The 57,671-nt window shown below is 43.2% G+C and carries 48 protein-coding genes and 2 riboswitches; of the genes, 36 read left to right on the forward strand and 12 right to left on the reverse strand.

Features of this window, described 5'->3' with window-relative positions:
* Positions 1-63: 63 nt before the first annotated feature.
* The 5 genes from DWZ38_RS16035 to DWZ38_RS16055 all read left to right on the forward strand — a co-directional run bounded on the left by DWZ38_RS16035 (position 64) and on the right by DWZ38_RS16055 (position 6,362).
* On the forward strand, positions 64-453 hold the full coding sequence (locus tag DWZ38_RS16035) for a hypothetical protein (protein WP_147343027.1): 390 nt from the start codon (positions 64-66) through the stop codon (positions 451-453).
* Positions 454-1,395: a DUF1848 domain-containing protein gene (locus tag DWZ38_RS16040; RefSeq protein WP_117854156.1), complete on the forward strand. Its 942-nt coding sequence runs from the start codon at positions 454-456 to the stop codon at positions 1,393-1,395. It begins immediately after the preceding gene.
* Between the two features lie 429 nt (positions 1,396-1,824).
* A complete protein-coding gene (locus tag DWZ38_RS16045; protein ID WP_117854157.1) occupies positions 1,825-3,927 on the forward strand; it encodes a penicillin-binding transpeptidase domain-containing protein in 2,103 nt (700 codons plus the stop codon).
* Positions 3,928-3,967: 40 nt separating this feature from the next.
* On the forward strand, positions 3,968-5,125 hold the full coding sequence (locus DWZ38_RS16050) for a DUF6070 family protein (RefSeq protein ID WP_117854158.1): 1,158 nt from the start codon (positions 3,968-3,970) through the stop codon (positions 5,123-5,125).
* Entirely contained in the window at positions 5,112-6,362 is a 1,251-nt protein-coding gene (locus DWZ38_RS16055; RefSeq protein WP_117854159.1) for a DUF6070 family protein, read from the forward strand. Before DWZ38_RS16050 ends, DWZ38_RS16055 begins: the two co-directional genes overlap by 14 nt.
* Positions 6,363-6,388: 26 nt before the next feature.
* Here the strand turns inward: DWZ38_RS16055 and DWZ38_RS16060 are convergent, their stop codons facing one another.
* Entirely contained in the window at positions 6,389-8,185 is a 1,797-nt protein-coding gene (locus DWZ38_RS16060; protein ID WP_117854160.1) for a BlaR1 family beta-lactam sensor/signal transducer, read from the reverse strand.
* Between the two features lie 10 nt (positions 8,186-8,195).
* Positions 8,196-8,570, reverse strand: a complete 375-nt coding sequence (locus tag DWZ38_RS16065) for a BlaI/MecI/CopY family transcriptional regulator (protein ID WP_092073165.1) — start codon at positions 8,568-8,570, stop codon at positions 8,196-8,198.
* 118 nt (positions 8,571-8,688) lie between these two features.
* Here DWZ38_RS16065 and DWZ38_RS16070 point away from each other — a divergent pair, with 118 nt between their 5' ends.
* The gene (locus DWZ38_RS16070; RefSeq protein ID WP_005426519.1) at positions 8,689-9,102 is read left to right on the forward strand and encodes a response regulator transcription factor; all 414 of its coding nucleotides are present in this window, start codon (positions 8,689-8,691) and stop codon (positions 9,100-9,102) included.
* A gap of 23 nt (positions 9,103-9,125) precedes the next feature.
* On the opposite strand, the gene DWZ38_RS16075 is transcribed toward DWZ38_RS16070, so the two are convergent.
* Entirely contained in the window at positions 9,126-10,505 is a 1,380-nt protein-coding gene (locus DWZ38_RS16075; protein ID WP_117854161.1) for a relaxase/mobilization nuclease domain-containing protein, read from the reverse strand.
* The gene (mobC, locus tag DWZ38_RS16080; protein ID WP_005426517.1) at positions 10,454-10,795 is read right to left on the reverse strand and encodes a plasmid mobilization relaxosome protein MobC; all 342 of its coding nucleotides are present in this window, start codon (positions 10,793-10,795) and stop codon (positions 10,454-10,456) included. The genes DWZ38_RS16075 and mobC overlap by 52 nt, the downstream gene beginning before the upstream one ends.
* Before the next feature lie 400 nt (positions 10,796-11,195).
* On the opposite strand from mobC, the gene DWZ38_RS16085 reads away from it, so the two are divergent.
* Positions 11,196-11,588, forward strand: coding sequence for an MmcQ/YjbR family DNA-binding protein (locus DWZ38_RS16085; RefSeq protein ID WP_117854162.1), 393 nt, complete (start codon positions 11,196-11,198; stop codon positions 11,586-11,588).
* 171 nt (positions 11,589-11,759) lie between these two features.
* Here the strand turns inward: DWZ38_RS16085 and DWZ38_RS16090 are convergent, their stop codons facing one another.
* The 3 genes from DWZ38_RS16090 to DWZ38_RS16095 all read right to left on the reverse strand — a co-directional run bounded on the left by DWZ38_RS16090 (position 11,760) and on the right by DWZ38_RS16095 (position 13,057).
* Positions 11,760-12,110 carry a type II toxin-antitoxin system RelE/ParE family toxin gene (locus DWZ38_RS16090; protein WP_243000308.1) on the reverse strand — a complete coding sequence of 117 codons (351 nt, stop codon included), beginning with the start codon at positions 12,108-12,110 and terminating at the stop codon, positions 11,760-11,762.
* Positions 12,085-12,258 carry a hypothetical protein gene (locus DWZ38_RS22305; protein WP_015541274.1) on the reverse strand — a complete coding sequence of 58 codons (174 nt, stop codon included), beginning with the start codon at positions 12,256-12,258 and terminating at the stop codon, positions 12,085-12,087. The genes DWZ38_RS16090 and DWZ38_RS22305 overlap by 26 nt, the downstream gene beginning before the upstream one ends.
* Before the next feature lie 232 nt (positions 12,259-12,490).
* Positions 12,491-13,057 carry a folate family ECF transporter S component gene (locus tag DWZ38_RS16095; RefSeq protein ID WP_117854164.1) on the reverse strand — a complete coding sequence of 189 codons (567 nt, stop codon included), beginning with the start codon at positions 13,055-13,057 and terminating at the stop codon, positions 12,491-12,493.
* Between the two features lie 70 nt (positions 13,058-13,127).
* Positions 13,128-13,225: riboswitch (THF riboswitch) on the reverse strand.
* A 149-nt stretch (positions 13,226-13,374) separates the two neighbouring features.
* Between DWZ38_RS16095 and DWZ38_RS16100 the strand changes: the two genes are divergently transcribed.
* The 18 genes from DWZ38_RS16100 (at position 13,375) to eutJ (ending at position 33,295) form a co-directional block, all read left to right on the forward strand.
* Entirely contained in the window at positions 13,375-13,650 is a 276-nt protein-coding gene (locus DWZ38_RS16100) for a hypothetical protein (RefSeq protein ID WP_347519991.1), read from the forward strand.
* Positions 13,628-14,263 (forward strand): DUF1848 family protein, encoded by a 636-nt coding sequence (locus tag DWZ38_RS16105; RefSeq protein ID WP_117854165.1) that lies wholly within the window; start codon positions 13,628-13,630, stop codon positions 14,261-14,263. The genes DWZ38_RS16100 and DWZ38_RS16105 overlap by 23 nt, the downstream gene beginning before the upstream one ends.
* Positions 14,151-15,251: a glycerol dehydrogenase gene (locus DWZ38_RS16110; RefSeq protein ID WP_117854166.1), complete on the forward strand. Its 1,101-nt coding sequence runs from the start codon at positions 14,151-14,153 to the stop codon at positions 15,249-15,251. Before DWZ38_RS16105 ends, DWZ38_RS16110 begins: the two co-directional genes overlap by 113 nt.
* A 45-nt stretch (positions 15,252-15,296) precedes the next feature.
* Entirely contained in the window at positions 15,297-15,710 is a 414-nt protein-coding gene (gene tagD / locus DWZ38_RS16115) for a glycerol-3-phosphate cytidylyltransferase (protein ID WP_021925443.1), read from the forward strand.
* A 167-nt stretch (positions 15,711-15,877) separates the two neighbouring features.
* A complete protein-coding gene (locus DWZ38_RS16120; RefSeq protein WP_117854167.1) occupies positions 15,878-18,124 on the forward strand; it encodes a CDP-glycerol glycerophosphotransferase family protein in 2,247 nt (748 codons plus the stop codon).
* Positions 18,111-19,841, forward strand: a complete 1,731-nt coding sequence (locus DWZ38_RS16125) for a CDP-glycerol glycerophosphotransferase family protein (protein WP_178105355.1) — start codon at positions 18,111-18,113, stop codon at positions 19,839-19,841. Before DWZ38_RS16120 ends, DWZ38_RS16125 begins: the two co-directional genes overlap by 14 nt.
* Positions 19,842-19,856: 15 nt before the next feature.
* On the forward strand, positions 19,857-20,951 hold the full coding sequence (locus DWZ38_RS16130) for an acyltransferase family protein (protein WP_117854168.1): 1,095 nt from the start codon (positions 19,857-19,859) through the stop codon (positions 20,949-20,951).
* Between the two features lie 14 nt (positions 20,952-20,965).
* Positions 20,966-22,129 carry a CDP-glycerol glycerophosphotransferase family protein gene (locus tag DWZ38_RS16135; RefSeq protein ID WP_117854169.1) on the forward strand — a complete coding sequence of 388 codons (1,164 nt, stop codon included), beginning with the start codon at positions 20,966-20,968 and terminating at the stop codon, positions 22,127-22,129.
* Positions 22,113-24,497 carry a glycosyltransferase gene (locus tag DWZ38_RS16140; protein WP_117854170.1) on the forward strand — a complete coding sequence of 795 codons (2,385 nt, stop codon included), beginning with the start codon at positions 22,113-22,115 and terminating at the stop codon, positions 24,495-24,497. Before DWZ38_RS16135 ends, DWZ38_RS16140 begins: the two co-directional genes overlap by 17 nt.
* A 70-nt stretch (positions 24,498-24,567) precedes the next feature.
* A complete protein-coding gene (locus DWZ38_RS16145) occupies positions 24,568-26,850 on the forward strand; it encodes a LicD family protein (RefSeq protein ID WP_117854171.1) in 2,283 nt (760 codons plus the stop codon).
* Positions 26,851-26,869: 19 nt separating this feature from the next.
* Positions 26,870-28,030, forward strand: coding sequence for a LicD family protein (locus tag DWZ38_RS16150; RefSeq protein ID WP_117854172.1), 1,161 nt, complete (start codon positions 26,870-26,872; stop codon positions 28,028-28,030).
* Positions 28,031-28,301: 271 nt separating this feature from the next.
* Positions 28,302-28,955 carry a signal peptidase I gene (locus tag DWZ38_RS16155; RefSeq protein WP_178105356.1) on the forward strand — a complete coding sequence of 218 codons (654 nt, stop codon included), beginning with the start codon at positions 28,302-28,304 and terminating at the stop codon, positions 28,953-28,955.
* The gene (locus DWZ38_RS16160) at positions 28,952-29,674 is read left to right on the forward strand and encodes a hypothetical protein (RefSeq protein WP_117854174.1); all 723 of its coding nucleotides are present in this window, start codon (positions 28,952-28,954) and stop codon (positions 29,672-29,674) included. The genes DWZ38_RS16155 and DWZ38_RS16160 overlap by 4 nt, the downstream gene beginning before the upstream one ends.
* Entirely contained in the window at positions 29,667-30,566 is a 900-nt protein-coding gene (locus tag DWZ38_RS16165) for a hypothetical protein (protein WP_117854175.1), read from the forward strand. Before DWZ38_RS16160 ends, DWZ38_RS16165 begins: the two co-directional genes overlap by 8 nt.
* Complete coding sequence (locus DWZ38_RS16170; protein ID WP_117854176.1) at positions 30,550-31,179, forward strand: hypothetical protein; 630 nt, start codon at positions 30,550-30,552, stop codon at positions 31,177-31,179. Before DWZ38_RS16165 ends, DWZ38_RS16170 begins: the two co-directional genes overlap by 17 nt.
* 20 nt (positions 31,180-31,199) lie before the next feature.
* Entirely contained in the window at positions 31,200-31,619 is a 420-nt protein-coding gene (locus DWZ38_RS16175) for a hypothetical protein (protein ID WP_147343028.1), read from the forward strand.
* Between the two features lie 342 nt (positions 31,620-31,961).
* Positions 31,962-32,336, forward strand: a complete 375-nt coding sequence (locus DWZ38_RS16180) for a hypothetical protein (protein WP_117854178.1) — start codon at positions 31,962-31,964, stop codon at positions 32,334-32,336.
* Positions 32,337-32,446: 110 nt separating this feature from the next.
* Positions 32,447-33,295 carry an ethanolamine utilization protein EutJ gene (gene eutJ / locus DWZ38_RS16185; RefSeq protein WP_117854179.1) on the forward strand — a complete coding sequence of 283 codons (849 nt, stop codon included), beginning with the start codon at positions 32,447-32,449 and terminating at the stop codon, positions 33,293-33,295.
* Between the two features lie 93 nt (positions 33,296-33,388).
* Here eutJ and DWZ38_RS16190 read toward each other — a convergent pair whose 3' ends face one another.
* From DWZ38_RS16190 to DWZ38_RS16200, 3 genes are all read right to left on the reverse strand, one after another.
* Positions 33,389-34,972 carry a glucose-6-phosphate isomerase gene (locus DWZ38_RS16190; protein ID WP_021925457.1) on the reverse strand — a complete coding sequence of 528 codons (1,584 nt, stop codon included), beginning with the start codon at positions 34,970-34,972 and terminating at the stop codon, positions 33,389-33,391.
* A 288-nt stretch (positions 34,973-35,260) separates the two neighbouring features.
* Positions 35,261-37,804, reverse strand: coding sequence for a heavy metal translocating P-type ATPase (locus DWZ38_RS16195; RefSeq protein ID WP_117854180.1), 2,544 nt, complete (start codon positions 37,802-37,804; stop codon positions 35,261-35,263).
* A gap of 82 nt (positions 37,805-37,886) precedes the next feature.
* Positions 37,887-38,267: a metal-sensing transcriptional repressor gene (locus DWZ38_RS16200; protein ID WP_243000309.1), complete on the reverse strand. Its 381-nt coding sequence runs from the start codon at positions 38,265-38,267 to the stop codon at positions 37,887-37,889.
* A gap of 227 nt (positions 38,268-38,494) precedes the next feature.
* Between DWZ38_RS16200 and DWZ38_RS16205 the strand changes: the two genes are divergently transcribed.
* From DWZ38_RS16205 to DWZ38_RS16250, 9 genes are all read left to right on the forward strand, one after another.
* Entirely contained in the window at positions 38,495-40,252 is a 1,758-nt protein-coding gene (locus DWZ38_RS16205; RefSeq protein WP_117854181.1) for a sensor histidine kinase, read from the forward strand.
* 1 nt (position 40,253) lies between these two features.
* Entirely contained in the window at positions 40,254-41,624 is a 1,371-nt protein-coding gene (locus DWZ38_RS16210) for a response regulator (protein WP_117854182.1), read from the forward strand.
* 169 nt (positions 41,625-41,793) lie between these two features.
* Complete coding sequence (locus DWZ38_RS16215; protein WP_243000311.1) at positions 41,794-42,729, forward strand: ABC transporter permease subunit; 936 nt, start codon at positions 41,794-41,796, stop codon at positions 42,727-42,729.
* A 9-nt stretch (positions 42,730-42,738) separates the two neighbouring features.
* Entirely contained in the window at positions 42,739-43,608 is an 870-nt protein-coding gene (locus tag DWZ38_RS16220) for a carbohydrate ABC transporter permease (protein ID WP_117854184.1), read from the forward strand.
* 75 nt (positions 43,609-43,683) lie between these two features.
* Positions 43,684-45,231, forward strand: a complete 1,548-nt coding sequence (locus tag DWZ38_RS16225) for an extracellular solute-binding protein (RefSeq protein ID WP_117854185.1) — start codon at positions 43,684-43,686, stop codon at positions 45,229-45,231.
* Between the two features lie 94 nt (positions 45,232-45,325).
* The gene (locus DWZ38_RS16230) at positions 45,326-46,774 is read left to right on the forward strand and encodes a family 43 glycosylhydrolase (RefSeq protein ID WP_117854186.1); all 1,449 of its coding nucleotides are present in this window, start codon (positions 45,326-45,328) and stop codon (positions 46,772-46,774) included.
* Positions 46,775-46,801: 27 nt separating this feature from the next.
* Positions 46,802-47,752, forward strand: coding sequence for a glycoside hydrolase family 43 protein (locus DWZ38_RS16235; protein ID WP_117854187.1), 951 nt, complete (start codon positions 46,802-46,804; stop codon positions 47,750-47,752).
* 97 nt (positions 47,753-47,849) lie between these two features.
* Positions 47,850-48,026, forward strand: a riboswitch (cobalamin riboswitch).
* A 254-nt stretch (positions 48,027-48,280) separates the two neighbouring features.
* On the forward strand, positions 48,281-49,573 hold the full coding sequence (locus DWZ38_RS16245; RefSeq protein ID WP_117854189.1) for a sirohydrochlorin cobaltochelatase: 1,293 nt from the start codon (positions 48,281-48,283) through the stop codon (positions 49,571-49,573).
* A 51-nt stretch (positions 49,574-49,624) separates the two neighbouring features.
* Complete coding sequence (locus tag DWZ38_RS16250) at positions 49,625-50,212, forward strand: hypothetical protein (RefSeq protein ID WP_243000313.1); 588 nt, start codon at positions 49,625-49,627, stop codon at positions 50,210-50,212.
* A gap of 118 nt (positions 50,213-50,330) precedes the next feature.
* Here the strand turns inward: DWZ38_RS16250 and DWZ38_RS16255 are convergent, their stop codons facing one another.
* Complete coding sequence (locus DWZ38_RS16255) at positions 50,331-51,728, reverse strand: sodium:alanine symporter family protein (protein WP_117854190.1); 1,398 nt, start codon at positions 51,726-51,728, stop codon at positions 50,331-50,333.
* A 21-nt stretch (positions 51,729-51,749) separates the two neighbouring features.
* A complete protein-coding gene (locus tag DWZ38_RS16260) occupies positions 51,750-52,316 on the reverse strand; it encodes a flavodoxin family protein (RefSeq protein WP_021925463.1) in 567 nt (188 codons plus the stop codon).
* 347 nt (positions 52,317-52,663) lie between these two features.
* On the opposite strand from DWZ38_RS16260, the gene DWZ38_RS16265 reads away from it, so the two are divergent.
* Both DWZ38_RS16265 and pfkB read left to right on the forward strand, forming a co-directional pair.
* A complete protein-coding gene (locus tag DWZ38_RS16265) occupies positions 52,664-56,386 on the forward strand; it encodes an ABC transporter ATP-binding protein/permease (protein WP_117854191.1) in 3,723 nt (1,240 codons plus the stop codon).
* 362 nt (positions 56,387-56,748) lie between these two features.
* The gene (pfkB, locus tag DWZ38_RS16270) at positions 56,749-57,657 is read left to right on the forward strand and encodes a 1-phosphofructokinase (RefSeq protein WP_117854192.1); all 909 of its coding nucleotides are present in this window, start codon (positions 56,749-56,751) and stop codon (positions 57,655-57,657) included.
* Positions 57,658-57,671: the final 14 nt, after the last annotated feature.

Consider the following 57,671-nt stretch of genomic DNA (forward strand, 5'->3'; position numbering starts at 1 on the left):
ATGGATGTACCGCTAATTTCAGAATAGGCGTACCGTTCGGGCAGAATTTGCAAACTGAATGCTATGGCAAATAGCTTTTCATCAAAGAAGATACAAAAAAATAGATTTTTTGTTTGTATTTCTCTTAGAGAAGATCAGGGAAGTATGGATAGAGATATGCAAAAAACAAAATGTATAATTGAAGCGATAGGTAAGAATGGGTTTAAAACAAAATGGCCATATACTCAATATACATATTTTAATTGTGATAATGGCATTGTCTCATTAGATGACGATTTTCAGTATCCTTCAGTGGCATTGGAGTTTGTGAAAAATTTGTATATGGAATGTGCGAATTACAAAATCCAAGAAAAGAATTGTCAATCTGATTGTCAGAAATATTTAAGCAGATGGCCTGTTTTAAGAGTAAAGCATATTAGATATCAGGTTATTATGTTTGAAAGGGTGGATTAGATGATATTAAGTGTAAGTAGAAGAACGGATATTCCTAATTATTATTCGGAATGGTTTTATAATAGAATAAAAGAAGGATTTTTATATGTTCGTAATCCTATGAATGCTCATCAGATAAGTGAAATAAAAATCACTCCAGATGTTGTAGATTGCATAGTGTTTTGGACAAAGAATCCTTTGCCAATGATGAAGAGGTTAGACGAGATAAAAGATTATAATTATTATTTTCAATTCACATTAACTGGATACGGAAATGATGTTGAGGCTAATTTGCCAAATAAAAAAACAAAAATGATTCCGGTATTTCAAAATCTATCTGAAAAAATTGGTAAACAAAAAGTGATTTGGAGATATGATCCTATATTCTTTTCTGATAGATATACGAAAGAATATCATTTGAAGGCATTTAAAAGTATTGCCGAAGCTTTAAGCGGATACACAGAAAAATGCGTGATTAGCTTTGTTGATTTATATCCTAAGAATAAAAAAAATATGGAGGGCTTGTCGAGTTATGAATTAAATGATGATGAGCTGAGAAAATTTGCTATGGAATTAAGTAAGATAGCAGCGGATAATAATATTAAGATTGGAAGCTGTGCAGAAAAAATAGATTTGGATGAATGTGGTATAGTTCATAATTGCTGCATAGATAGAGAATTAATTGAAAAAATAATTGGATGTAAACTCAATGTTGGCAAAGACAAAAATCAGCGTATAGAATGCGGATGTGTTGAAAGTGTTGAAATAGGTACTTATAATACATGTAAAAATGGATGTGCATATTGTTATGCAAATTATAGTTCAAAAAGCGTAGAAACAAATGCTGCCAAATATGATCCATCGTCACCACTTCTATGTGGTCAAGTCCAAGAAGATGACAAAATTACTATCAGAAAAGTGGGTTCATTAAAAGAAACACAGCTAAGCATTTTTGATATGTGAATGCATAATTACATCATATATTTGCTGGAGTATAATTGGCTCCATTTTGGCTCTAAAAATTTTAGATGAGATACACAAAAATGCAAAATAAGATGAATATGGAGAATAAAACATACAAATGTGTACCAGAAAACAGCCAGATAAATCTTTCCGCCCAAGATTTAGAGTAGTTCTTTTTTTCTGAGAGAAAATTAAAAATCGTTTTTGGTTCTTCTGGAGAGTGATTATAGCGTTTGGGAAACATCCGGAGAAACCATTACCTCAGGGTGTCGGTAAAGTTCTTTATCAAAGAGGGCTTTGAGATGCCCTTTCTTTTTTTATCCAAATCTTTTCTCTTGTCTACATATATAAACCTAAGAAAAAGCTTGACGTTTAAATATTACAAGTGTAATATTTAAGAAAATACGAAAAAAGGAGAAATAAAACTATATGAGAAAAACGAAAAGGAAAAAACACACGAAGACTATCACAAAAATAGTTTTATTTAGCGGTATATTGATTGGTGGTGGAATCGGTATTGTAACAATAATGAATTGTAATGTTCCTGAAAAAAGACTAATGGAATATATGAAATATATTGAAAAAGGGGAATATGAGCAAATGTATGCCATGCTGGATCAGAAAAAAAGCAGCATGAACAGTAAGGAAGAATTTATAGAACGAAATTCTAAAATATATGAAGGCATTGAGATGTCTGATCTGTCCATAACCGATATTACAGTAAAAAGACAAGAAAACGGAAATGCGGCAGTTTCCTATACAACAAATATGCAGACTGCTGCAGGAAATGTAGAATTTACCAACGATGCGGTATTTTCACATGATTGGACAGGATATCATTTAATCTGGCAGGATCAGTTGATTTTTCCAGAGTTATCTGCAACGGATAAAGTTCAGGTAACGTCAGAAGAGGCAAAGAGAGGAGATATTTTAGACAGAAATGGTCGTCAGTTGGCTGGAGAGGGAACTGCATCTTCGGTAGGAATTGTTCCGGGCAGGATGGAGAACAGAGAAGATACAATAAAAAAACTGGCAGAGTATCTTGGAATTGGAGCAGACGAAATTGAGGATAAGTTAAAAGCCGGTTGGGTAAAAGCAGATTCTTTTGTACCAGTAGCAACAATTCCTAAAATACAAGAGGTCGATCTTTTGACAGTGAATCCGGATAAAACTGTTCTGGAAGAAAAAGAAAAGCAGGACACATTATTGAAGATTCCAGGTATTATGTTATCTGATGTAAAAGTACGAACTTATTATCTAAAAGAAGCTGCCTCTCATCTGGTAGGGTATGTACAGGCGGTTACAGCCGAAGATTTGCAGGAACATAAAGGGGAAGGGTATCGTACAAACAGTGTGATTGGAAAGACTGGACTGGAAACGCTTTATGAAAAAGAACTAAAAGGAACAGATGGGTGTGAAATCTGTATTGTAGATGCAAATGGAAATAAAAAAAATGTTATTGCATATGAGCCTAGAAAAGATGGAGAAGATATCCATACTACGATTGATGGTGATCTTCAAAGTACTCTTTATGAACAATTTAAAGAAGACAGAGGATGTTCTGTAGCTTTGAATCCTTATACAGGGGAAGTATTGGCGTTGGTAAGTACGCCATCTTATGATAATAATGATTTTGTACGTGGAATGGACAACAGCCAGTGGAGTGCATTAAATGAAAATGAAGACAGGCCTTTATACAACCGCTTTCGCCAGACATGGTGTCCTGGCTCAACTTTTAAACCTGTAATTGCTGCAATTGGATTAAAAGTGGGGGCATTTACTGCAAATGACGATTTTGGAAATGAGGGTCTGGCGTGGCAGAAAGATTCCTCGTGGGGAGATTATACAGTGACTACACTTCATGATTATGAACCTGTGATCTTGAAAAATGCGCTTATTTATTCAGATAATATTTATTTTGCAAAAGCAGCATTAAAAATTGGTGCGGATCAACTGATGCAGTCTCTAAATCAAATAGGATTTAATCAGGAACTTCCATTTGATATTAAAATGTCAGAGTCCCAATATTCTAATATGGACAAGATAGAAACAGAAATCCAGCTTGCTGACAGTGGGTATGGACAGGGACAGATTCTGGTAAATCCTTTGCATCTTGCAAGCATTTATACGGCTTTTCTAAATGATGGAAATATGATAAAGCCATATCTTCACGCGGATGGTGGAAGCACTTCCAGTGAAATCTGGATAAAAGATGCTTTTTCACCACAAATTGTTTCGGAGGTTATGGAGGGGTTAGAGGGTGTAGTGAATAACCCGGAAGGAACTGGTTATGGAGCATGCCGGGAAGACATTAGATTAGCAGGAAAAACCGGAACAGCGGAACTGAAAGCTACAAAAGAAGATACATCTGGAACAGAAATTGGCTGGTTTACAGTTTTTACTACAGATAGAGATACAAAGAATCCTATTTTGCTCATCAGTATGGTAGAGAATGTGAAAGATATTGGAGGAAGCGGTTATGTGGTGGAAAAGGATAAGGCGATACTGGATGAATATCTTGGTAATGAATAATTTTTACCTTTAAATATTACAAATGTAAGAGGAAAATGATATGAAAAAAATTTGGAAAATATTTGTGGGAGTTATTTTTCTTGCTGTCTGTAGTGGATGTGGCATAAAGAAAGAGCAGAAAAAGACAATTGAAGATACGAAAGAAAAAATTTACAGAGAGTGTGAAATGCTAGCAGAAGGCTATCGGAACATATATGAGAATGCTGTGAAAGAAAATGCACTATATGAGCTGAGTACAATACAAAAAAGTATGGATTATTTTGGAAAATATGGATATGCAGTAATTGATTCCTACAATCAGCTGGATATGGTTCAAAGTATTAAAGTAGATGATTTTTTGAAAAAAGCAGAAAAAGAGAAAAATGGAAAAACTACTATATTTCAAGTTATAGCAGGGGATCATTTTATCCGGTATGATCTGAAAACCAAACAGGGGAAAATAGACGTTGAAGTAAGCTCTTTTAAATGGAAAGAGGACACTTGGCAGGAAACATATTATCATGAGTTTAGAGCTAATTCATGGAAATATACAGAAAACGGGTATTTCTTTATGGAAGAATATCATCCGGCTGGATATGATGGACCGTCTGGATATCGGGCCTTTCGGGTAGTGCCGTTAAATAAAAAATGCAGGGAGCTGAATCGAAAATATATACTTCCTTTTGGATATACACTTAATAAATTGTTTACTTCTAATTGGAGTGAAAAAAATTATGATGGAATAAATTTTTATGATGTTTTTGATCGTTTACTTTCAATGGAAGAAAAAACTGATGAATTTAAGGAAGGAAAGACTTATGAAATCCCAAAAGAATCATTTGAAACGATATTTCAAAAATATTTTAATATAAGCGCAGAGATACTGCAGACAGGAACGGTATTTCACACAGAAATACAGACATATCGGTATCGAACCAGAGGAATCGTATATGATTTTGCTCCCACACCATATATTCCATATCCGGAAGTTGTTTCCTACATAGAAAATCAAGATGGAACAATAACACTGGAAGTAAATGCGGTATGGCCACAAAAAGAATTAGATCAGGCGTTTTGTCATAGCGTAACCATTCGGCTGTTAGATAAAGATAGATTTCAATATGTATCCAATTATGTATCAAGGTCAGAAATAGAGGTTACCTGGTATACAGAAAGATTATCAGACGAAAAGTGGGAGGAATGTTATGGAGATAATTGATATGATTACAAAAAGAAAACTGAAAAAGATGATGAGCGTTTTATTTATTTCGGGATGCTTTTTCATAGGAAATACAAAATGTAAAGGGGCTGATTTAGAATATATTTCACAGGAAACTGCGAATTATGCTGTACAAGAAAGAGGATATGATTTGCCAGTAGATGAAGTCGTGAAAGAAGAAGCTATTGAAGATTGTAAGAATGTTATGAATCAGATGAAAGTCATTTATCAAAAGGCGGATAAAGGGACTTCATCGAATATAGTAGTTTCTGAGACAGTAATGGAAGAAATGCAGGAAGTATTAAAGGAAAAAAATGTCCCCGTTATTACATCAGCACCGTATTCAAATATGGCTAATTATTCTAAAATGGAAGAATTTCTTTTCAGGGCAGAACAGGATCTGACAGGAGATATCGTCTTATATAGGATTAACAGAGATGGTGGGATAGAAAGACTCAAATTCAATTATGATGGGACAGATATGTATTTGCTGGCTGTGAAAGCTGTTTGGGGTATGAACGACAATCCATCTATTGTATATGTTTCGTATACAAGGATAGAAGAATGGAAATATACAGAAAAAGGCTGGTTTGGTTATACGCTATGCGTTCCAAAGTATCCGGAAGTATCAGAAGCGGTTGATGGCAGTTCTATGATAAGAATTAAACCTTTAAGTGATGAATGCAGGGAAGTTTCAAAGAGGTGTGTGTATTTGCTTGGATATCAGGGGAATAATCTTTTATGTTCTGATTGGGATAGATCTGATATGGAAGGGTTAGATTATAATGGTTTATATGAATATTTATATCGAATGAAATACGGGGAGAGATATGAGTTTTCAGGTAACTCAAGTGGAATTCCGGCAGAAGAGTTTGAAAATCTGATAATGGAGTTTTTGCCGATAACAGCAGATCAAATTAAAAAATGGGCAGTATTTGATTCGGAACACCAGATTTATGCCTGGGAACAGTTGGTAGGGGGATCAAATTTTACACCTACTAATTTTACAGAATCATTACCGGAGGCTGTTGAAATAAAAGAAGATGAAGATGGGTGCATGACTCTGGTAATCAATGCAGTATGTGATCGATTTATATGTGACGATGCTGTTATTACAAGTGAACTGACTGTTAAATTTAATGAAGATAGTACTTTTAAGTATATGGGAAATAAAATACTGAATAATGGGATGAAAAAAATACCAGAATATCAATATAGAATAAAAAGAAAGAACTGATAGCAATACCAGTTCTTTCCAGCTACTTAATTCCATATGTGCAGCTTTTTTAAAATAGAAGAAGTAATTTCCAATGCTTTTTTGCCAGTTGCATTAGAATCACTTTGGATATTGGTTGCAAAATAATAGCTGTTATCGGAAGTTTCTACATATCCGATAAACCAGCCGTTGATATCCTGTCCGTTGACACGACCGGTTCCAGTTTTTCCGTAGAAATTACCATTAGGTGTACTGGCAATTTTTATAGCATTTTTAACAGAAAATACATTTTGGAAATTTAGATGGAATTCATTTGTGTTAAATTTTTTTAATAATGTTACTTGCTCTAAAGGCGAGATTTTTAATGAAAAATCGGACCAGTATAAATCCAGATTTGAACTGGTTGTTTGGTTTCCATATTCTATTTTATTCAAAAATTCCTGGACTCTGTTAATTCCGAGCTGCGAATCAATTGCCTGGAAATACCAGTTAACGGAATTTTGCATAGCAGAGTTTAAATCCTGATCAGCTTCCCAGGATGGAAAAGGAAAGGCATCACCATTCCATGTCATGGAAGAGTGTTCTGGTGTGATGATTCCGGATTCCAACCCTAATAATGCATCGTATATTTTGTAGGTAGACTCTGGCGGAATACGTTTGGTGGCTTCTTCAAGATCGTATATTTTCCAGGAATCCAAATTATTGTCATACAAAACAAATGATCCATCATATGTTCCAAATGTTTCGGATATATCTAACAGGGAGATATTTTTGTCTGTATCACTAAAATGATATACGCTTTGAGTAGAGGCATCAATGGATAAAATGGGTGTACATCCAATAAAAACAGCACTAATGACCAGATAAATTATCAATGCTCTCATTTTTTGATAAAGAGTTTCTTTCCTAAAAACGGCGATGTTGAGAATACGTCGTTTCATCTGCCTGAAATTTCCGGACATTCCAACTGCCAGTGGAGAGGAAAAAGAGGATATTTTTTCTGCAAAATTAATCAGTGTAGTTCCATAAGCTTGGTATTCATCAGCAGAAATCATCTGCAATACAGCAGAATCACAGGCTATTTCACGGTCACAGAGAATTTCTTTTAAAGTGTACCAAACAAAAGGGTTAAACCAGTAGAGTATATTACTTATGACCATGAGGAAGCCAATAAATGTATCTTTGTGACGGTAATGCTGTAATTCGTGTAGCAGCATAAAACGCATATCATCAGGATTCAGTTCGGAAATTAAATGGATGGGAATGTAAATTCTGGGATGTATTATTCCGATTAAAACTGGTGATTTTAAAAATGCAGTACTGTAGACTGATACTGGGTGAGAGATTTTAAGTTCCTTTAAACAATTGTAATAAATAGTTTTTACCTGCTGATTTTGAAGCGGGAGAGCAGATCTTTTTATGGAACGTACATAGTTTAATGAATGAAGGGTGAGGACTGACATAATCATAACACCCGTTATCCATATTAGAAAGAGTATGGTATTCAAGCCTCCAGAAAATTGACTACTGATGGAAACTGAAAAATCATTCACCTGGTTTAACAAAATATTTTGTGTATTACTGGTAAGTTCGGATAGCGTGTCGGTACCAGAGTTAAGTCCTGAGTCAGTTTGAAAAAAATGTAACCATGAAAAAAGTTGTGAGCCATGAATCTGTACAGGAAAAAATGGCACGGCAAGTAATAAAAATAAAAGAAAACAGAGATGGTACTGTGTAGTCGCAGATAAATATTTTTTCAGAAGTTTTTTTGTTCCGATTATTACAAGTGTAAAAATACATATGAAGATATTACTGATTAAAAAGTGGATGATCCAGTTGCTCATTCAAAACCTCCTATTTCTGATGTTTTGATAATAAATGGCGTAAGTTATCAATTTCTGTTGAAGAGAGCTTATCGTCTTCAAGGTAAGAAGCCAGCATAGAAGAAAGATTTCCATTATAATATCGCTTTAAAAAAGAATTGCTTTCCTGGCGTATATATTCATCTTCTTGGACTAATGGAGTATAGACAAATACCCGGCTTTGTTTTTCGTAGGAAAGAGCTTTTTTGGAAACAAGTCTCTTGATAAGAGTTTGAATTGTTTTTGGACTCCAGCTGGTAGTTAGAGTAAGTTTTTCTGTAATTTCATTTGTATTGATGGGAGCATATTTCCATACAATTTTCATAACTTCAAATTCGGCTTCTGAAATTTGGGGTAGTGACATAATAAAATCCTCCTGCTAAATCCTACATATGTAATAAATATATTATATTACTTGTAGAAGAAAAAAGTCAAATGGCAGATGATATATAGAATATAAAATTAATAATGTAGAGGCAATAAAGGTGAAAAAGATAGAAATTATTGAGAGAATCACAGATGCTAATGGAAGCATAAGTGAAAACATATTGACTAGCTGGGAACATAAAAACCAATTCATACCGGAAATTATAAGGTTTGGAGAATTAAAAATATATCTACAGGAACGAATTGTTAAAAAGAATGATAGTGATGTTCATCTTTCAAAATATGAATATGATATTTTACTTCTTTTAGCGAAAAGTCCAGGTAGAATATTTGGAAAAGAAATGGTTTATGATCTGGTATGGAATGAACCTTATTCCGGTGATTATAATGTGGTTATGCGACATATCTGCAATATCAGAGAAAAAATAGAAGATGATCCTGGACAACCATTATATATACAAACAGTACGAGGTGTAGGATATCGGTTTAACGGGAATTTAGGCAGCGAGTGAAATCGCTGCCTATTATTATGGTTTTACAAAGAAGGAAGTTTGTTATGGGAAGATTTTTCTATTTCAGGATCATCCGGTTTTAGATACTTGGACAAGTTTTGATGTATCAATTCCAACTCTTTCATTTCTTTCCGAAAGGAAACATATTGAGTATTTATTGACTTCTTTCTGGAAATAAGCTCTGAAATTTGAGCCTGTAACTTATTGGTATTGAGCTGTTTCAGGTCTATACCATTTTCCTGTAAAATATGCTCGGCACCAGCGAAAAGGATAATTTGAGATTCATATTTACGGAAATAACGATCCGAATCTTTTGAGCTTTTATAATAGTCGTTATAAATTTTATTTTTCTGATATTGTTCAGCGTATTTTAGCAGTTCTCGAAGATGTCGGATCTGTGATTCAAGAGAGACGACAGTGGTATTTACCTCCTTTTGTTGCATATGTAACAAGGTTATGCGGCTTTCAAGTTCTGAAAAATTATGTAGATTATGTGTAAGCATCTGGCTATATGTAGTAGAAACAATCTTTAAATTTTCCTTATTTGCCCATTTCTGAAGGCCGATGTTTCCTGTTATATTGGGAGCGTTGGTGTCTATTAACTTCTTGCGAACAGAAGAAATGGCAGTTCTCTGGAGTTTATTCTCAATACGTTCTTTGATACGTTCCTTAGTAAAATTTTTTCCTAAAGATTTAGCACTTCCACGCACTGGACGGGACATATCGGGAGAACGAAAGGTAATGTATTTTCTGCTGTTTTCGCCAAATTCTGCGTTTTTTATTTCATATCCTTTAGCTTCCATAAATGTAAGAAATTCTGAATAAGTGGAAACGATTCGGATTGTCTGGTTGATATCTTTTCGCAGCTGCGCTTTTTTACTGGATTCAGATTTATTTGCAGCCCATTCATTGTATTTCATTCCCTTTTTACCATTTGGCATAATTGTGGACAGGTTATGTTCCTGGCATAAAGTGTCGCTGAGATTTCGTATTTTCCAGTAATTCTTTTTACAGTCATGGTAATGAGAAAAAGTGATGTTATCTGCAGAACAGAAAATTAAATGGTTATGTACATGACCTTTATCAGTGTGTGTTGTCAGAACATAGGAGTATTTTCCCTCCAGTAAGCGATCCGCAAGTTCTTTGCCAATTTGATGGGCTTCTTCATAGGAAACTTCACCAGGGGAAAATGCCTGAATCAGATGAAATGCCTTATTTGTATTGTGCGGATCTCTGCAGTCATGTGTATGATCCAAAGTGTATTTAAAGTCAAGAACGGCTGTTTCGGGAGAGCAGGCAAAGGAAGAAATATATAGATTCTGGTCAGTTTTATCTGGATTGCAGATGTATTCTATTGCTTTATCAACGGTTGTTTTGATACCATGGATTTTTGTAACTGCCATATTTTTTCCATTAACTCCTTTATATCGTCCAGGTCCTTTGGGTAAACTGTATTGGTACTGTTTATACGATGGGTGATCTGATTCAAATTGCTGCTGATATTGCCCAGCAGGGTATTCATTTTTCGGATATGAGAGTAGTCTACTTCATATACAAATCCATATAAGATCATTTTCCGTAGAAAGGCAGATTTGCTTTTCATCCTGGAAAGACGATATTTTTCTTCTAAAATGTATTGTTCGTCATCATTCAAATAAAATTGTACGGGATGAATTCTGGTACGTTTGCTCATTGAAATCCTCCAATTCGTTTTTTTCTATAAAAAAGAGTACAAAAAAACTGTCTAACCAGTTCGGCTATGACAGTTATGGTACTTGGTTTTTTGTTGGTTTGGACAGATGTATCTGTAAGTTATTTTAACAGGACTGGGTGAAAGCGTCAAATTAAGAAATTATAAAATATGAGAGGGCCAGGGATACTCCCTGATACATTTTGGTAGAATGAACCGGAAAGGGAATTTGACAAAATGAGCCAGTTGTCATGACACTGGCAGTGCTTGCTTCTTTTGGGGTGTAGCCTGCAAAGCAGGCTATGCAAAAGCTATAAGACATAAATGGAACTGTGAGAAGTGGTTGAGAATATAATCTTGATAGCGTATAATCAGAGCAAGAAATCGTAAGTGAGGGATAAATTTGAAACGTGAGGAAATTTTTCAATATGTGAAAGAGCAATATGGAACGGAACCGGAATATTTATGGAAAAAAGATCCTGATTCTGCGGTGCTTCGACATAAAAATGGAAAATGGTATGCTATAATTATGGCAGTGGAAAAGAAAACACTGGGATTAGAAGAAGATGGAAAAATTAATATCCTGGATGTAAAATGTGACCCTGATCTGGTTGGGATGTTAATTCAAACGTATGGATTTTTACCGGGGTATCATATGAATAAGCGGCACTGGATTACGATTCTTCTGGATGAATCTGTCAGTGAAGCCAAGACGCTGGATTTCCTGGATATGAGTTATGATTTAACCGAATCAAGCAAGTCCCCTGCTTCAATTTCGCAAAACAATAAGCAGTAGTTTGGGACTTGCTTGTATCAGGAGTGGTGCTAGCCACTCCTGATAAGCTGCGAAGCAGCATTCGGTTATGAGCAAGTAGCGAAGCGGATTGCGAATATCCGCTTGACTTGACAGTGGGAAGTAATTAAAAAGGAAGCCTTTCAGAAAAATCTCTGATCGGCTCCCAGGTATTTATTCTGGATATGTATAAGTTGATCTTTGCAGCAGGATATTTTCCCAATCTCGTTCATGGCGCAGCACTCGGAGAATATGAATCTCTTTTGTTTGTTCCATTATAATATAAAAAATAATAGATGGCGGAAAAGATCTTTTATGTATGGAATATCCTCTGTACAGAATTTGAGTTCGGGGAAAGGCAGTACTGAACTGGCTTAAATTCTGCATTTGTTCTTTCAGATCAGATTGAAAACGGTCAGCACGTTGCTGGCTGAATTCTTCTTCAATATAATCTGCAATGTCTGTGACATCGTAAATTGCTTCCCAGGTTAAAATAATTTTATATTCTTGCATTTCTTCGTGCATCCCTTAATTCTGTGATTTTGCGAAAAGCATCTTCCAGCGGCAATTCACGACCAGCTTCCATATCATCAATTCCCCGGTCTAACATGCGGAGAAGATGATTGTTTTCCTGGCTTTTATCGGTTGTAGGGACTTTTTTTGTTAATTCCATGAAAATCACTCCAATCATACGGTTTATAAATAGTGTATGTTGTTCAGAAGTATCTATCCATAGTTTAGCATAGAATGGGCAGCAATACAATTGAATTATTTTGCAGGAGTGTCCGTCAGACCAAGAATTATATATCCGTTGTTGGATTAAGGAAAGATATGAGGCAGGAAATACAGTAAGCGCTTAACTTTCGAGTACCATAGAAAATTAAGCGCTTACTTTACAAATAAAATCAGTTTACAGCCGGTTTTCTAAAAAGATTAAAAATCCCTGTCTGCTCAATCAATCTTGTGATAGTAAAGAAGATAAAGGAATCAATTGGCCACATGATCAGGTTCTTTACCGTACGCATTGGAAGGATTGCCAGGAAGCCCTTTCCGTAGAGCATGTCCAGCCATAAGGTGTTTAACAGGACATTTACGATCAGAACCACTACCAGTTTTGCAATCAGTACACGGCGGAAGGTGAGTTTATGCTTGTAGTAAAAACATCCGTAAATAAATGCCGCGAGCATTGCATTAAAGGTGAAGCCAAAGAAAAATGGTCCATCCGGGCGGATAAAGAATTTCACAATATCCAGCACACCGGCGAACAGGCATCCTGTAACAGGTCCAAACAGATAATCCGCAATCTGATTTGGAATACCGGAAAATCCAATTTTTACATAGGGACCGATGTTGATAGAAGCGACTGAATTTAAGATCAGTGCCAGGGCAGCGAGCATTGCACAGACTGCCAGGGTAGAAGTGGTTTTCAGCTCTTTGGCTGAAGTGAGAAACATGTTCTTTGTTTTCTCCATAAAAAAATTACCTCCTTTTCTTTTTCGCTCACAATAGGAGATAATCTATGGATTCATATTTATCTTCTGTTGCAGCGAGAAGCAATCCACGAACCGCAAGATTTCTCTTTTCGTCCTCCGGCAACTCTCCATCCGGAAGGCACTTTACGCTCATGAACTTACTCTGCATTACTTTACAAGGGACAGTATATAGCAGATTGCTGAAAAAAGCAAGTAAAAAATACGTAAAGTTAGATAAAAATGCGGGCTTCAGGAATACCAATACCTATTGACAATCCTATTTATACCGCGGTGGACGCTGCAATGCGGTAGCGGCCATGGCAGGCGGTGTTTTAAAGCTGCATCCGAAGATCGTGGTGGGAAATGGTGCTATGAATGCTTCCAAAAAATATCGGGGGAAAATTGCTTCTGTGATCATGTCCTACGTAAAAAATATGGAAAATGACTTAAAAAATGCGAGACCGGAACGTGTGTTTATCACCCATTCCGGCTGTGACCGGGAAACAGTAGAGACGGTGTGGTTTCCAGCCATTGCGGTCTGGGTACGCTTGGCGTTTTGTATATTGCGTTATGATTTTTCAAACACGCTCTAAGGCGGACCGTTTATATCTTGGGAAAAATATGATCCAGATCGCGGCTGCCCATGGAATGACGGTTTACCCATGCGGGGAAGGACAGGAACTGGCTGCTTATGGCGCCGACTGCAGCGGCTGCATGACAAAGCGAACCTACGAGAAAGCACTTCATACCACACTTGCGATCCCGAAGAAACAGCCTCTTCGAAAGGCGTGCGCCTGTTTTATGGGAAATGACATTGGAGCGTATAATACCTGTCTCCATATGTGCAGATACTGCTATGCCAATTACGATTCCAGAACCGTAAAACAAAATTATGCCTTCCACGATCCCGCCTCCTCGACGGGCAGATGGTACTGGAGTTTAGCTGAAAAGAGGTTGATCGTAAGCTTGAGGGGGCTTGTAAATTCCCCTGGCGATGTTATAATGAAAATGGATTTTTTAACAAGTAAAATCCGGCGCGAGCCAGAGGCGGAGGTTGGCTTCCATAAAATACAAAAAAAGGAGCGAATAAAAAATGGCAAAAGTATTGATCAGCCCTTCCAAATATTTACAGGGCGCAGGAGAAATGAAAAACATCGGAACCTATGCAGCAAACTGCGGAAAGAAAGCACTGGTTCTGATCAGTAAAGGCGGTTATAAGAGAATTGGAAAAATGATCGAGGACAGCTTTGCGGCAAGCGACTGCGATGTGGTTTTTGATTATTTTAACGGAGAGTGCTGCAATAGCGAGATTAACCGTCTGGTAGAAATTGTGAAAGAAAGCGGCTGTGACCTTACCATCGGTATTGGCGGAGGCAAGATTTTTGATACAGCCAAGGCAGTGGCATACTATGCCAAAACACCGGTGTTTATCTGCCCGACCATTGCTTCCACAGATGCACCATGCAGCGCATTATCTGTTGTATACACAGAAGACGGCGTTTTTGAAAAATATCTGTTCCTTCCTGCAAATCCAAATCTGGTGCTTATGGACACAGATATTATTGCGAAATCACCTGTTCGTCTCACAGTAGCAGGAATGGGAGACGCCCTTGCAACTTATTTCGAAGCAAGAGCATGCAAACAAAGCGGTGCAGCCTCCTGTGCAGGGGGTAAGACCACAGAAGCCGCTATGGCCCTTGCAAAGCTTTGCTTTGATACCCTGATGGAAGAAGGCATAAAAGCCAAAATAGCACTGGAAGCCGGGGTATGCACACCTGCTGTAGAGAAGGTTATTGAGGCAAACACCCTGTTATCCGGAATCGGTTTTGAAAGTGCCGGACTTGCAGGCGCACATGCAATCCACAACGGATTCACTGTTCTGGAAGAGTGCCACCACATGTATCACGGAGAAAAGGTTGCTTTTGGAACTCTCACCCAGCTGGTTCTGGAGAATGTTCCACAGGAAGAATTAGAGGACATCATTTTATGGTGCATCGAAGTAGGCCTTCCAGTCACCTTAAAAGAGCTTGGCGCAGAAAACGTCACAGATGAACAGCTCATGGAAGTAGCTAAAACCGCATGCTCTGAGAACGATACCCTTCACAACATGCCATTTGAAGTAACACCGGAAACGGTATTTGCAGCAATGAAAGCAGCAGATGCATATGGCAGATATTATCTTGGAGAAAACTAAGACTAAATTAACGGAATAATGCAATTGAGGAGATTTTCTGATAAAATGAAAAGAGTAATTACCTATGGAACCTTTGATTTGCTTCACTATGGGCACATTAACCTGCTTCGCAGAGCCAAGGAGTATGGAGACTATCTGATCGTGGGACTTTCCACAGACGAATTCAACTGGAATGAGAAGCAGAAGAAATGCTATTTTTCCTATGAAAAAAGAAAACAGCTGCTGGAAGCCATCCGGTATGTGGATCTTGTGATCCCGGAGGAGAACTGGGAGCAGAAACGGACAGATGTGAAGGAATATCATGTGGACACCTTTGTGATGGGAGATGACTGGAAGGGGAAATTCGATTTCCTCAAGGAGGAAGGCTGCGAAGTGATCTACCTTCCACGCACCCCGGAAATCTCCTCCACGCAGATCAAAAATGATCTGAACATGAAGAAAGAAAACGATAACAGATAAGAAAACAAAATGAAACTGCCGCAAATGGGAAATACTATCCCTGGCGGCAGTCTTTTTTTTGCTGGAAAGTGCAGTTTCCTGCCGCAAACATTGACTTTCGTAAAGATTTCTTTATAATATAGTAATGATATGATAAAATTTGGGGACATCTACGTGAGGAAATAAATATGGAAACAAAGATCAATCTGGAAGACTGCTATCTAAATAAGGAAACCATGCAATATTGCTGCTGGAACCAGAATGAGGATGGACAGATTGTATATGAAGAAACACCTGCATTTAATCTGAATGGAACAGACGATATTCTGGCAGATGTGTGCGGGGATAGAAGCGGGAAGGTAAAGGTAACGCTTAAGGAAAAGAAGCTCTCTGATTTTGAGCAGGTAAGGGTGCTTCTTGCCGGGGTAAAAAATCAGGAAATTTATATTCTGCCTGTAACGGATGTACAGAGCGACTGTGAATTTACCATTGATACCAGTATCCTTCTTCCTGCCATGGAATATGGAAGAAATAAAAGCGTGCGAATCCTTCTGGAGACTATAGCAGATGGACAATATTTCCGATACCGTCTGGCTGATAAAGGCCGGGCAAAGCAGGACAAGGATCTGCAGAAAGGGAAAAAAGCCTGGATCTGTGAGCAGGCCTGCTCCGAAAAGCTCCTGTTAACCCAGGAGGGCGCCAAAGACATTGCATACACCCTGTGCGTCTACATGGATCAAAAAGGAAGATGGCTGTTCGGACTTTGCGCAAACTGGCGAATCCACAAAATGACACAGATGTGCCATCTGCGCTATCTTACCATCAATAAGAACCTTCTGAAGCTCAGACTGGTTACAGATGCAGATAAATATGGCTATTTCCCTGACAAGGTCCTGTTTCGATTCAGAAGCAAGCTGGAGGCAGAACGGGAAGCGTACAGCTTTACGATCAGAAAAAACAGACTGAGAAATAATCTGCGTCGCTTTGAGGCAGAGCTGGATCTGGACCAGGTGGAGTGGAAAAGCCTGTACTGGGATGTGCTGGTGGTATTTTTGAATCCGAAAACCGGGGACAGATATGAAGCTTCTGTATCCATGACCAGAAATTACCGCTTATTCACCGCGTTTTTATACAGCGGAAAATATAAAAAAGAAAACGGATTTTTCCTGTATCCCTACAATACGTCATCCAAGAATCTTGCATTCCAGTATCGCGAGGAAGGCGAATATGACAGATGGGACTTCCGTATGAAGGAAATGGTCGCATTTTTCCTTTACCGCCTGTTAAAGCCTTACTGGGACAGCCAGCAGATTCAGCTGGTATATGAGAAATTCTGCATGATGGCCCAGGACAACGGCTACTATTTCTTCAAATACTGCATGGAAAACGGGGAAGAAAAGAGGCAGAAAAATCACATTTATTATGTGATCGATAAGAATGCACCGGACCGTGAGAAGCTGCGTCCGTACAAAAATCGGGTAGTGGATTTCATGAGCATCCGCCATATGATCTACATGCAGGCAGCGAAGCTTCTGGTGAGCACAGACACCCGAAATCATTTGTACGCTATGCGTCAGAGAGGCAGTATCCTGAAGCGCTACCTGAGAAGAAAGGATCTTGTATTTCTCCAGCACGGCGTAACCGCCCTGAAGAAAGTGGATTTCTTCTATGGCAAGGGAAAAGCAGGTTCCTGCAATCTTTTCGTGGTAACCTCTGATTTCGAGAAAGGAATCATAGAGAAATATTTCGGATACGCAGAGGACGAGATCGTAAACAGCGGTTTTGCCAGATGGGATGTGCTGGAGGATAAATCAGAAGGCCTTCGGGAAATCCTGATCATGCCTACCTGGAGATCCTGGCTGGAAAATGCAACGGCAGAGGAATTCAAAAAAAGCGATTATTTCCGGAACTACATGGAGCTTCTGAATTCCAGGCGTTTCCACGATTTCCTGGAAAGGAACGACCTGTGCGCTAATTTTTATCTTCACTCCAAGTTCCGTGAATTTATGCAGGACTTTTCCGTGGAATCCAAGAGAATCCGCCTGATCGCATTTGGGGAAGAGCCTGCCAATGAGCTGATGATGCGCTGCAAAATGCTGGTAACCGACTATTCCAGTGTGTGCTGGGATGTATTTTACCTGGATAAACCTGTTGTATTCTTCCAGTTTGACCGGGAAAAATACGAGGAAGCACACGGAAGCTATTTGGATATGAGTAAGGAATTATTCGGAGAGTGTGCGGACAATGTGGACGGGCTTCTTACTTATATGGAAGAATGCGCAGCCGGTCATTTCGTGATCAAACCCCAGTACGATGCTATGCGCACTAACTTCTACAAATATTTTGACGATCAGAACAGCAGGCGAATCTGCGATGCCATTGTGGAAAAATGGGGCAAAAAGAAGGAAGAAGAGAAAGCAGATGAGCAGGAATAACGGCGGGACAGGGAGCAGCAGAAGGATTAGGAAAACCAGCGAAGCTGGTAACGGCAGAAGAATGCAAAGCAACAGCGAATGTAGTGGGAATCGAATTATTACTGTGACAAGGCTGAAATTAAAAGGCTCTGATTTTACGGTATATGCGCAGGCGGGCAAAGCTTTGAAAATTGAGAAAGCAGTGCTGAAATCCCGAAATATTGTCCGACCGGCAGAATATCCGCTGGAATATGAGTTGCTTCCGAAAGGAAAAGAAAGGCATTTTTCAGGAAGGCATCAGTTTTCAGAAGAGCAGCAGGCCTCCGGCAGGCAGCCGTTTCAGATCCGGATCTGGGGCAGCACAGGGAATATGACTTTATGGGAGGGTGACTGGGATGTGTATCTTTACACCGAAGAGGGAGAAATTTTGCCTGTAATTCTGGATGGGGTCACACGGCTGAAGCTTCTCTTTGGAAATTACGAGATTCCAAAGGGGAATCATATTTTATTTCCAATGGCAAGTACGAATCATATGCTTACGCTCCATGATCGGCTTCGGGCCTCATACGACAGTACCGCTACGGCAGTGAAAGAGAATGTCATCTATCTGTTTTACATGCTCACAAAGCCAGTGTGGAACAGGAAAAAAATATGGGTGATTTATGAGAAATACTGTACAGAAGCCCAGGATAACGGTTCCTATTTTTTCAAATACTGTATGGAAAATCTTCCGGAAAAAGAAAAAAAGCATATTTATTTCATTCTGGACAAGAAGTCACTCCAGTGGCCGCAGATGAAAAAATATGGCCGGAATCTGGTTCCTTTTATGAGTGCAAGACATATGTTGTACATGTTGGCAGCCCGGATTTATGTGGCTTCAGATGCCAGAAATCATGGATTTGCGTGGAAGCCTAAGCCTAATATTATTACCAGGCAGATTAGTCAGAAGAAAATGCTGTTTTTGCAGCACGGCGTAACTGCCCTGAAACGGGTAGACAAACTATTCGGAAAAAACGGTTCCGCCCCTATGACCTATTTTGCCGTCACCTCAGAGTTTGAGCAGAAGATCGTCACAGAGAACTTCGGATATGCCAAAGAAAACGTGCCTATTCTTGGCTTTACTAGATGGGATGTCCTGGAAAATAAAGCCAGACCAGATGAGAAAAACATCCTGATCATGCCCACCTGGCGCCCCTGGCTGGAAGAGCAGTCCGATGAAGTATTCCGGGAAAGTGAGTACTGCAGACGGTACCGGCAGCTGCTGGAAAATCCAGAATTGGGAGCATTCCTGCGGGAAAACAATGTGAAGATCATTTTCCACATTCATCCCAAAATGAAGGAATTCCTGGAAGCATTTCAAACAGAAAATGACCAGGTAAAGCTGATCGTCCAGGGCAGCCAGCCCTTAAACGAGCTGATCATGAAATGCTCCATGCTGATCACCGACTATTCCAGTGTGAGCTGGGACGTCCACTATCTGGCTAAGCCGGTTCTGTTCTATCAGTTTGACTATGACCTGTATCAGCAGGCAAATGGAAGCTATATTGATATGACCAGGGACTTATTCGGAGACAGATGTCTGGATCAGGAATGCCTCGTAAAGAATATAAAAGAATATATAGAAAATAATTTTAAGGAAAAAGAAAGGTATGCACAGATGCGAAAGGAGCATTTTGCATACACAGATCATAACAACAGCAGGCGTACTCTGGAATTTCTGAAGTCCAGAGGCTGCTGAGGGAAAGGAAAAGAAATGAGCGAATTACCAAACAGCTCAAAAGAGCGAAAGAAATATCTGGATGCAGCAAAAGGCTGGGGAATCACAATGGTGGTGTTTGGGCATATTACTTCTCTGGGAAATCCCATAGACCTATGGTTTGCAGCATACAAAATCCCCATATTTTTCATTGTTTCCGGCTACCTGCTCTGCATGCGCCAGTCATTTCGCAAGATGAGTGCCAGCCAGTATATATGGAAGCATTTCAAAAGTCTTATGATTCCATATTTTGGATACAGTGCCATTGTAATGCTGTATAATATGCTGGTTTGCCTTATGAAAGGCACCGGACGCGCACAGATGTATTCGAAATTTGTGTACCAGGCCTACACCACACTGAGCCTGAGAGGAATCAGTGCTCTGTGGTTCCTGCCGGCTTTGTTTTTTGCGCAGGTGATCTTTATCCTGGTAATGAAAGCAAAGAGCAATCTTGTGCGGATCGCCAGCGGAATCCTGTCTGTGGTTATCACGGTGTACACTTCAGACACTCTGCTTCCAATGCTGAAGGCCATGCTCACCGAAAGACAGTACAAAATCGTGTCATTTCCCATCCTGGCAGTGAGTAAGGGAATTCTGGGATTCTGGTTTATCGGGGCAGGGTATCTCTGCTTTATGCTTTTTAGCAAAATCAAAGAGAGAAATCTGCGATTTGTCATCGGTGCGGTGATGTTCGTGGCCACTATTTTCCTGTCGCAGAGAAACCTTCATGTAGACATCAACCTGCTTCGAATCGGAGACAGTCATCTGATGTTTTACATAAACGGAATTCTTGGCTCCATGGGAACCATTCTGGTTCTGGAATATCTGGAGAAATGGTGGAAGATGACTTATCTGGAATTTGCGGGAAAAAATTCCCTGATCATTATGGCAACCCATGGAACCCTGGGCTTCAAAGTCCTTGTGATCAAAGGATGGAAGGCAATCTACACCCTGTCAGAGACTGCAGGACCAAGATACTATCTGGAATGTACCGGCATTCTGGCAGAGCTGATGCTCATAGAATGCGGTGTAGTTTCCATTATCAATCAATATTTTCCATGGCTTACAGGGAAATTTAAGAAAAAAAACTAAAAGAGGAAGCATACATGGGGAAACTGAAAAGCCTTTTGAAGGCAGAGCTGGTCAGTCTAAGGGTTACGAAAAAGCCGGACCCGGGAATCTGGATTTTTTCATCTACAGATAACGCACATTACAATTACAATTCCCGCTATCTGTTTGAATATGTAAAGGACAACCTTCCAAAGATCACACCCTATTTTGTGATCAATGATGAGAAGCTAAGAAAAAAGCTTGGTGATAAGTACGGCGAACAATATTTTATAGAGACCTGCTCCGTTGAGGGTATGAAAAAGGCTCTGTCAGCAGGCGTATGGTTTACCTCTGCAGGACTTCCTGTTTACGGCACAGGTCTTGGGAAAAACAGGACAATTGTAAACCTGTGGCATGGAATCCCTCTGAAAAAAATCGCACTGATGGACCCTAATCTTTCCCGCCTTGCCAGAATCTATTTTAAGAAAATTTTTACAGAAAATTATACCTTTGTGCTGACCTGCTCAAGCCGGCTGATTCCTGTGATGGCAGAAAGCTTTCAGATTTCACCGGACAAGATAAAGGTCTGGGGACAGCCAAGAAATGATGTGCTTTTTCACAGGACAGACAGGGCTAAGGTGCTAAAGGAGCTGTACCCGGAGCTTCCATCCTGCAAAAAAGCAATCCTGTATGCACCTACCTTTCGGGACTATGGTATGACAACTTTGTTTCCCTTTGCGGATTATGACAAAAAAGCACTGGATGCATTTTTGGAAAAGGAGGACGCCGTTATCTTCCTTCGCACTCACATCAGCGAGCAGGGAAATGCAGGCCCCTATCTATCTGACCGGGTAAGATATCTGGGTAATGAACAGGCTGAAGACATTATGGATATAGCCGATATGTTTGATATTCTGATTACCGATTATTCCAGTATTTATATTGACTATCTGCTTCTTGACAGGCCGCTGATTTTCCTTCCCTATGACAAGGAGCAGTATTTAAAGGGCCGTGGAATGAACTTTGAGTACGATAAGGTGACACCTGGCGCAAAGCCGGACAGCCAGCAAAAATTTATAGATGCCATAGCAGAGATCTGTCATGGAAGAGACCGCTATCAGCAGGAGCGGCAAAAATGCAATCTGTTTTTCAATGAGATCCAACAGCCCTGTATGAAAAATATCTGTGATGAGGTAAAAAAGCATGTCGGCATGGACTAAAATAAAGAAAAAACTAAAAAGCGGCACCTGGTATCCCTTTTACAATACCTTTTATGAGAAAACCAGGATCGATCCACACCTGATTTTGCTGGAATCCAGAAGCGGCAGAGGCATGGAAAGCAATATTTTTGCAATTCTGCGGGAGCTGAACCGGGAAGAATATAAGAACTATACCATTGCTTTGGCCTGCCGCAGCGACTACAGAGATTCTGTGGAAAAAAAGCTGCAGCACTATGGATTAAGGGTAGATCATCTGGTGAAGTTTGGAAGCATTTTTTATTATCGAATGCTTTCCAAAGCCGGATTTCTCATCAATGACTCTACGTTTCCGGGACGCTTTATTAAAAAAGATGGACAGATCTATCTGAATGTGTGGCACGGAACTCCTCTGAAATGCATGGGAAGAGACAACCTGGAGGAGCGCTACAGCATGGGAAATGTTATGCGAAATCTTCTGATGTCCGATTACCTGCTTTTTTCCAATGTGTTTATGGAGGAAAAAATGCGGGGAGCTTACATGCTGGATAATCTGTATCAGGGGCAGTTTATTCATGAATGCTACCCAAGAAATGAGATCTTTTTCCATCCGGATAAGGGAGAAGCCCTGAAAAAGAAATTCGGCTTCGGGAACCTGCAGGTATCTGTCTACATGCCCACCTTCCGGGGGAAGGCAGATGCAGTTGACAGTAAGGATTCTGTAAAGGAAATGCAGGGCTATCTGGATGTTCTTGACCGGTGTCTGGATGAAGATCAGCTGCTTCTTGTTAAGCTTCACCCCTTTGTGGGAAATGGGCTGAACCTGTCCAGTTATCAGCACATTCAGAAATTTCCGGAGGGCTATGATACCTATGAGGTTCTGAATATGTGTGATGTGCTGATCACCGATTATTCCAGTGTTATGTATGACTTTGCCAACTCCGGTAAAAAGATTATCCTGTTTGCTTATGATATTGAGGATTATGCAGGAAGCAGGGGCATGTACGAGGACATCAGGACCTATCCTTTTCCTTTGGTGCGCACGCCAAAAGAGGTGGCAGACCTGTTAAAAACACCTGTCAAAGAGCTTGATGAAGCCTTCCGGAAGAAGTACGGAACCTATGAACAGGGAAGCGGAATCCGAAACCTCTGCCATCATGTGATCCTTGGAGAAAACCTCTGCCACACTGCCTCTGCCAGTGGAAATCAAAAGAAAAACGTACTGATCTATGCAGGAGATTTCCAACAGAATGGAATCACCACCTCCTTTTTAAATTTGATGAAGGAGCTTGATCAGGAAAAATACAACTATTTTGTTTCCTACCGCATGAATTCCCTTAAGGAAGCACCCTGGCGGCTGGATTGCCTGCCTCATCAGGCTAATGTGTATCCTCTTGGAAGCGAAATGAATATGGATGTGATTACTGCTATCTGTCAGGGACTTTACATGAAGCTGGGAATCCGCACAAAAAGACTTACACATGCCTATGCAAGAGAATGGAAAAAGCATTTCGGCAATTCCCGGTTTCAGGCAGTTCTCCACTTTAATGGTTACGAAAATTATATAATTTCCATGTTTGAGCAGGCACCCTTTTCCAGAACCATCTGGGTACACAATGACATGGAAAAAGAAATAGAGAGAAAGAAAAACCCAAATAAATATGTACTTCATGACGCTTATGCCTCCTATGACCATGTGGCAGCAGTAAGCCGTGATCTTACAAAGGCTGTGGAAGCCATCGGCGGGCGAAGGGACAACATTACCGTCATTCCCAACTGTCAGGATTACGAAGGAATCAAAAGGCGGTCCGGGGAAGCCATCTGCTTTGACCAGGAAACCAAATGTACCGTTTCCCTTAAGAAGCTTCAGGAGGTACTAAATGGCAGCGACCGAAAATTTATTAACATCGGACGTTTTTCCCAGGAAAAGCAGCACAGCCGTCTGATCCAGGCCTTTGAGCTTTTCTGGAAGAAAAACAAAAATACATGGCTGATTATAATCGGCGGAGCGGGAAATCTCTATGAACAGACCTGCCAGCTGGCAAAAAACAGCGCTGCCGGCAGCCATATTATTCTGATTCGAAGTATACGAAATCCTATGCCCATATTGAAGGCAAGTGATCTGCTGGTTTTATCCTCAGATTATGAAGGCCTTCCTGTAGTCCTGTTTGAGGCAGCAGTACTGGGGGTTCCCTTTGTGGCAACAAATGTCCCGGGAGCACGCTGCTTTTGTGAGGACTATGGCGGAATGCTGGCAGAGCCCTCTGTCTTGGGTGTTTTGAAAGGTATGGAGGCCTTTGAAAGGGGAGAATGCAAGGCACCAAAGATTGATTGCAGGGAAAACAACCGAAAATCCCTGGAGCTGTTTGAAACCCTTTTGCAGAAGACCTGAGACAAAAGAGAAAACGCTTGCAGCAAGAAAAGGTGTGCTGCGAGGAAGCTTTATTATGAGAGGAAAGTAAATGACTGAAAAACAGCAATATCTTCTGAAATTGTTTCGGGAGATTGACGAAATGTGTAAAAAGCATAACCTGAGATATGTAATGGCCGGAGGCAGTCTCATCGGTGTGGCGCGAAACGAAGGCTTTATTCCCTGGGATGACGATGTGGATATCTATATGCCAAGAGACGACTGGAACAAGCTGGTGGAGCTATCCGACCAGGTGCTTCCTCCAAATCGTGCGTTCCAGTGTGTGGATGTGGACAGAAGCTATACCAATACGTTCCCGAGGTATGCCTCTACAGACACCTGTGCCATTCACAGACACCAGATCATCGGAAAGGACAAGGCAGGAGAGATCATTGACGTACTGACTTTGGATCCTATTCCGGATGACGACAGGGAATACGAAAAATACAGAACACACCTGATGATCTATTCAGATCTGATCAACATAGCAGTGGTGTACGGAAACCGTTACGAGGTACCGGTTCATCTGTATCTGAAATATCTTTTTTCCTATCTCTTCCTTGGAAAAGAGAGAACCTTGAAAAAGCTGGAAAAAATCATGTTTTCCTACAAAGAAGAGGAATGCAGCCGCTATGCAATGCGCTGGGGCGGCTGTCCCTTCCTGTTTGATAAGGACATGATGTTCCCTGTTAAATACGGCAGATTTGAGGGCGTAGATGTAATGATCCCCAATAAAGTCAGTGATTACCTGATCTGGCATTACGGGGATGAATGGTCCTACATTCCCCCTCACGGGGAAAGAGAATCTCATGACGCAGTGGAATGTCACCATATGAATTATGAGGAATTCCGAAAAGAATATATGCCTAAGCTGGATACCTTCCGTCTGCGAAAAGATGCGGTGTTCCGCAAGCTTTACTACATGGCCACTGCAAAACGCTCCCACAGGCTCATACGCAAAAGACAGGAGCTGTTAGGGGAGGCTACTGCCCAGGATCTGATGAATAGGCTGGAGCAAAAGAAGGTTTCGCTGGAAGCTCTTCTGGAAAAAAGAGATTTCCATACTCTGAATCAGATTTTCGGAGATTACTTCCGGGTGCAGCTTAGCGCAGATTTTATCGGAAGAGAAGAATTTGTGCATATTTATAATTTCTATCATCCGGTTCTTATTGATATAAAGGAAGAGGTTTTTATGGCAGCTATGCTGACCCTTCTTTATTCCGAGAAGGTGTCCAAGGCATACAGAATGCTCAGAGTCCGGGAAAAGCTGCAGGGGCTTTCTCCTGCCATGGAGGCACTTTTACAGGATATTCTTATCTTCAGAAGTGGGGCCTGCCACTACGAATTTGGTGAAAACAGACCAGCAGAGTGGGAAATGGATCAGCTTCTGGAAAAATATCCGGACAATCCTTCCTTTCTGAAGTTTAAGATCCGCTTTCTGATGGAAAGGGCAAAGAAAGAGAAGCCTTCAGAAGAAGCGGAAGAATTTCTTTCCCATTGTCTGGAGCTGTTTCCTGAGGATGGATATTTCCTGAAATACAAGGGAGACCTGCTGTGGCTGCAGGGAAAATGCCGTGAGGCACTTGATGTGTATGTGGCTGTGAGAAGCAAAACCACCAACGGAATGACTCAGCTGGAGCTGAATAAATTCCTGAAAGAACATAAAATGCTTGCTATGGGAACCTGCAAGAGCCTGGTAGAAAAGGGAAAAGTACAAGAAGCAGTGGAGCTTGCCGCATTGTGGAAGCAGCTTTTGCCGGAGGATGAGAGCATTGACGGATATTTCTGCCTGATGAAGCTGGAAGGCCTGAACAGACCGGAGGAAATCAGGGAATTTCTAAAAGATATAAAAGAAAAGCTTTTGCAGGGAAAATCAGAAAAAACAGGAAAGCTTAAAATTGAAAATATGGTTTACCTGGATATATGCGCATACGGGGCAGAAAAGCTTGGATTTTCCAAAAAACTGGCTAAGCTCGGTACAGAGCTGCTTTATACAGAGGATATGCAAAAGCTGGAAGAGCTTCTTTCTCAAGCCCTGGAGCAGGAGAGGAAAGAAGAATGTAAGCCTGCAGCTTCTCTCATAGCAGGAGATATTCTTTATAAACAGGGAAAAACCTGTGAGGCCTTTTCTTATTACAGAAAGGCACTGAAAAAAGATGCCCCTGAATATGTCCGTATAGAAGGAGCAGACAGGGTGCTGAAGGATTTGAAGGACGGAAGCAGCTATATCCGCTCCTTTGGAAGAAAGCAGGACCTCACGGAATTTCTGGATGCATGGCTTGGCAAATACGAAAGCCTGGAAGAAATCAAAGAACTGTTAAAGGCGATTGTCTGAGGAAAGGAAAACAGGTACATTGAACAAAGAACAGCAGGTGCTGCTTTCTCTTCTTGAAGAAGTGGACAGGCTTTGCACGAAAAATAAAATTGAATACTATCTGGCACCACGTCTGGCGGTACACGCAGTGTATGGGGACGAGATGCCAAAAAGCCCTCTGGCAGGAGGAATTTTGATGAAGCTGTCTGATATGGAGCGGTTTCGCCTTGCATACCTTAAGGAAGAAAGGAAGGACAGAGCCCTGGAATCCATGTATGAGAATAAGCGCTTTCCCGGATTTTTCCTACGGTATGAGGACAAAAATTCCCTGTGCTTTCGAATGGACGAGGGACGAAATTACGAATATCCGGGAATCGGGATTGACATTTATCCCCTTAGAGGAAAGGAAAGCTCAAGGAAGCTCCATTTGTGGCTGCGCTGCCTGGAAATGGGCTGGATCCAGTTTTGCGACGGGCGTTCCCAGGAATTTACCTGGAAGGAGAAGCTGTGCAAGCTTCCTGTGGCAATTCTTATGGTTGGCGGAAGAGGCAGGCTTTCCAAATATCTGTATCAAAAGCTTTATGAAAACCAGAAGGAATGTAAGGGAAAAGACTATGTAGTCCGTCTCAAGGGCGCCACCTTGTATTACCCGAAAAAAATATTTGAAAAAACCAGAAGAGTAGAGCTGGAAGGAGTATCCTTAAGTGTGCCTGATGCAGTGGATCCCTATCTGAAAATCTGGTTTGGAAAGGGCTACATGAATAAGCTGACGGAGCCCTATATTCCCTCTATGACGGTTATCACAAGCACCAATATTCCCTGCCGGGAGTTTCTTGCCAAGTATTCCGGGCAGGTTAAGACTCTTGTGAAGGAGAGACGGGATCAGTACAACAAAGACAGAAAAGGGCGAAAATCCCGTGAATATCTGGACTGGTCCTGGAATTATGTGAAGCTGAAGGGCGAAGGGGTGAATCTGGCAGAGGTTTACGCACGAAAAAAGGAATATCTTCTCAACCTTATGGAAAACAGGGATTACCCCAGGCTGTCAGAGGAATTGAAGGACTATGACAAAATCATGAAGAAATATCTGGAAGCTGGTGAGCTTTATGCGCCGGATCAGGAAATTTTTCAGATTTATTTACAGCTTCTTTTGGCTACAGGTAAAAAGGGCTTGCTAAATAAGATTAAAAAATTCAGCTGATGTAGAAGCGAAAGCTTCAGGCAGACATATCGCGAAGCGACTGCGTTCATGAGCAAGTAACGAAGTGGACCTGGAATGTCCGCTCTACACATCCCCGGATGAGAGGACGAAATGTCGAAAAAGCATGGAAGTCCTCGAATATCCGGGGCTTTTTTTGCCCAAAATGTTCCCAAAATGCGCTTTGTGATTAAAAAGCTGAGGAATGTGCAACTACGTCCTTTTTTGGCTTTGTCCTGTTATAATAAAGCCTGTCACAAATCTGGAGGGAAAAATGAGAAAAAAGAGAACTTCTGTTGTTCATCGGATCTGCACTCTGGTCGGATCCCTCTTCTGTTTCATTCTGATTCCACTTCTGCTTATCAACTGTACCCTTATTATCAAAAGCATTACAAACAAAAATGAGGTGCCGGATATTGGCGGAATATTTCCCATGGTTATCCTGACAGATAGTATGAATCCCCAGCTGGCTTCCGGAGATCTGGTGATCTGCCGCAAAGTAAATGCCAGAAATATAAAGACAGGGGATGTAATCTGTTTCTATGACCCTGAGGGAAACGGGACGGCTACCGTTACACACAGAGTGACAGAAATCATTACAGATGAGACGGGCGCCCTTGCCTGGAAAACAAAAGGCGACGCCAACAATACAGAAGATGAAAAGCCGGTAAGAAGCGAAAATCTGGCAGGGATTTACTGCTGGCGGCTTCCCGGACTTGGAAATACGGCAATGTTTATGCAGAGCACAAAAGGAATACTGTTATGTGTGGTTTGTCCTTTGCTTTTGATGGCAGCTTATGATAAAAGCTGTGATCTGAGACAGAAAAAAGAGAAGGAAAAAAGTACAGAAGCATTGCTGGCAGAACTGGATGTCCTGCGGGCAGAACGAGAAGAAAAGTTAGGATTGAAGGGAGAATGCAAATTATGATGAAAAACAAAGCAATGCGGATTGCAGCAGGAGCCGGTGTGACCACTTTATTGACCATGAGCGTGATTTCAGGATCGTTTGCCAAGTATATTACAAGCGGAACCGGCACAGACAGTGCCAGAGCGGCGAAATTCGGAGTGACTGTCACTGCAAACGGGACGATGTTTGCAAGTGAGTATGCCACTGATGATGAGGCAGTTGGAACTATTGCGAAATCAGTTATAAGTAGTGGCGGAGAGGATGACCACGTAGTTGCACCGGGGACCAAAGGGGAACTGCTGAATGCCACGATTACCGGAAAGCCAGAGGTTGCGGTGAAGGTATCCTATGAGCCTACACTGACTTTAAATGGGTGGGAGTATACAGATGAGGAGAGTGCGTCGTCAGAGTATTTTCCAATTATTTTCAAGGTTGGGGATAAAAAATACGGTATGAAGGGTGTTAAGGATTCAACAGGAGCAGCGATTGCAAATGGAAGTTCCAGTATAGCTGAATTGAAAACAGCTGTTGAAAATGCAATCAAGGCATATTCTAAAAATTATGCTGCAAATACAGATCTGTCTGGAATCGGTGCGGATGGTTTTGTCAACGTCTCCTGGGAGTGGGCATACAACGGAAACAGCGATGAGAAGGATACATATCTGGGCAATCAGGCAGCAGCAAACAAAGCCTCCACAGTGGAGCTGAGCATGAAAACAACGGTAACTCAGATTGACTAAACAAAAATTCCTGCTCCTGTTGTGCATGCTTCTTCTGGTTTCCTGGTGGAATAAAAATTCCAAAGAAAATGTGCGTCATGGGAATGTTATCTGCCTTACAGAAGGAAAAAGCATAAATGCAAGGAGCAAATCTGCAGTCAGGGAGGGCATTCTTAAAAACAGTGAGACGGCAAAAGAAGATGGGAGTGCAAAGGCAGCAGAAGGTTTTCAGACCTGGGATGAACGGCAGATCTGGACAACAGATACTGCTGTTCAGATCTTTCAGACTGGAGACAGAAACCAGGCCGGGGAGCTTACTGTGCAAAGCGAAAGTCAGGACAAGGTGATTGCCCCCGGAACCAGCGGAGCCTACACCTTTTTTCTTCAAAACACGGGAAAAACAAAAATGGATTATAAGGTTTGGCTGAAAGCCGGCTGGGACATGGAAGCACTCAAAAGTCCCCTTGAACTAAGGCTGGCAGGGGAAAATGGATGGCTTGTAGGAAGTCAGGATGGGTGGAGCAGTCCGGAACAGATGGACAGGTTTCTTCAGGAAGGCTCTCTTCTTTCCGGAGAAAAGAAGAAATACATCCTTTACTGGCGATGGGCTTACGAGCGCGGGAAAGATGAAGAGGACACCTTCTTTGGAAACAAAGCAGAGGACACCCTTCATACCATTGTAATCCATACAGAAGCCGCCCAGAGCATTTCCGGCAATACAGGAGAAGGGGAGCCTGAAAAGAAAAGTAGCCAGAACAGTGAACAAACCGAACACAGGAATTCTGTGAAAACAGCAGATCACATGTCACCTGGAAGCTGGCTTACAGCATTAGTATTTACCGCACCTGTTATCACCATGTGCATAATCCTTATATGGTTTCGAAAGAGGTGCAGCTATGATAGAAAACAATAACAATAATCGCAAAAAAAGAAAACTGCGTCTGGATGCAGCTCGGGTTTCGCGGATGACACTGTCACGTATAATACGGCTTTCATCACTGACGCCGCCACTTATGGCGCTTCTGTCCTTTATGCTTTTGCTGGTGGCGCTTCCCACAGATATTTACGCCAAATACATTTTGCTGGCTGTTGAGGATTCCAACATGAAGGTGGCAGGATTTGAGCATAAGGTGTCCATCTGTCCGGAAGGAGAGCTGCCAGAGACTTGGGCACCTGGCAGCCAAGCCATATATTCCATTCTGGTATCCAATCAAAGCACCAATGGCATCAGCCAGACCAGCCAGACCTACAGAATAGAGGTTGTTACCGCAGGGACACTCCCTCTGCGCTGTACCCTTTTGGAAGAAAGCGAATGGGAAGGAAGCTGGAAGGAAATAGCATCATTTCAGGAAAGCCCTCAGGAGAAAACCCACATTTTTCAGACAGACGATATGCTGCTTTCGGAAGGCTGCTCTACAGAACATGAATACCGGCTGATGGTTTCGTGGGAGGATGCCTGCCAGTGGGAACCTATGGACACAGAGGATTTTATCAGGATCAATGTGAATATGGAGCAGAAGGATTGAGAAACAGGAAGGTAAAACTCGTGAAAAAATTTTACTTTGCAAAAGGGCAGGTACCAGGCGCAGCTTTTCTTCTGGCAATGGGAGCCGGCATATTTTTTACCTGCCAGCTTCAAACTGTTTGCGCAAAATACCAGTACCAGGAATCCCGGATTGATATCATACATTCAGCTAAAATAGGAAATGACAGCACTACGGACACAGTGCAGAACGCCGACATAGTGCAGGCTGCCGACACTGCGCAGAATGCAGACATAGTGCAGGACGCCGACACTGCGCAGAATGCAGATATGCTGCAGAGCACCGATGTAATTCAGCCATCAGATTTTAGAGAGACACCTGCAGCCTTCTTCGATGGAACCACCTTGGAGAAAGAAGACATGGTGGATTACGGATTTGTTTCAGAAGTAAATGAAATTCCAACCAGTCCGTTCCATGACTAGTGTGTCGACAAGTTGATTCTTGTAACAATCTTGCAGGATAAATTTTTTATTTCAAGGCGGAGGAAGGAGGCGTAGCGGTGGCTACGGCGACCGACGACAACGCAGAAATAAGAAATTTAGACGCAAGATTGTTCTAGAAATCAACTTGTCGGCACACTAGGAATGGGATTAAAATCTGACTGCGTTCATGAGCAAGTAGCGAATCGGATTGCGAATGTCCGCTTTACTAACAAAAGTTTTAACTATGTTTAACATTGGTAATACATAAAATTTAACATAAGCTTCTATAATTATTTACAAGAACAAAGAGAAATGTGGATGTTAGTTAAGGAGGCTTTTGTTATGAAAAAGGCATTGGCAAAAATACAGAAAACAGAGATCAATACGTATATAGATGAGTTTGTAAAAGCAAGACAGAAATACTTCACCGATGGCCAGGAGTGGCTTGAAGCAAAGGTTACAGATGAGAAAATATACGTCCAGATTGACCGGAAGCAGCTGGAAGAAGAGCTGGATGACATGATAAAAATAAGCCTGCAGTTTGGCAAGGTACTTCCTCTGGAAATGAAGATTCAGGTACGAAAGGTTGCCGGCGGAGCAGAAATCAGCTACATGGACAACGGTGCTGGAAGCTGGAGATGCGGCCGGATCTATGCACCGGAGAAAGCTGGAAGCGCAGTTTCTGCGGAAAAAAGATGGGGTGTACAGATTGCATAATGTGATAGACTTAAAATAAACAAACGGGTATGTTTTTATTGCATTTTCCCCTGTATTCTTTTACAATCATAAGTAGAATAAATAAGGAAAAAGGAAAACGGAGCTGGAAAATGGATTTAAAAAACAGAACACTTTCAAATTTTGCAGAGCTTGTGGAAACAGGTGAGTGTAAAAATTTCAAAGGAAGATTAAAGGTTGGTGTGGACCTTGGAACTGCTAATACAGTTCTGGCTGTTGTAGATACTTCAAACCGCCCGATAGCCGGAATTTCTGCACCCTCCCATGCCATTCAGGACGGAGTGATCGTAAACTATTATGAATGTGTACAGCTGGTAACCAGGCTGAAGGAGACACTGGAGGAGCGGCTTGGCACAGAGCTTACTTATGCAGCTGCCGCAATTCCTCCCGGTGTATCAGAGGGGAGCGTTAAGAGCATAGGCTATGTGCTGGAGGGTGCCGGCTTTGAGGTGACTAATATTGTAGATGAACCAACTGCCGCAGCGGCTGTACTTAAGATTCGTGACGGAGCGGTTGTGGACGTTGGCGGCGGTACAACAGGAATCAGCATTCTGAAGGATGGGAAAGTCATTTATACAGATGATGAGGCCACTGGTGGAACCCACATGACAATGACGGTTGCGGGACATTATCGTATTCCCTATGAAGAAGCGGAGCTGCTAAAAAGACAGCCAGATAAGCAGGATGAAATTTTTCCTGTAATTAAAGCTACGGTGGAGAAGATGGCTCTGATCACAGAAAAATTCCTCAAAGGATATGAGGTTCCGGCTATTTACGTTGTAGGCGGTTCTTCCATGTTCCGGGAATTTACATCCGTATTTGAGAAGCATCTGAAGCTTCCCGTTTATCAGCCAGTGCATCCACTTCTTGTTACGCCTCTTGGAATTGCCTATTGCTGTGAGCTGCCTAAGCTATCTCCGAAAAAAGACAACAAAATATAAAGGAGCAGCAGGCTCTTGTAAAAAAGGATTGGTCAGTCAAAAAACTGATCAATCCTTTTCTTGTCATTTCCAAAAACTCTAACTCTATGACTATTAAATATTCAACAGATCGCTGAATACCTTAAGGGCACCATCTGTATTATGCGCAAGGACACGCTTAGCGAGAACCTTACCAAGCTGAACACCCTCCTGGTCAAAGCTGTTCAGGTTCCATACAAAGCCCTGGAACATGATCTTATTCTCAAAGTGAGCAAGAAGAGCACCAAGGGAGGCAGGTGTAAGCTCATCCCCGATGATAATGCTGGATGGACGTTTGCCCTTGAAATTCTTATTCAGGTTCTCATCCTCCTTGCCGCAGGCAAATGCAATGATCTGAGCAGCAACATTGGCGCAAAGCTTTTGCTGGCTGGTACTGTTCTCAATGTCAACATCTACTCCAAGCTGGCTCTTCTTAAAGCCGATGAACTGAAGCGGAATGATATCAGAGCCCTGGTGGAGCAGCTGATAGAAGGAATGCTGTCCGTTGGTTCCTGGCTCACCGAAGATAACCGGACCGGTTACATAGCTTACCGGCTCACTGAAGCGGTTTACGGTTTTACCATTGGACTCCATATCACACTGCTGAAGATGTGCAGGGAAACGGCTTAATGCCTGTGAATATGGAAGAACAGCTGTGGAAGGATATCCCTGAACATTTCTCTCGTAGATGCCGATCAGAGCGTCCAGCATATCCGGGTTTTTCATAAGGTCACGGTTAGTTGCAAGCTGATCCTCAGCAGCAGCACCGTCCAGAAGCTGTGCAAATACCTCCGGTCCGAATGCAAGGGAAAGGATTGCACCGCCTACGGCTGAAACAGAAGAGTAACGTCCGCCGATATAATCATCCATAAAGATTGCGGTAAGGTAATCCTCGCTCTTTGCAAGAGGAGAGGTCTCGCTTGTAACTGCAAGCATATGCTTGGAAGGATTCAGACCTGCCTTAGTCAGGGCATCCTTAACAAATGCTTCGTTAGTCAGAGTCTCAAGAGTTGTACCGGATTTGGATACAACGATAAATAAGGAATGTGCAAGGTCAACAGAAGCAAGAACAGCAGCTGCATCATCAGGATCTACGTTGCTGATGAATCTGGCTTCCATCTTGAATGTGTTGTTTGCCTTAGCCCAGTTCTCAAGTGCAATGTAAAGAGCACGAGGACCAAGGTCACTTCCGCCGATACCGATCTGAACAACAGTGGTGAACTTCTCCCCAGCCTCGTTTGTGATCTCACCGGCATGAACCTTGTTTGCAAAATCAGCAGCCTTCTTCTGCTGTGCAACGTAGAATTCACGCTTGTCTACACCATCTACAACAACCGGATTGCCCAGCTGTCTGCGTGCCAGGTGATGAAGGACCATACGGTTCTCACCTGTATTGATCACAGCTCCGTTATATAATTCCTCAAATTTGTCAATCAGCTGTGCCTCGTCAGCAAGCTGTGCAAGAGCGGATAAAACAGTCTCGTCTACTTCCTTGGCTGCATAGTTGTAATTCAGCCCAGCTGCCATTGGTGTACTATAATCAGCTACACGCTTGCCACCCTCTTCACCGGACAGAGCAGCTGCAATGTCCACATGATTCTTAAGACTGCAAAGCTTGTCAAAAGAAGCCAGTGTGTCAAGATTTTTCCATGTTGCCATAATATAATTCCTCCTTTAAATGGTTGAGACAAAATTGTCCCGTCAGAGTCTCATGGCGAAACCCATATCGACTTTATTATACTGAAAAAAAACAGGAATTTCAATCCATGGTTTAAGATTCGTGAAAAAATAACATTGTTTCGGGAAAATTGATGAGAAATATGAAAAAAAGAACATTAAAGTGTGTTTGAAAAAGGCTTTCTGCAAGATGCACCTGCAAATAAAAGCGCTCCCGGGAAACAATCATTTCCCGGGAGTGTGCTGCAGTTCAAAAAAGAAAGGGGAAGCTTACTCCTGTGTAATTTCGGTTACTTCATATCCTGCATCTGTGATTACCTGGCGAAGCTTAGCTTCATCTACTTTTTCCGGTGCTGTGAAGGTTGTGGTTCCTGCCTCATGGGAGGAAACAACATTCTGTACGCCAAATGCAGCCTCAACGGCTTTGTTTACGTGTGCCTCGCAATGTCCGCACATCATTCCTGTTACATTAACTGTTACCTTGATCATAGTAGTGTTCTCCTTTTTATTTGTATTATTAATAGTGTTGCTTACAGTAGGATTATTAATATTGCTGCTTGCATTATGAACCTTAAACAGATTCAGTCTCAGGGCATTGGTTACCACGCAGAAGCTGGAAAGGCTCATGGCAGCGGCACCGAACATAGGGTTCAGGGTCCATCCGAAGATGGGGATCCATACGCCGGCTGCCAGCGGAATGCCGATTACGTTGTAGAAGAATGCCCAGAAAAGGTTTTCATGGATATTTCGAAGGGTGGCACGGCTGAGACGGATGGCTGCGGGCACGTCGGAAAGCTGGCTCTTCATAAGAACCACATCCGCTGCATCAATAGCCACATCGGTACCTGCACCGATGGCAATGCCAATGTCAGCACGGGTAAGTGCCGGGGCGTCATTGATTCCGTCCCCAACCATGGCAACCTTGCCTTTTTCCTTCAGGGAGCGGATCACGCTTTCTTTTCCATCAGGAAGAACCCCTGCGATTACCTGATCTACCCCTGCCTGTGCACCGATCGCCCTGGCAGTGCGCTCATTGTCTCCGGTAAGCATAACCACATGAATCCCCATGCTCTGAAGCTCTTTTACAGCCTGTGGACTGTCTGGCTTGATTACGTCTGCTACAGCAATGATTCCAAGAAGCTGGTTATTACGGGCAAAAAGCAGGGGAGTTTTGCCCTCCTCAGCAAGCTTTTCTGCCTGGGACATAAAAGCTTTGGAGACTGGAACCAGTGTGCTGATGTATTTCATGCTTCCGCCGATCAGCTTATCAGAACCAAGTGCGGCAGAAAGTCCGTTTCCGGTAAGGGCCTGGAAATCTGTAACCTCCGGGGCAGTAAGACCAAGTGCAAAGGCTTTTTCAAGAACGGCCTTTGCAAGAGGATGCTCGCTTTTTTTCTCAAGAGCATAGGCAAGGGTGAGAAGCTCTTTCTCGGTAATGCCTTCTGCAGGAAGAATGTCCGTCACCTCAGGCTGTCCGCTTGTAATGGTTCCTGTCTTGTCAAGGGCAACGATCTGGATCTTTCCTGCTTCCTCAAGAGAAACAGCGGTTTTGAAAAGAATGCCGTTCTTGGCACCCATTCCGTTACCTACCATAATGGCAACCGGGGTGGCAAGGCCAAGGGCACAGGGGCAGCTGATCACAAGCACGGAGATTCCTCTTGCAAGAGCGTAGCCAAATTCATGTCCGGTAAGCAGCCAGATAATGGTGGTGATAATGGAAATGGTGATAACAGCAGGTACGAAAACACCGGAAACCCGGTCTGCGATCTTGGCAATAGGAGCCTTGGTGGCAGCTGCGTCGCTGACCATTTTGATGATCTGGGAGAGGGTAGTATCTTCCCCGACGCGGGTTGCCGTACATTTGATGAAACCGGACTGGTTTACAGTGGCAGCAGAAATCCGGTCTCCTGCTGCTTTATCTACCGGGATGCTTTCTCCTGTAAGGGCAGCCTCGTTTACTGCACTGGAGCCTTCCAGGATCACGCCGTCAACAGGAATGCTTTCGCCGGGACGTACAACAAACACATCGCCTTTTACCACCTGGTCAATGGGAACGGTGATTTCCTGGCCATTTCGGATGACGACGGCAGTCTTGGGAGCAAGGTTCATCAGACCCTTCAGGGCGTCGGTTGTCTTGCCTTTGGAGCGAGCTTCCAGCATTTTTCCCACTGTGATCAGGGTCAGGATCATGGCAGCGGATTCAAAGTAAAACTCCATCATGTAGTGCATTACAAGCTCAGAATTACCGTCTACCTGTGCACGAGTCATGGCAAACAGTGCATAGACGCTCCACACAAAGGATGCCATGGAGCCAAGGGCTACCAGGGTGTCCATGTTGGGAGAGCGGTGCCACAGGCTCTTAAAGCCGTTGATGAAAAACTTCTGATTGATTACCATGATGATTCCGGCCAGAAGCAGCTGAACAAGTCCCATGGCTACGTGGTTGCCGTCAAACCATGTAGGCAGCGGCCAGCCCCACATCATGTGTCCCATGGAGAAGTACATCAGGACCAGAAGAAAGCCTACAGATGCGATAAGGCGCTTCTTCAGAATCGGGGTTTCGTGATCTTCCAGGGCCTTCTCCGCATCAGAGACAGATTCTTTCTGACTGGATTGGCTCTTAGAAGAGCAGCCGTACCCGGCTTGCTCTACAGCTGAAATAATGGCTGAGGCTGTGGCGGTGCCTTCAACGCCCATGGAATTGGTAAGCAGGCTCACTGAGCAGGCTGTAACTCCCGGAACCTTGCTGACTGCTTTTTCCACACGGGCACTGCAGGCTGCACAGCTCATGCCGGTGACATTGTATTGTTCCATAATAAAATTCCTCCTTATACGGGATGCGCCTTATCATGCAAGCATGAACGGCTGTTTGATCTTTTGACCCTGATATCCGCATTTATTTCATAAGCTTCTGTAGTGTTGCAACAAGCTCATCAATGGTCTCATCCTTACCCTCCCGGATATCTCTTGCCACGCAGGTTCGGATATGGTTGGCAAGAAGCTCTTTATTAAAAGCATTCACAGCGGCATTTACAGCGGCGGACTGGATCAGGATGTCATTGCAGTAGGCATCGTTCTCCAGCATTCCTATAATGCCCCGGATCTGGCCTTCAATACGCTTCAGACGGTTGACCAGCTTTCTTCGCTCCGCTTCGGAACGCAAGGTGTGCTTGGCGCAGCAGGAACAGACCTTCTGTGCAGGTTCCTGGCTGGAAAGGGGTTCAGTATCGGCTGCAGTGTGGCTGCAGCAGGTTTCGGATTTATGATCAGCTGTCATAGGCAGGCTCCTTTCTTATTAAACAAATGATTGGCCGGAAACTGCGAACCGGCGTTTTAACTTTCAAATACCCATTGGGGGTATCTTGCTTATGCACCTAATATATACCCCCTAAGGGTATTTGTCAACCCGATTTTTTAATTGTAAAAGAAAAAATGCTATGTTAAACTAACAATAGTTGAAAACAGGTGCATAGAGTAGAAAATTTGTTCGGGGGGGGGAGAAAAATGGGAACATCGAAAAAAGTATCCAGTATTCATCAGGAACTAAATCGGTTTCTGGTGTTTGTCATCATTATTTTTGCCATATTATGTGCTTTTATTTACGGCTGTGTGCGCCGGATCCTTACTGCGCACACGAATGAATACATGGAAGTTTCCACAAGACAGATGGAATATGAGATGAATTCTGTTTATGACAAGGCGGAAAATTATCTGATTTCTATGGCTGCTGATGAACGTGTGCAGAAATTATTCCGGGAATCAGAACGAGAGAAGGCCATGGACATTGATTATGTGCAGAAGCTGATCATCCAGGCTCAGAATTTGGAACCTGCTATTAAGGACATTGCCTTTGTTAATGGAAACACCACCTATTCCACCATTTATTCCAGGGAAGAACTTTATGAGCTTGCTGATAAAACTACCTGGAATGGTTTTGCCTGGTACGGCATTAAAAAGACTTCCATGGTAATCCTTGGGAAACAGGAGAACATGTTTGTATATGTCATGAATGTGGTGGAAGATGGGGAGAAACTGGGAACATTGATCGCCTCTGTTCCCTCCGCCTATTTTTCAAAAAACATCGAGGAGATGAATTTTTTTTGTGCACTTGGAAAAACAAACGGCAAGATTTCCTTCCTGTTTGACAATCCGGAGAAAGAGGAATTCCTGGAGAAAATCTGGCTGGATTCTGGGAAGAAAGAAGAAAATGGGGACTGGATGAAAAATATTCAGATCAGTTCCCGGGATGCCTACTTAAGTGCCCTTTATGTGGAAAAAATGGACTGCTATCTGATTGGAGCCAATACCATGGAGCAAAGCTTCAGCAACGGAAATATGAGAACTCTGCAGGGAATGATCTTGGGATGCCTGATTCTTGCCGCGTTATATATGGTAGGAATTCTTCTGCTTTTGAACCAACGCATGGTGCGTCCGCTGCAAAAATTCCACCAGCTGATCCGGGATATGCGAAGTAAAGGACAGCGCCACCTTCAGGAACCTGTAGAACTTTCCGGCTGTCTGGAGATCCAGGAAATCGAAGAGGAATTTTCCGGAATGGTCACAGGCATCGATGCACTGAACCAGAAAATTTTTGAAAACACAGCTCACATGTATGAACTGGAGCTGCAGAAAAAAGAGGCGGAACTTTCTTATCTTAGGGGACAGGTGGATCCCCATTTTCTGTACAACACGCTGGAGGTTCTCAGGCGGCAGGCAATCGCAAAGGATGCGCCGGAACTGGCACAGATGGCTATTGATATGGGAACTATTTTCCGCTACAGCGCAAAGGGAAGCCCGGTAGTCACTCTGAAAGAGGAGGTTGCCATTACCAGATCTTACGTAAGAATCCAGGAGAACCGCTTTATGGGCCGCCTGAAAGTATTTTTTATGATTCCGGAGAATCTTCAGAAGTTAGAGGTGATGAAAATGCTACTGCAGCCTCTGGTGGAAAATGCAGTGTGCCATGGAATTGAGCCCAAGAAAGAGGGCGGCTCTGTTTTTATCGGAGCGCGAAAAGAGGGGGACGCCCTTTTGCTTACTGTAAAGGATGATGGTGTGGGAATCCCGGAAGAAAAACTAAGAGAAATCCGGGAAAAACTGGAAGCGGCATGTCAGGACACCAGCCGTCACGTGGGGATTTTTAACACCCAGGCAAGGATCCGGCTAATGTATGGACCAGAATATGGAATTGAAATAGAAAGCAGCGAAGGCGACGGAACCAGCATTTTTCTGAAGGTTCCGGCAAAAGAAATGGAGGAGTAGTATGTATCAGGTTTTGATCGCGGATGATGAACTATCTGTTCTGAAGTCCCTGATGGATGGGATTCAGTGGGAAGAGCTGGGGCTTACCGTAGCTGCGGCTGTAAACAATGGAGAGGAAGCTTTGCAGATCCTGAAGACAGGGGAAATTGATATTGCCATTCTGGACATCCGAATGCCTGGCTTGAATGGACTGGAGATTTGCGAAAAGCTTTGCAGGGAGCAGGAAAATCTGCAGCTGATCCTGATCAGCGGATATGCGGAATTTTCCTATGCTGAGCGTGCAATCCGCTATGGGGTATTGGGATACTGTCTTAAGCCTATTGAATTTGAGCAGCTGACCCGCTTTTTATTAAAAGCAGAAAGAAACTGCGAGAAACAAAATGCCCAGCTTCCGGACAGTGATCTTCTGGACGTTCTGGAGCGGGGAGACCAGGAAACCCTGGAAAAAATCCTGAAATCTTCCGGCATGGAGAAAGAAGCTTATGTGGCAGTTACAGTAGGAGAAAATCTTGTTTCTGTGAAGGGGGCTTGTATGGTGGAGCTTGGTCGGGAGCAGTACGGATATTTTATGAAAAAACCGCTGGAGCCGGATGTGCTGGAAGCGTGGACTGCCAAAAAGGAGAACCTGGGAATCGGATATGAAGAGGAGAAGATCCCCCTGGAAAAATTATCCGAAACCTTAAACGAATGCCAGGTGCGTGCATTTCAGTATTTCATAGACTCGGGAGAAAAAGTCTGCTGCAGGCAAAGTCCCGGACAGAATGATTTCCTTCATGAAATCCGGGCAAAAATCAGTGCAAATCAGTGGAATCAGATTGCAGACAGTCTGAAAGAGCTTACAGAAAAAGGCTGGCAGAAATTTGACGTGCGTTATGCATTGCGTCTGTGTAATCTGGTCCACAGCGGAAACCTATTCCGGGAAGAAGAAAACGATTATTATGTTTACAGCATACGGCAGCTTACTTCCCAGTACCGGAACATGAGGGACATGCTGAAAAGGCTTACAGACGATATTCGGGAGGCAAGGGAAAGCGAAGAAAAGCAGCCTGTTTATTCCAACATGGCCTTTATGGAGCTGATGTCCTACATCAATGAAAACTACAAAAAAGACATATCCCTTGCAAGTGCAGCCAAGAATTGCTACATGACTCCAAACTATGTAAGCCAGCTGTTCAAAAAAGAGACTGGCATGACCTTCGTCCATTACATCACACAGCTTCGCATGGAAGAGGCGGTGCGGCTCTTGGAAACCACAAAGAAATCCACAGCAGAAATCTGCTCTATGGTTGGCTACAACGATTATTTTTATTTCCTGCGTATTTTTAAGAAATATACAGGAAAAACTATCAAGCAGTACAGGGCAGAATTATAAAAATATGGACAAAATATGGATTAGCTTTTGAAATCTGTATTTTGTCCATATTTTATTCAGAAAATGAAGGCCGGAAACGTAAAAAAACACATATGACTGCGCAAGAAACTGCATGGGAAAATCCCTTCATTTCCGTTACAATAAACTCAACAAAACGGAGGTGAGGAAAGTGGAATTAAAGAAACGGGAAAGGGAAGCAAGAAGAAAAAGAATCAAAAACAATCGTGTTTTATATCTGATGATTCTGCCGATCCTTTTGTGGTATGTATTGTTCTGTTATCTGCCCATTGCTGGCGGTTTGTCCCTGTCATTTCGAAATTATCGATTTGACATGGGGATCTGGAAAAGTCCTTTTGTAGGGCTGGCACATTTTCAGAAAATGATGACTGACTCGGAATTTTTAAGAGCGGTGTCAAACACTATTATCATCAGCCTTGGAAGAATTGCCTTTCAGATGCCCTGTGCCATTGCTGTTGCAGTTTTTCTAAATGAAATAAGATCTGGAAAGCTGAAGAAATTTTTTCAGACTATCATAACCTTTCCGCATTTTATTTCCTGGGTGGTACTGGCTGGAATCTTGATCAATCTGTTTGGTTCCGGCGGGATTATCAATCAGATTCTGGGAGCATTTGGACTGGCTTCTGTTTCCCCAATTGCGGGAGCGCAGAGTTTCCGGCCTTTTATCTGGATTTCAAATATCTGGAAGGAAGTGGGATGGGATTCCATTATTTACATCGCAGCAATTGCATCCATTGATCCGGGACTTTATGAGGCTGCGGAGGTGGATGGAGCCTCCAGGCTGCAGAGAATCTGGCACATTACACTGCCGGGAATTCGAAGCACCATTGCCATTATGCTGATCCTGGCTGTGGGACAGGTGATGACAAATGGTTCCTTTGATCAGATTTTCAATCTGTATTCCCCAAGCGTTTATGCAGTGGGAGATACCCTAGATACCTATATTTTTCGAGAATCATTTATTACAGGCGGTCTGAACTTCGGATATTCCACCGCGATCGGACTGTTCAAATCTGTAATCGGAATCATCATGATCACCATTGCAAACAAAACGGTTACGGCAATGGGTGAGAATGGACTGTATTAGGAGGGGAACATGAAAAAGAGTCGTACATTTGATGTGGTTGTAATCATAATGTTTGCAGCACTGGCGCTGCTTACCTTATATCCTTTTTACAATGTTATCATATTATCCTTTTCCAATACGGAGTCTGTGGCAAAGCACATTCCATACCTTCTGCCATTCGCATTGGATCTCACCGGATACAAGACCATTATACAGGATTCGGATTTTATCAATTCCCTGCTGGTATCCTTATTTGTAACCATTGTGGGAACTGCAGTAAACATGGTACTTTCCGTAATTGCAGCCTATGTGCTTTCCAGAAAGTATCTGGATGGAAGAAACATGATCATGTCCGTGATCGTATTTACCATGCTGTTTGGCGGCGGACTGGTGCCGACCTACATGGTAATCAAGGATATGGGACTGATCAACAAGGTATGGGCCATGATTCTTCCAACTGCCATCAATACTTACTATCTGATCATTATGAAAAATTATTTCCTGGGATTGCCGGACGGGCTGTTTGAGGCAGCCAAGCTGGATGGGGCAGGAGAATGGACCATGCTGTGGAAGGTGGCATTTCCCCTTTCCAAACCGATTATGGCAACCTTTACCCTGTTCTATGCTGTAGACCGCTGGAATGAGTGGTACAACGCACTACTTTACATCAACAAAAAAGCGTTGTCACCGCTGCAGATCTACCTGCGTGATATTCTGACTAGCCTGAATTCGCAGCTTTCTACCCAGGCACAGCAGATGATGGGAAGCACCCAGAAAGTATCTACCTCTGCGGTACAGATGGCAACAATTGTGATAACTGCCCTGCCAATTATGCTGGTTTATCCATATCTTCAGAAATATTTTGTCAATGGAGTTATGGTTGGCGGAATCAAGGAATAACGAAACACTTACAGGAAATACAAAGCCTGTGTGTATAAAAAAACGTGAAAGAGTTTCATTAAAGGAGGAAACAGGATGAGAAAAGGAATGAAGCGTTTTATGAGTATGGGACTTGGAGCAGTGATAGCACTGACTGGAACTGGCGCCTCTGCAATGTGTGTGCAGGCAGCAGATGACCCGGTGGAGATTTCTATTGCCTACTGGGATGCGGATTCTGCATTTGTAGGAGATGATGTGCTCAGTGAGATCGAGGACAAGCTGAACATTAAGATCACTCCGGTAAATATTACATGGGATGATTATACCCAGAAAATCCAGCTGTGGGCTTCTTCTGGAAGTCTGCCGGATGTATTTGCAGGGGATTTCCGAAACAGCAAAACCTTTACAGACTGGGCAACTCAGGGCGTGATCAAGGCAATCCCGGAGGATCTTTCCGCATATCCAAATTTGGAAGAGTATATGTCCAATGAGGAAATCGTCAGCAGTGCAAAGGTAGACGGAACCGTTTACTGCATTCCGAGAAAATCCTATGTCTCCCAGGAATGGACTTCCATGGACCGTGAGATTGCTTACCGCTGGGATCTGGCACAAGAGGCCGGAATCACAGAAGAGCCAACTACCTGGCAGGAATTTGATGAGATGATCCAGGCAATTATGAAAGCAGACCCGGAGGGTACTGGAATCCAGGGTATGACAGCAAATACAAAAGGCCTTTTCAGTGCCATGTTCCTTCCTTATTCTTCCATGATCGCATGTGACCAGGGAATTGCTTACAAATGGGTAGAAACAGAAGATGGAACCTATGAGCCTGCTTATTTTGCAGAGGATATGATTCCTGCATTCCAGCTGATGAGAGATTTATACGAGGATGGAACTATTGAGAAAGACATTGCCCTGACTAACAACCAGTCTTCCAGAGAAAAATTCCTTCAGGGAAAGAGTGCTGCAATCCTTTATGCAGGCGGCGTTGGTGCTGACAATTATAACAATCTTGCCAAATACTGGGACAGCGTTCATGGAGAAGACTTCCTGACGGATGTAAAGGTTCTGAATCTGATGCCTGACAAAGATGGAAATACCGCATATCCAGTTTGGGATTATGCATGGAGCGAGAGCTACATTAATTCTTCAGTAGATGATGAGAAAATGGACAAGATCCTGAAGTTGTACGATTATCTTCTGTCAGATGAGGGAAGCTTAATGGGAACCTATGGACTAGAGGGAGATTTGTATGACCTGGAGGACGGCAAAGTAGTGCTTCATGATGATGTAAATGTAAAAGATACCTATCCTTGCATTAAGGTATTTGAATCTCTGGTTCGCTGGAATCCAAGCACCTATGATGAGAGATTTGCCACAGACTGGCCGGAAGCATATAACGAAGCAAACCGCAAGATCGTAGAGCAGGCAAAAGATGTGACCATTCCGGAATACAATTCTGAATGCACAGAAATTGTAAAAAAATTAGGCTTAGATCTGAATCTGGATCTTGAGACAGACACCATTACCATCATGACCGGAACAGATCCTGTAGAGGATATGTGGGCTGATATTTATGCAAAATATCAGAGCGACGGTCTGGATGATGTGATCGAGCAGGTAAATGCAGAGCTGAATAAATAATCGAATTTCAAAAAGATGAAGTGAAAATTGAAGTGAGGGACCGGGCATATTGAGCGTATATTTCCGGTCCCTTATTTTCGGAAAGAGAGGAAGTATGTTTCAGGAATTGGTACATAAAGCAGACCTTGGAAACGGATATTATCAGAATCCCATTCTGGATGGAGACTATGCAGACCCGGCGGTTTTCAGGGAAGGGGAAAATTATTATCTGACAGCGTCTACAGGCCCTTACTATCCAGGCTTATCTATTTACTGGTCAAAGGATCTGGTAAACTGGAAGCTGATCTGCCATCCTCTTCGAAAGTTTGAAGGGGAAGTGTGGGCACCGGATATTTTGAAATATAAAGACCGATATTATATTTACTTTTGCGGACAGGGAACCAACTGGGTGATCTGGTCTGAAAAAATAGACGGAGCCTGGAGCGAGGCCATTGATTTGAAAATCGGACATATTGATCCGGGGCATGTGACGGATGAAAAAGGAAAACGCTATCTGCTGCTTTCCGAAAACAGTATGGTTCCCCTGTCAGAGGATGGGCTTCAGACAGCAGGAGAGATGCGTCAGCTTTTTGAAGCACCGGAGATTTCAGATCAGTGGGACATTGAGGGGGCCTTCCCGGAAGCTCCTAATATTTTCAAAAAGGATGGATTTTATTATCTCACCTATGCAGACGGCGGAACATCCGGCCCGGCGACTTCACATATGATCATGTGCGCAAGAGCCAGAAGCCTGACCGGTCCATGGGAAGTATCTCCGTACAATCCGGTTGTGCATACCTGGAACCGAAATGAAAAGTGGCAGTCAAAGGGACATGGACATTTTGTGGAGGATCTGGCTGGAAACTGGTGGGTAATCTATCATGCTTATGAAAAAGGGTATGCCGCCCATGGAAGAAAGCTTTTGCTGTCTCCTGTAGAATTTATGGAAGATGGCTGGCCGCTGGTGACGCAGCGGGCGGATGAAGCTTCGAAGAAACCGGCAGGCGAAAAGATAACAGACACAAGTTGTTTTTCAGATGATTTTTCTGAAGAGAAAATCACAGGCTGGAGGGCGTGGGGGAAATTTGACCCTGCAAATTACAGGAGAGGGGAAGATGGGCTGAAAATGCAGGCAACAGGAGCAGACATTTTTGCTTCTAATCCGTTTACTTTGATCACCGGAGATCACAGTTATGAGGCATCGGTTTATGTGTGTCCGGAAGCGGAATGTGAGGCGGGATTGATTTTGCAGTATAACAGCCGTATTTATAATGGAGTAGGTCTGAAAAACGGGATTCTGACCATCTATCGGTTGGGATGTGTTCTCGCGGTGAAGGAAATCGGCGCAGAAGAATGCTGGCTGAAAATGCGAAACGATGAGCAGTATCTTTGCTTTTTCTACAGCCTGGACGGAATGCATTATAAGAAGCTGAACTATGTAATTAACACGGAAAGCCAGAATACCCATGCTTACAATGGTTTTCTTAGCTTAAGGCCGGGACTGTTTGCTGCCGGGAAGAACTTTGCGTTGTTCCAAAATTTTGTATATCGCGGATTGAAATAGAAGGCAGATTATGAAAAGGAGAAAAAGATGAGCGCATATTTATTTGTACATTTTCAGGAGAAAAAAACACCGGATGGGGAGCAGGCGCGCTTTGCTGTGAGTAAAGACGGGTATCACTGGGAAGCTTTGAATGGGGGACAGCCCGTGCTGTGGTCTTACCAGGGAGAAAAAGGAGGACGGGATTTCGCCATCGTAAGAAACCGGTTCAATGGGAAATTTTATATTCTGGGGACAGATTTAAGCATTTCCTATGAAATGAACGGGAGGTATGGCGGATCCTGGGATGCAATTTCCAGAATGGGAAGCAAGTGCCTGATTCAGTGGGAGTCTGAGGATCTGGTCCACTGGTCAAGGCAGAAAATGCTCTATCTTGGGGATGAAACCTTTGGCTGTTTCTGGGCACCGGATGTGATTTACGATCCAATAGAAGAAAATTACATTGTGCACTGGTCATCAAGCCGAAACTTTGATGATTTTTCCAGCAAAGCGATTTATGCCAGCCGTACCCGGGATTTTGAACATTTCACTAGGCCCTTTCTGCTGTTTGAACTGGAGGGGAGCACGGTCATTGACTCTGCCATTTATGAAGAGAATGGCTTGTATTACCTGTTCGTAAAAAATGAAGACCGCGCCACCAGAATACGGCTTTATAAAAGCGAAAGTCCAACAGGCCCCTATGTTCCCGTGGAAGCTTTTGATAAAAGTATGGATAAACTGGAGGCTGGAATGTATGAAGGTCCGGCAGCAGTTCAGCTGGAAGATGGCAGCTGGAACTTGTTTTTGGACTACTATGGAAAAAACAGAAAAGGCATCGGATATATGGCATTTTACGGGAAAAGCCTGGCAGCCGGGACCTTTGAATGTTGTGATGAGAAATGCTTTTTCCCCTATCTGTTTAAGCACGGTACCATTCTGAAAATAACAGAAGAAGAGTATGATCGCCTGAAATCTTGGGACTGGGAAACGGAAGAAGAATAAAAGCATGATAAAAATGGCAGTTAATAAAAAATCCATAATATATTCATAAAAAATACATAAAATTATGGTATCTATTAGATATCCGAGTCGAATATGTATAATGATATAACGCAAAGGTCGCATTATGAACATGATGCATAAGAGAGAATCCGGTGAGAATCCGGAACGATGCCGTCACTGTGTAAGGGAGCTGCTTCAGAGCCCACTGGGTAACCGGGAAGGGGAAGCAGTGTTGAACGAAGTCAGGAGAACTGCCTTTGCGTGGAATTGTGGGTCTGCGGTACACAGAACCTTATTCTCATAGCAATATATAGGAATGATACCAGTGTCAAAAGATATTTTGATACTCATATCATTGTAATCCTGTTTGGAGGAAATGTGTTTATGAGGAAAGTGCAGCTGCAGAGTTTGCAGCTGCTTTTTTACAAAGCAGGAATCACAGAAGCTTCCTGCCGTAGAAAAAGCCCTGCCGGGCCGTGTCCTTATACATAATTCAATCCGGAAATACAGGAAAAAGAGGAAAAAGAAATGAAAAGAAAATCTTTATTAGCACTGCTTCTTGCAGCATCCATGGCAGCAAGCATGACTGCAGCAACAGGAACTGTTGCATTTGCAGAGGAAGCAACCGAGGAGACAACTGACGAAGCAGCAGATGACGCAGCAGATGACGCTGAGGCAGCAGATGACGCTGAGGCAGCAGACGACGCTGAGACAGCAGACGATGCAGAGGCATCTGACGCAGATCAGGAGGCAGCTGATAAAGTTGCAGCACTTATCGATGCAATCTATGTTCAGGAGAGAACAGACGACACAGATGCACAGTGCAAGGAAGCTAAGGAAGCATGGGATGCTCTGACAGACGCTCAGAAAGAGCTGGTAGAGGGAGAAGAAGCAAGCCCGGAATATTTCGGACGCGATACAGGAGATGCTTCCAAGGATGATCCTCGTAACCAGGATGAGATCGGTGAGAACGAGCTTCTTGTGGTAAGCTTTGGTACTTCCTTCAACGACAGCCGTGTTGAGGATATCAAGGGAATCGAGGATGCTCTTGCAGAAGCTTTCCCGGACTGGTCTGTAAGAAGAGCATTTACCGCTCAGATCATCATCAACCATGTACAGGCAAGAGATGATGAGCACATCGACAACATGCAGCAGGCACTTGACCGTGCAGTAGCAAACGGTGTTAAGAATCTGGTTGTTCAGCCTACACACCTTATGCACGGTGCAGAGTACGATGAGATGGTAGAAGCTATCGATGAGTACAAAGATAAATTTGAGTCTGTAGCAATCGCTGAGCCAATGCTTGGTGAGGTTGGATCAGACGCTACTGCTATCAACGAAGACAAGGCTGCTGTTGCACAGGCAGTTACAGATGCAGCTGTAAAGAGCGCAGGATATGACAGCATGGAAGCTGCTGCTGAGGATGGAACCGCATTCGTATTCATGGGACACGGAACCTCTCACACAGCAAATGTTACATACAACCAGATGCAGACACAGATGGAGAAGCTTGGATTTACAAACGCATTCATCGGTACTGTAGAGGGTGAGCCGGAAGATACCGCTTGCGATGTTGTAATCGACAAAGTAAAAGATGCAGGCTTCAAGAAGGTTGTTCTTCGTCCGCTTATGGTTGTTGCAGGTGACCATGCAAACAACGATATGGCCGGTGACGATGAGGATTCCTGGAAGAGCATGTTCGAGGCTTCCGGAGAGTTCGATGAGATCGATTGCCAGATCGAAGGACTTGGAAGAATTGATGCAGTTGAGCAGCTTTATGTAGAGCATACTCAGGAAGCAATTGATTCTATTGCAAAATAATCTGTTGATGTTTTATTTTCAATTCATCAAAAAGTAAGGAGAAAAGTTATTATGAAACGTTCATTAGTCATTTTATTATCAGCAGTAAGTATTTCCACTATGACAGCAGGAAGTGTTGCACCTGTATGGGCTGAAGCGGCACAGACAGAAGCTGCCAAAGCAGAGGACACCGCAGAAGCTGAGCTTGAAGACGGCGTATACGGTGTGGAGTTTGACACAGACAGCGGCATGTTCCATGTAAATGAGGCATGCAATGGAAGAGCAGTTCTTACAGTGAAGGATGGCAAAATGACCGTTCATATTACACTTGTCTCCAAGAATATCGTAAATCTTTTCCTTGGAACAGCTGAGGACGCACAGAAGGATGGAGCTGAACTGATCCAGCCTACTACAGATACTGTTACCTACAGTGACGGAATGTCAGAGGAGGTTTACGGCTTCAATGTTCCGGTTGAGAAGCTGGACGAAGAGTTTGACCTTGCCATCCTTGGCAAAAAGGGTAAATGGTATGATCATAAAGTCAGCGTAAAAGATGCAAAAGAGCAGACTGAGGAAGAGAAAAACGCAGTAGTGATCGGTGAGGATGACAGCGAGACAGCAGATGCTGAAGCAAAAGAAGCAGAGGATTCCAAAAACTGATTTTCACAGCTAACAAGTAAACCCTTACAATATTTCTTATAAAAAGACAGGCCCCGGGCAATATCATTTCTGTTAAATGATATTGATTCCGGGAAGCCTGTCTTTTTATATATCTGTTTTAATTTTCTTTTCCCTCTCCTGCAAAGTATTCCTTTGTCAGTCTTACAACTGTTCCGGAGAGCAGGAATAATGCAATCAGGTTGGGGATTGCCATAAGACCGTTAAAGGTTTCGGCAATATTCCACATCAGTCCAAGATTTGCAGTGGCACCAAGGATAGCAACCAGAGCATAGACAACCATAAATGGTTTGATTACTTTTTCGGAAAACAGGAATTCGATACAGCGTGCACCGTAAAGGCCCCATCCAAGTGCTGTGGAAAAAGCGAAGCAGCACATTGCAACTGCAGTGAAAATGGATACCCAGTTTCCATATGTAGAAGTAAATCCAAGGATGGTCAGCTCAGCACCTGCGGCTTCTCCGTAAGTGATGGGAACGCCGCTGCACAGAATAACAAGTGCAGTCAGAGTACAGATGACGATGGTATCTGTAAATACTTCAAAAATTCCGAACATACCTTGCTTTACCGGCTTCTTGGTATCTGCACATGCATGTGCAATGGATCCGGTACCAAGACCGGCTTCATTGGAAAAGATACCACGGGAAACCCCCTTTTTTATACTGAGGAACATGCTTCCGATAATACCGCCGGTTACAGCGGAGGGCTGGAAAGCTCCCTTAAAAATAGAAACAAATACGGACGGAACATTCTGGATGTTCAGAAGAATTACTCCAAGTCCAAGAAGAATGTAAAGCAGTGCCATAAACGGAACAAGCTTTTCTGTTACCTGGCCGATACGCTTGATTCCACCAAGAAGGATCATGGCGATCAGGATGGCGATCACAATACCGATGATCAGATTGGATGTGGAAACTGCGCTTTCGCTAATAATGTTATAATTTAAAAGTGCGGAGTTAATAGCTGTGGTAATGGTATTTACCTGTGTGGCATTGCCTGTTCCGAATACGGTGAGAACGCCGAAGGCCGCAAACAGATAAGCCAGCCAGTTCCATTTTTTGCCAAGACCGTTTTTGATGTAGTACATCGGTCCTCCTACCAGTTCCCCGTTTGCATTGATCTCACGGAAATGAACGGCAAGGGTAACCTCTGCGAATTTGGTACACATTCCGAAAAGTGCGGAGACCCACATCCAGAAAATAGCACCGGGTCCGCCGATGGCAATGGCACCTGCCACGCCGGCAATATTTCCGGTACCTACTGTGGCGGCAAGAGCCGTACACACAGCCTGGAAAGGAGTGATAGCGCCGTCGGAAGCGCTGCGCTTGCGGAAAATACGTCCAAGAGTAGTGCGGATCGCATAGGGGAATTTGCGGATCTGAAGAAAACCGGTGCGGATGCTAAGGTAAAGTCCGACGCCGAAAATACAGACCATTGCAGGGACTCCCCAGATAAAATTATTGACAGCTGTATTAATGGTTTCGATAATCTGCAGCATAAAATACCTCTCTTAAGTTTTTTATCGGATAAAGTTTGTTTTGATCTTATCCTCCGCCTGTGGAGTGGTAATTCCCGCCGCTTTCCCTGCTTCGATACATTTCAGAAGCCATGCCATATTGCTTCCCAGGGTACGCATGATCTGTAATCCCTCTTCATCCTGCTGTACCTCTGCCGGAGTATTGCCGTGTACCATATTCCAGTAGTTTGCAGATACAACCGGCATCTCGTGATAGCTGAAATATTTCTGAAGCACATCCAGGGTAGCAGTAGTTCCGGCTCTTCTTGCAGAGGCAACTGCTGCAGCCGGCTTGTGAAGCATGTCTTTGCCTGCCATGGAGCAGAGCTTATCCATGAACTCAATAATCTGTCCTGTGGGGGAAGCCCAGTATACCGGGGAACCTACAACCAGAGCATCTGCCTCCTTTAATTTCGCTGCCGCGGCTTTTACGTTATCTTTATCAGGATCTCCTGCCTGGAAAATCTCGGTATCAATTCCGTTCTGATTCAGAGTCTTTGCAACCTCACTAAGTGCAGTGAAGGTACAGCCTTCCTTACGCGGGCTGCCGTTTAAAAGTAAAACCTTCATGTTCTTTCATCCTTTCATCTCGCTAAAGCGTTAATATATTTCTTTATTATACGATAGGTGTGGTTTAATTTCAAGACACAGTATATTCACATTTACAGGATATAATAGAAAAATTAAATGATACCAGTGTCAAAAGGTCAAAAAGCCGTTCGTGCTTGCACGATAAGGCTTTTGAACTTGGGACACGCCAAATATGAGAAAGTAGCGATTTACGCAGTAAATCAGCGGATTTCGAATATTTGGAGGATTGCGGGAGCAGCGTAGCTGCGTAGCAATCCGGGGATCAAATGAGTGCCAAAAGACCTTTTGACACTCATACCATATAAACAGCAGAAAGGAATTTGCAAGTGCTTCAGATTAAAGACATACATAAAGAATACAGAACCGGAAATCTGGTGCAAAGAGCCCTGGACGGAGTGAGTCTTAGCCTTCGGGACAATGAATTTGTGGCAATTTTAGGTCCAAGCGGTTCTGGCAAGACCACTCTTTTGAATATTATCGGTGGCCTGGACCGTTACGACAGCGGAGACCTGATCATCAATGGAATTTCCACCAGGAAATATAAGGACAGGGATTGGGATTCCTACAGAAATCACACCATTGGCTTTGTTTTTCAAAGCTATAACCTGATTCCCCATCAGACTGTGCTGGCCAATGTGGAGCTTGCCCTGACCATTTCCGGTGTTTCCAAAAATGAGAGACGGCGCAGAGCCAAAGAAGCTCTTGAGAAAGTGGGGCTTGGCGCCCAGCTTCACAAGCGTCCCAGTCAGATGTCCGGCGGACAGATGCAGCGAGTAGCCATTGCCCGTGCCCTGGTCAATGACCCGGAGATTCTTCTCGCGGATGAACCGACAGGGGCCTTGGATTCTGATACCAGCGTTCAGGTTATGGAGCTTCTGAAAGAGGTTGCAAAGGAGCGCCTTGTAGCAATGGTAACCCACAATCCAGAGCTTGCCCAGCTTTACGCAACCAGAATCGTGACTGTGAAGGATGGAAAAATCCTGTCAGATACAGATCCCTTTGAGGTGGATACAAAGCAGATGGCAGCACCTGTTCACAAGAACATGGGAAAATCCTCTATGTCTTTTTTCACTGCATTGTTTCTTAGCTTTCAGAACCTGAAGACAAAAAAGGCAAGAACCCTTCTCACTTCCTTTGCCGGCTCTATCGGCATCATCGGAATTGCCCTGATTCTTTCCATATCTAATGGCGTAGACAAATACATTACAGACATGGAGGAGGAGACCCTTTCCGAGTATCCTCTGCAGATTCAGAGCACAGGGGTGGATCTGACTTCCATGATGATGGGGGCGGCGTCTGCCCAGAGTGAGAAAAAAGAAGGAGAGGTAGGGGTGGCGCAGATGGTCACCAATATGTTTTCCAAGATGAATTCCAATGATCTGGAATCTCTGAAAACGTTTCTGGACAGTGACGAAAGTCAGGTGGACCAGTATGCTAATTCTGTGGAATACAGCTATTTAGTTTCCCCGCAGATTTTCCGCCAGGAAAAAAACGGCATCCGCCAGGTAAATCCGGACAAATCCTTTTCCTCAATGGGTCTTGGCTCCGGTTCCTCCAACAGCATTATGTCTTCTACCATGAGTACAGATGTGTTCTACGAAATGCCGGAGAATGAAGAATTGTACAAAAATCAGTATGATGTGAAAGCCGGCAGATGGCCGGAAAATTACCAGGAATGTGTGCTGGTGCTTACCTCACATGGAGATATCAGCGATTTTCTCCAGTACACACTGGGCCTTCGGGACAGTAAAGAGCTGGATGATATGGTGCAGAAATTTATGGCAGAGGAAGCAGTTGAGGCGCCAGAGAATGGAGAAACCTATTCCTGTGATCAGATTCTCGGAACCAGCTTCAAGCTTGTAAACAGTACGGATTATTACGAATATGATTCAGAATACAAGGTCTGGAAGGACAAATCTGACAACAGTGCTTACATGAAAAAACTGGTGGCAGATGGGGAGGACCTTACTATTGTAGGAATCGTACAGCCTGCAGAAGGTGCCACAGCATCTATGCTCACAGCAGGAATTGGCTATACGCCGGCACTTACCAGACATGTGATCCAAAAGGCAGCGTCCAGTGACATTGTAAAGCAGCAGCTGGAAAATGAAAAAATCAATGTTTTCACAGGGGAGGCGTTTGGGAAGGAAGACCAGGAGGAAAGCAAATTTAATATGGAATCTCTTTTTTGCATCAATGAGGATGCCCTGAAGGAGGCCTTTCAGATCGATGAAAGTGCTTTTAATATGGATCTTTCCGGCATGGCTCTCTCGGGAATGAGCATGGATATGCCGGATCTGTCCGGAAGCATGGATTTTTCCGGAAGCAGCATGCCTGATTTTTCCAGTTTGATTAGCTTTGGAGACTTGAATCTGGATCTATCCGATGCCATTGACCCGGAAGAGATTTTGAAGGAACTTCCGGCAGATCAGGTTCCGGATATGAGTGAGGCATTGAAGTCTGTGAAGTTTGATTTTACAGAGGAAAAAGCCACTGCGCTTCTGAAGGATGTTCTGGAAGGATACCAGGAGAGCATTCAGGATAAGCCGGAGGCGGATCTGTCAAAGATGCAGTCGGCCATCCAGCAGTTTCTTAGTTCCAGTGAAGTAAATGACAGGCTGTCTGCAGACATTGAGCAGCTGGTGAATGACAATATCAAGGTGGACGTTTCCACAGAAAAAATGATCGCCGCTGCAGTGAAGCTGATGAATCAGTACCAGGAATATGCCAGGGCCAATGGAATAGAAAAAGCAGATGCTGCCAGCATTCTGGGATTTCTTAGCCAGAGCGACATCCAGCAGCAGATCCGGCAGGAGGCCAATGAGCTGATTCAGGGAAGCGTGACGGTGACGATCACAGCAGACCAGATCAAAGAGCTTCTTATGAAAGATGTGATTCAGGCCTATCCGGAATATGCCAAAGCTAACCAGCTTCCGGACCCGGCCAATCTTGGAACCTATTTTGTGGAATATATGCAGTCTGAGGATGGACAGAACCGTCTGATGAAGGGGCTGACCTCCATGATCGACACCAGTGAGGCGGAGAAGCAGTTTTCCTCTGCAATGGAAACCTACATGACAAATATGATGACTGCTTTTTCCGATGCCATCACCAAAGCCATTGAGTCGAAATTCACGGATGTGATGAGCCAGGTGGAAACACAGCTCACACAGGGAATCCAGACTGCCATGGAGCAGATGATGGGCTCCATCAGCGACAGTATGCAGGGTGCGCTTCAGTCTGTGATGACAAGCGTGACCTCCAGCATTACCACAGCCATGAGCCAGGCAATGGGACAGATGGGAAGCAGTATGGAAAATGCCTTTGCCATTGATCCAGAGGCTTTTGCAAATGCCATCCAGATGAATATGAATGAGGATGACCTTTCCGAGCTGATGATGTCTTTGATGTCACATGAAAATGCTTCCTATGACGGAAATCTGAAAAAGCTTGGATACGCAGACCTGAATGTTCCAGGTGGAATTAATATTTATCCAAAAGATTTCGAGTGCAAATCCCAGATCGTGAACATCTTGGATCAGTATAATGCAGATATGGAGGCAGCAGGAGAGGATGAGAAGGTGATCACCTATACGGACCTTGTGGGAACCTTGATGTCCTCTGTGACGGATATTGTGAATATTATCAGCTACGTGCTGGTTGCTTTTGTGGCTATTTCCCTTGTGGTTTCCTCCATTATGATCGGTGTTATCACCTACATCAGTGTTCTGGAGCGGAAAAAAGAGATCGGTATTCTAAGAGCAATTGGTGCCTCCAAACACAATGTGTCTCAGGTGTTCAATGCGGAAACCTTTATTATCGGCTTTTGCGCAGGGGCAATGGGAATCGGAATCACCCTGCTGCTTCTTATTCCAGCCAACAGCCTAATCCGTTCCTTGGCGGACGGCGTGAACGTGAAGGCATCCCTTCCGCCTGTGGCAGCGCTGGTGCTTGTGGGATTAAGCGTGGTGCTTACTTTGCTGGGCGGTCTGATTCCGTCACGAAAAGCGGCGAAGAGCGATCCGGTGACAGCGCTTCGAACAGATTAAAAAACAGAGATGACAGTTTTTATAAAAAAGCGCAGAAATCAGAAAAAATTCTGGTTCCTGTGCTTTTTTTGCGCCCGAAATTCTGGGCAATCCTGTGTTTGGCCGGGGAAAGATTTTGCTGGCTTGAGAGTAAAAAGAAAGATTTGTGGATACTACTATAAAGAACAGGGAAAATGTATCTGCTCACGTTTGGATGATATTCCATAGAAAAAATCAAATTCAGTCAAAATAATTCATAATTGTGCAAATGTGATAAATCAAACGGTCAAATCTTGTGAAAAAGATTGATTGACTTTGACCGTATCGGAAAGTATAATAAGCACAACAAATCAAAAACAGGCAAAAGTAAGCAGGAGGCAGAGATGATTTACACTGTGACTTTTAATCCGTCACTGGATTATATTGTGTCGGTAGAGGACTTCCGGCTTGGACTTACCAATCGTACCAGTTCGGAGATGCTTCTGCCGGGAGGCAAGGGAATTAACGTATCTACAGTTCTTATGAATCTGGGAATTGAGAGTACAGCCCTTGGTTTTACCGCAGGATTTACCGGAGATGAGATCACACGCAGACTTGAGGACATGGGCGTGAAGAATGGTTTTATCCAGGTTGGAGAAGGGTTTTCCAGAATTAACCTGAAGCTGAAGAGCATTGATGGTACTGAGATCAATGGTCAGGGACCAAGAATCGGCACAGACAAGGTGGACATGCTGATGAAGCAGTTAGGAAAGCTTGGAGAGGGCGATGTGCTTTTCCTTTCCGGCAGCATTCCATCCTCCATGCCGGACGATGCATACCAGAAGATTATGGCCATGCTGGACGGCAGAGGAGTGCGGATCGTGGTGGATGCCACCAGGGATCTTCTCATGAAGGTTCTTCCCTGCCACCCATTTCTTATTAAACCTAATAACCATGAGCTTGGAGAAATCTTTGGCGTGAAGCTGGATACCCGCCAGTCTGTGATTCCTTACGGGAAGAAGCTGCAGGAGATGGGTGCTGTGAATGTGCTGATTTCCATGGCAGGAGAGGGTGCTGTTCTGATTGATGAGAATGGAAGGGTTTATGAGGAACCTGCACCTAAGGGCAAGCTGATCAATGGTGTCGGAGCCGGTGATTCTATGGTAGCCGGATTTATGGCAGGCTACATGGAGAAGCAGGATTATCAGTATGCATTCCACATGGGAATTGCAGCCGGAAGTGCCAGCGCATTTTCTGAGAATCTTGCCACCAGAGAAGAGATTGAGGCTGTCTATCAGCAGATCATCGGATAGAATCAGGAGGAAAG

Origin of the sequence: Ruminococcus sp. AF31-8BH, assembly GCF_003460605.1 — a bacterium.
In the GTDB taxonomy this organism is placed as follows: domain Bacteria; phylum Bacillota; class Clostridia; order Lachnospirales; family Lachnospiraceae; genus Blautia_A; species Blautia_A acetigignens.

What these genes read in the sequence shown, in the direction of transcription:
- DWZ38_RS16220 (WP_117854184.1), top strand. Translation starts at nt 42,739, where the DNA reads ATGAAAAAGAGTCGTACATTTGATGTGGTTGTAATCATAATGTTTGCA.
- pfkB (WP_117854192.1), top strand. Translation starts at nt 56,749, where the DNA reads ATGATTTACACTGTGACTTTTAATCCGTCACTGGATTATATTGTGTCG.
- DWZ38_RS16120 (WP_117854167.1), top strand. Translation starts at nt 15,878, where the DNA reads ATGGAAACAAAGATCAATCTGGAAGACTGCTATCTAAATAAGGAAACC.
- DWZ38_RS16250 (WP_243000313.1), top strand. Translation starts at nt 49,625, where the DNA reads ATGAAACGTTCATTAGTCATTTTATTATCAGCAGTAAGTATTTCCACT.
- DWZ38_RS16050 (WP_117854158.1), top strand. Translation starts at nt 3,968, where the DNA reads ATGAAAAAAATTTGGAAAATATTTGTGGGAGTTATTTTTCTTGCTGTC.
- DWZ38_RS16230 (WP_117854186.1), top strand. Translation starts at nt 45,326, where the DNA reads ATGTTTCAGGAATTGGTACATAAAGCAGACCTTGGAAACGGATATTAT.
- DWZ38_RS16035 (WP_147343027.1), top strand. Translation starts at nt 64, where the DNA reads ATGGCAAATAGCTTTTCATCAAAGAAGATACAAAAAAATAGATTTTTT.
- DWZ38_RS16160 (WP_117854174.1), top strand. Translation starts at nt 28,952, where the DNA reads ATGATGAAAAACAAAGCAATGCGGATTGCAGCAGGAGCCGGTGTGACC.
- DWZ38_RS16235 (WP_117854187.1), top strand. Translation starts at nt 46,802, where the DNA reads ATGAGCGCATATTTATTTGTACATTTTCAGGAGAAAAAAACACCGGAT.
- DWZ38_RS16255 (WP_117854190.1), bottom strand. Translation starts at nt 51,728, where the DNA reads ATGCTGCAGATTATCGAAACCATTAATACAGCTGTCAATAATTTTATC.
- DWZ38_RS16140 (WP_117854170.1), top strand. Translation starts at nt 22,113, where the DNA reads ATGTCGGCATGGACTAAAATAAAGAAAAAACTAAAAAGCGGCACCTGG.
- DWZ38_RS16200 (WP_243000309.1), bottom strand. Translation starts at nt 38,267, where the DNA reads ATGACAGCTGATCATAAATCCGAAACCTGCTGCAGCCACACTGCAGCC.
- DWZ38_RS16105 (WP_117854165.1), top strand. Translation starts at nt 13,628, where the DNA reads ATGATTTTTCAAACACGCTCTAAGGCGGACCGTTTATATCTTGGGAAA.
- DWZ38_RS16060 (WP_117854160.1), bottom strand. Translation starts at nt 8,185, where the DNA reads ATGAGCAACTGGATCATCCACTTTTTAATCAGTAATATCTTCATATGT.
- DWZ38_RS16180 (WP_117854178.1), top strand. Translation starts at nt 31,962, where the DNA reads ATGAAAAAGGCATTGGCAAAAATACAGAAAACAGAGATCAATACGTAT.
- DWZ38_RS16135 (WP_117854169.1), top strand. Translation starts at nt 20,966, where the DNA reads ATGGGGAAACTGAAAAGCCTTTTGAAGGCAGAGCTGGTCAGTCTAAGG.
- DWZ38_RS16195 (WP_117854180.1), bottom strand. Translation starts at nt 37,804, where the DNA reads ATGGAACAATACAATGTCACCGGCATGAGCTGTGCAGCCTGCAGTGCC.
- DWZ38_RS16210 (WP_117854182.1), top strand. Translation starts at nt 40,254, where the DNA reads ATGTATCAGGTTTTGATCGCGGATGATGAACTATCTGTTCTGAAGTCC.
- DWZ38_RS16130 (WP_117854168.1), top strand. Translation starts at nt 19,857, where the DNA reads ATGAGCGAATTACCAAACAGCTCAAAAGAGCGAAAGAAATATCTGGAT.
- tagD (WP_021925443.1), top strand. Translation starts at nt 15,297, where the DNA reads ATGAAAAGAGTAATTACCTATGGAACCTTTGATTTGCTTCACTATGGG.
- DWZ38_RS22305 (WP_015541274.1), bottom strand. Translation starts at nt 12,258, where the DNA reads ATGGAATTAACAAAAAAAGTCCCTACAACCGATAAAAGCCAGGAAAAC.
- DWZ38_RS16170 (WP_117854176.1), top strand. Translation starts at nt 30,550, where the DNA reads ATGATAGAAAACAATAACAATAATCGCAAAAAAAGAAAACTGCGTCTG.
- DWZ38_RS16260 (WP_021925463.1), bottom strand. Translation starts at nt 52,316, where the DNA reads ATGAAGGTTTTACTTTTAAACGGCAGCCCGCGTAAGGAAGGCTGTACC.
- DWZ38_RS16100 (WP_347519991.1), top strand. Translation starts at nt 13,375, where the DNA reads ATGGCAGGCGGTGTTTTAAAGCTGCATCCGAAGATCGTGGTGGGAAAT.
- DWZ38_RS16190 (WP_021925457.1), bottom strand. Translation starts at nt 34,972, where the DNA reads ATGGCAACATGGAAAAATCTTGACACACTGGCTTCTTTTGACAAGCTT.
- DWZ38_RS16110 (WP_117854166.1), top strand. Translation starts at nt 14,151, where the DNA reads ATGGCAAAAGTATTGATCAGCCCTTCCAAATATTTACAGGGCGCAGGA.
- DWZ38_RS16090 (WP_243000308.1), bottom strand. Translation starts at nt 12,110, where the DNA reads ATGCACGAAGAAATGCAAGAATATAAAATTATTTTAACCTGGGAAGCA.
- DWZ38_RS16145 (WP_117854171.1), top strand. Translation starts at nt 24,568, where the DNA reads ATGACTGAAAAACAGCAATATCTTCTGAAATTGTTTCGGGAGATTGAC.
- eutJ (WP_117854179.1), top strand. Translation starts at nt 32,447, where the DNA reads ATGGATTTAAAAAACAGAACACTTTCAAATTTTGCAGAGCTTGTGGAA.
- DWZ38_RS16045 (WP_117854157.1), top strand. Translation starts at nt 1,825, where the DNA reads ATGAGAAAAACGAAAAGGAAAAAACACACGAAGACTATCACAAAAATA.
- mobC (WP_005426517.1), bottom strand. Translation starts at nt 10,795, where the DNA reads ATGAGCAAACGTACCAGAATTCATCCCGTACAATTTTATTTGAATGAT.
- DWZ38_RS16245 (WP_117854189.1), top strand. Translation starts at nt 48,281, where the DNA reads ATGAAAAGAAAATCTTTATTAGCACTGCTTCTTGCAGCATCCATGGCA.
- DWZ38_RS16125 (WP_178105355.1), top strand. Translation starts at nt 18,111, where the DNA reads ATGAGCAGGAATAACGGCGGGACAGGGAGCAGCAGAAGGATTAGGAAA.
- DWZ38_RS16155 (WP_178105356.1), top strand. Translation starts at nt 28,302, where the DNA reads ATGAGAAAAAAGAGAACTTCTGTTGTTCATCGGATCTGCACTCTGGTC.
- DWZ38_RS16205 (WP_117854181.1), top strand. Translation starts at nt 38,495, where the DNA reads ATGGGAACATCGAAAAAAGTATCCAGTATTCATCAGGAACTAAATCGG.
- DWZ38_RS16075 (WP_117854161.1), bottom strand. Translation starts at nt 10,505, where the DNA reads ATGGCAGTTACAAAAATCCATGGTATCAAAACAACCGTTGATAAAGCA.
- DWZ38_RS16055 (WP_117854159.1), top strand. Translation starts at nt 5,112, where the DNA reads ATGGAGATAATTGATATGATTACAAAAAGAAAACTGAAAAAGATGATG.
- DWZ38_RS16040 (WP_117854156.1), top strand. Translation starts at nt 454, where the DNA reads ATGATATTAAGTGTAAGTAGAAGAACGGATATTCCTAATTATTATTCG.
- DWZ38_RS16225 (WP_117854185.1), top strand. Translation starts at nt 43,684, where the DNA reads ATGAGAAAAGGAATGAAGCGTTTTATGAGTATGGGACTTGGAGCAGTG.
- DWZ38_RS16095 (WP_117854164.1), bottom strand. Translation starts at nt 13,057, where the DNA reads ATGGAGAAAACAAAGAACATGTTTCTCACTTCAGCCAAAGAGCTGAAA.